56 protein-coding genes (2 of these 56 only partly in view) are annotated in these 55,963 nt (G+C 59.8%); 32 read left to right on the plus strand and 24 right to left on the minus strand.

All coding sequences use genetic code 11. The features are described 5' to 3' along the window. A protein-coding gene (locus tag CUN63_RS02195) for an alpha/beta hydrolase (RefSeq protein ID WP_129436976.1) crosses the window boundary here: on the plus strand, positions 1-591 show its 3' portion. The gene continues 423 nt to the left of window position 1, outside the view; the window shows 591 of its 1,014 coding nt (coding positions 424-1,014); its start codon lies beyond the left edge, outside the window; the stop codon is at positions 589-591. 167 nt (positions 592-758) lie between these two features. On the opposite strand, the gene CUN63_RS02200 is transcribed toward CUN63_RS02195, so the two are convergent. Next, positions 759-1,328 (minus strand): elongation factor P, encoded by a 570-nt coding sequence (locus tag CUN63_RS02200; protein WP_028619992.1) that lies wholly within the window; start codon positions 1,326-1,328, stop codon positions 759-761. 48 nt (positions 1,329-1,376) lie between these two features. Continuing rightward, positions 1,377-2,519, minus strand: coding sequence for an elongation factor P maturation arginine rhamnosyltransferase EarP (earP, locus tag CUN63_RS02205; RefSeq protein ID WP_129436977.1), 1,143 nt, complete (start codon positions 2,517-2,519; stop codon positions 1,377-1,379). Between the two features lie 124 nt (positions 2,520-2,643). Between earP and CUN63_RS02210 the strand changes: the two genes are divergently transcribed. Further along, a complete protein-coding gene (locus CUN63_RS02210; RefSeq protein WP_129436978.1) occupies positions 2,644-3,051 on the plus strand; it encodes a hypothetical protein in 408 nt (135 codons plus the stop codon). A 14-nt stretch (positions 3,052-3,065) separates the two neighbouring features. Then, positions 3,066-3,548, plus strand: coding sequence for a GreA/GreB family elongation factor (locus tag CUN63_RS02215; RefSeq protein WP_129436979.1), 483 nt, complete (start codon positions 3,066-3,068; stop codon positions 3,546-3,548). Between the two features lie 9 nt (positions 3,549-3,557). Here CUN63_RS02215 and cysB read toward each other — a convergent pair whose 3' ends face one another. From cysB to CUN63_RS02240, 5 genes are all read right to left on the minus strand, one after another. Further along, positions 3,558-4,532, minus strand: a complete 975-nt coding sequence (gene cysB / locus CUN63_RS02220) for an HTH-type transcriptional regulator CysB (protein WP_008148549.1) — start codon at positions 4,530-4,532, stop codon at positions 3,558-3,560. Between the two features lie 113 nt (positions 4,533-4,645). After that, on the minus strand, positions 4,646-5,149 hold the full coding sequence (locus tag CUN63_RS02225) for a universal stress protein (protein ID WP_129436980.1): 504 nt from the start codon (positions 5,147-5,149) through the stop codon (positions 4,646-4,648). A 94-nt stretch (positions 5,150-5,243) separates the two neighbouring features. After that, positions 5,244-6,149, minus strand: coding sequence for a 5'-nucleotidase (locus CUN63_RS02230; RefSeq protein WP_129436981.1), 906 nt, complete (start codon positions 6,147-6,149; stop codon positions 5,244-5,246). A 24-nt stretch (positions 6,150-6,173) separates the two neighbouring features. After that, on the minus strand, positions 6,174-7,130 hold the full coding sequence (locus tag CUN63_RS02235; RefSeq protein WP_129436982.1) for a putative 2-dehydropantoate 2-reductase: 957 nt from the start codon (positions 7,128-7,130) through the stop codon (positions 6,174-6,176). After that, positions 7,127-7,513, minus strand: a complete 387-nt coding sequence (locus tag CUN63_RS02240; protein ID WP_129436983.1) for a thioredoxin family protein — start codon at positions 7,511-7,513, stop codon at positions 7,127-7,129. The genes CUN63_RS02235 and CUN63_RS02240 overlap by 4 nt, the downstream gene beginning before the upstream one ends. On the opposite strand from CUN63_RS02240, the gene CUN63_RS02245 reads away from it, so the two are divergent. Together CUN63_RS02245 and CUN63_RS02250 are read left to right on the plus strand one after the other, a co-directional pair. After that, positions 7,512-7,955 carry a PilZ domain-containing protein gene (locus tag CUN63_RS02245; RefSeq protein ID WP_129436984.1) on the plus strand — a complete coding sequence of 148 codons (444 nt, stop codon included), beginning with the start codon at positions 7,512-7,514 and terminating at the stop codon, positions 7,953-7,955. The two genes, CUN63_RS02240 and CUN63_RS02245, sit on opposite strands and share 2 nt — an antisense overlap. A gap of 182 nt (positions 7,956-8,137) precedes the next feature. Beyond that, complete coding sequence (locus tag CUN63_RS02250; protein ID WP_056740324.1) at positions 8,138-9,214, plus strand: 3-deoxy-7-phosphoheptulonate synthase; 1,077 nt, start codon at positions 8,138-8,140, stop codon at positions 9,212-9,214. A 71-nt stretch (positions 9,215-9,285) separates the two neighbouring features. Here CUN63_RS02250 and CUN63_RS02255 read toward each other — a convergent pair whose 3' ends face one another. Beyond that, complete coding sequence (locus CUN63_RS02255; RefSeq protein ID WP_008057026.1) at positions 9,286-9,573, minus strand: GNAT family N-acetyltransferase; 288 nt, start codon at positions 9,571-9,573, stop codon at positions 9,286-9,288. Positions 9,574-10,212: 639 nt separating this feature from the next. Here CUN63_RS02255 and oprI point away from each other — a divergent pair. After that, positions 10,213-10,464 (plus strand): outer membrane lipoprotei OprI, encoded by a 252-nt coding sequence (gene oprI / locus CUN63_RS02260; RefSeq protein ID WP_002553018.1) that lies wholly within the window; start codon positions 10,213-10,215, stop codon positions 10,462-10,464. Between the two features lie 124 nt (positions 10,465-10,588). Here the strand turns inward: oprI and CUN63_RS02265 are convergent, their stop codons facing one another. The 3 genes from CUN63_RS02265 to CUN63_RS02275 all read right to left on the minus strand — a co-directional run bounded on the left by CUN63_RS02265 (position 10,589) and on the right by CUN63_RS02275 (position 12,618). Next, positions 10,589-11,560, minus strand: coding sequence for a L,D-transpeptidase family protein (locus tag CUN63_RS02265; RefSeq protein ID WP_129436985.1), 972 nt, complete (start codon positions 11,558-11,560; stop codon positions 10,589-10,591). Positions 11,561-11,662: 102 nt separating this feature from the next. Beyond that, positions 11,663-11,956: a hypothetical protein gene (locus tag CUN63_RS02270; RefSeq protein WP_003226812.1), complete on the minus strand. Its 294-nt coding sequence runs from the start codon at positions 11,954-11,956 to the stop codon at positions 11,663-11,665. A gap of 56 nt (positions 11,957-12,012) precedes the next feature. Then, entirely contained in the window at positions 12,013-12,618 is a 606-nt protein-coding gene (locus CUN63_RS02275; protein ID WP_129436986.1) for an arylesterase, read from the minus strand. A 10-nt stretch (positions 12,619-12,628) separates the two neighbouring features. Between CUN63_RS02275 and CUN63_RS02280 the strand changes: the two genes are divergently transcribed. Genes CUN63_RS02280 through greB form a run of 3 tightly spaced genes read left to right on the plus strand, consistent with a single transcriptional unit; the run spans position 12,629 to position 16,348 of the window. After that, positions 12,629-13,312, plus strand: coding sequence for an ABC transporter ATP-binding protein (locus tag CUN63_RS02280; RefSeq protein ID WP_033057202.1), 684 nt, complete (start codon positions 12,629-12,631; stop codon positions 13,310-13,312). Then, positions 13,312-15,816 (plus strand): ABC transporter permease, encoded by a 2,505-nt coding sequence (locus CUN63_RS02285; protein WP_129436987.1) that lies wholly within the window; start codon positions 13,312-13,314, stop codon positions 15,814-15,816. The genes CUN63_RS02280 and CUN63_RS02285 overlap by 1 nt, the downstream gene beginning before the upstream one ends. Before the next feature lie 34 nt (positions 15,817-15,850). Then, on the plus strand, positions 15,851-16,348 hold the full coding sequence (gene greB, locus CUN63_RS02290; RefSeq protein ID WP_129436988.1) for a transcription elongation factor GreB: 498 nt from the start codon (positions 15,851-15,853) through the stop codon (positions 16,346-16,348). Positions 16,349-16,366: 18 nt separating this feature from the next. On the opposite strand, the gene CUN63_RS02295 is transcribed toward greB, so the two are convergent. The 3 genes from CUN63_RS02295 to CUN63_RS02305 all read right to left on the minus strand — a co-directional run bounded on the left by CUN63_RS02295 (position 16,367) and on the right by CUN63_RS02305 (position 18,882). Continuing rightward, positions 16,367-16,675, minus strand: coding sequence for a hypothetical protein (locus CUN63_RS02295; RefSeq protein WP_046056997.1), 309 nt, complete (start codon positions 16,673-16,675; stop codon positions 16,367-16,369). A gap of 247 nt (positions 16,676-16,922) precedes the next feature. Then, positions 16,923-17,357: a DoxX family protein gene (locus CUN63_RS02300; RefSeq protein WP_129436989.1), complete on the minus strand. Its 435-nt coding sequence runs from the start codon at positions 17,355-17,357 to the stop codon at positions 16,923-16,925. Between the two features lie 103 nt (positions 17,358-17,460). Beyond that, on the minus strand, positions 17,461-18,882 hold the full coding sequence (locus CUN63_RS02305) for a transglycosylase SLT domain-containing protein (RefSeq protein WP_129436990.1): 1,422 nt from the start codon (positions 18,880-18,882) through the stop codon (positions 17,461-17,463). 235 nt (positions 18,883-19,117) lie between these two features. Between CUN63_RS02305 and CUN63_RS02310 the strand changes: the two genes are divergently transcribed. Further along, the gene (locus CUN63_RS02310; protein ID WP_129436991.1) at positions 19,118-19,924 is read left to right on the plus strand and encodes a TatD family hydrolase; all 807 of its coding nucleotides are present in this window, start codon (positions 19,118-19,120) and stop codon (positions 19,922-19,924) included. A 134-nt stretch (positions 19,925-20,058) separates the two neighbouring features. Here the strand turns inward: CUN63_RS02310 and CUN63_RS02315 are convergent, their stop codons facing one another. Then, positions 20,059-21,288, minus strand: a complete 1,230-nt coding sequence (locus CUN63_RS02315) for an acyl-CoA dehydrogenase (RefSeq protein ID WP_129436992.1) — start codon at positions 21,286-21,288, stop codon at positions 20,059-20,061. A 165-nt stretch (positions 21,289-21,453) separates the two neighbouring features. Between CUN63_RS02315 and CUN63_RS02320 the strand changes: the two genes are divergently transcribed. The 3 genes from CUN63_RS02320 (at position 21,454) to CUN63_RS02330 (ending at position 24,037) form a co-directional block, all read left to right on the plus strand. Further along, positions 21,454-22,383 (plus strand): LysR family transcriptional regulator, encoded by a 930-nt coding sequence (locus CUN63_RS02320; RefSeq protein WP_129436993.1) that lies wholly within the window; start codon positions 21,454-21,456, stop codon positions 22,381-22,383. A gap of 209 nt (positions 22,384-22,592) precedes the next feature. Next, positions 22,593-22,994 carry a MerR family DNA-binding transcriptional regulator gene (locus CUN63_RS02325; RefSeq protein WP_129436994.1) on the plus strand — a complete coding sequence of 134 codons (402 nt, stop codon included), beginning with the start codon at positions 22,593-22,595 and terminating at the stop codon, positions 22,992-22,994. A gap of 143 nt (positions 22,995-23,137) precedes the next feature. Further along, positions 23,138-24,037, plus strand: a complete 900-nt coding sequence (locus tag CUN63_RS02330; protein ID WP_129436995.1) for a hydroxymethylglutaryl-CoA lyase — start codon at positions 23,138-23,140, stop codon at positions 24,035-24,037. A gap of 682 nt (positions 24,038-24,719) precedes the next feature. Here CUN63_RS02330 and CUN63_RS02335 read toward each other — a convergent pair. Next, a complete protein-coding gene (locus tag CUN63_RS02335; protein WP_129436996.1) occupies positions 24,720-26,417 on the minus strand; it encodes an AMP-binding protein in 1,698 nt (565 codons plus the stop codon). A 293-nt stretch (positions 26,418-26,710) separates the two neighbouring features. Here CUN63_RS02335 and CUN63_RS02345 point away from each other — a divergent pair, with 293 nt between their 5' ends. The 4 genes from CUN63_RS02345 (at position 26,711) to CUN63_RS02360 (ending at position 32,380) form a co-directional block, all read left to right on the plus strand. Continuing rightward, positions 26,711-27,874: an isovaleryl-CoA dehydrogenase gene (locus CUN63_RS02345; protein ID WP_129436997.1), complete on the plus strand. Its 1,164-nt coding sequence runs from the start codon at positions 26,711-26,713 to the stop codon at positions 27,872-27,874. 12 nt (positions 27,875-27,886) lie between these two features. Then, positions 27,887-29,494 (plus strand): carboxyl transferase domain-containing protein, encoded by a 1,608-nt coding sequence (locus tag CUN63_RS02350; RefSeq protein ID WP_129436998.1) that lies wholly within the window; start codon positions 27,887-27,889, stop codon positions 29,492-29,494. Between the two features lie 115 nt (positions 29,495-29,609). Continuing rightward, complete coding sequence (locus tag CUN63_RS02355; RefSeq protein WP_129436999.1) at positions 29,610-30,425, plus strand: gamma-carboxygeranoyl-CoA hydratase; 816 nt, start codon at positions 29,610-29,612, stop codon at positions 30,423-30,425. Further along, positions 30,425-32,380: an acetyl/propionyl/methylcrotonyl-CoA carboxylase subunit alpha gene (locus CUN63_RS02360; protein ID WP_129437000.1), complete on the plus strand. Its 1,956-nt coding sequence runs from the start codon at positions 30,425-30,427 to the stop codon at positions 32,378-32,380. Before CUN63_RS02355 ends, CUN63_RS02360 begins: the two co-directional genes overlap by 1 nt. A 39-nt stretch (positions 32,381-32,419) precedes the next feature. On the opposite strand, the gene CUN63_RS02365 is transcribed toward CUN63_RS02360, so the two are convergent. Further along, positions 32,420-33,070: a LexA family transcriptional regulator gene (locus CUN63_RS02365; RefSeq protein WP_129437001.1), complete on the minus strand. Its 651-nt coding sequence runs from the start codon at positions 33,068-33,070 to the stop codon at positions 32,420-32,422. Between the two features lie 129 nt (positions 33,071-33,199). Here CUN63_RS02365 and CUN63_RS02370 point away from each other — a divergent pair, with 129 nt between their 5' ends. Both CUN63_RS02370 and CUN63_RS02375 read left to right on the plus strand, forming a co-directional pair. Continuing rightward, positions 33,200-33,541, plus strand: coding sequence for a DUF6124 family protein (locus CUN63_RS02370; RefSeq protein ID WP_123366193.1), 342 nt, complete (start codon positions 33,200-33,202; stop codon positions 33,539-33,541). 483 nt (positions 33,542-34,024) lie between these two features. Continuing rightward, positions 34,025-35,176, plus strand: coding sequence for a M14-type cytosolic carboxypeptidase (locus tag CUN63_RS02375; protein WP_129437002.1), 1,152 nt, complete (start codon positions 34,025-34,027; stop codon positions 35,174-35,176). A gap of 96 nt (positions 35,177-35,272) precedes the next feature. On the opposite strand, the gene CUN63_RS02380 is transcribed toward CUN63_RS02375, so the two are convergent. Next, entirely contained in the window at positions 35,273-35,818 is a 546-nt protein-coding gene (locus tag CUN63_RS02380) for a cytochrome b (protein ID WP_129437003.1), read from the minus strand. Then, a complete protein-coding gene (locus CUN63_RS02385) occupies positions 35,815-36,903 on the minus strand; it encodes a catalase family peroxidase (RefSeq protein WP_129437004.1) in 1,089 nt (362 codons plus the stop codon). The genes CUN63_RS02380 and CUN63_RS02385 overlap by 4 nt, the downstream gene beginning before the upstream one ends. Positions 36,904-37,219: 316 nt before the next feature. Here CUN63_RS02385 and CUN63_RS02390 point away from each other — a divergent pair, with 316 nt between their 5' ends. Further along, positions 37,220-37,726, plus strand: a complete 507-nt coding sequence (locus CUN63_RS02390; protein WP_129445050.1) for a sigma-70 family RNA polymerase sigma factor — start codon at positions 37,220-37,222, stop codon at positions 37,724-37,726. Further along, positions 37,723-38,475: an anti-sigma factor gene (locus CUN63_RS02395; RefSeq protein WP_129437005.1), complete on the plus strand. Its 753-nt coding sequence runs from the start codon at positions 37,723-37,725 to the stop codon at positions 38,473-38,475. The genes CUN63_RS02390 and CUN63_RS02395 overlap by 4 nt, the downstream gene beginning before the upstream one ends. A gap of 82 nt (positions 38,476-38,557) precedes the next feature. Here CUN63_RS02395 and CUN63_RS02400 read toward each other — a convergent pair whose 3' ends face one another. Beyond that, entirely contained in the window at positions 38,558-39,394 is an 837-nt protein-coding gene (locus CUN63_RS02400) for an IclR family transcriptional regulator (RefSeq protein ID WP_008148459.1), read from the minus strand. 244 nt (positions 39,395-39,638) lie between these two features. Between CUN63_RS02400 and CUN63_RS02405 the strand changes: the two genes are divergently transcribed. The 9 genes from CUN63_RS02405 to CUN63_RS02445 all read left to right on the plus strand — a co-directional run bounded on the left by CUN63_RS02405 (position 39,639) and on the right by CUN63_RS02445 (position 49,194). Beyond that, positions 39,639-40,658 carry an ABC transporter ATP-binding protein gene (locus CUN63_RS02405; RefSeq protein ID WP_129437006.1) on the plus strand — a complete coding sequence of 340 codons (1,020 nt, stop codon included), beginning with the start codon at positions 39,639-39,641 and terminating at the stop codon, positions 40,656-40,658. Continuing rightward, positions 40,655-41,524, plus strand: coding sequence for an ABC transporter permease (locus CUN63_RS02410; RefSeq protein WP_129437007.1), 870 nt, complete (start codon positions 40,655-40,657; stop codon positions 41,522-41,524). The genes CUN63_RS02405 and CUN63_RS02410 overlap by 4 nt, the downstream gene beginning before the upstream one ends. 6 nt (positions 41,525-41,530) lie before the next feature. Then, complete coding sequence (locus tag CUN63_RS02415; RefSeq protein ID WP_129437008.1) at positions 41,531-42,328, plus strand: ABC transporter permease; 798 nt, start codon at positions 41,531-41,533, stop codon at positions 42,326-42,328. Positions 42,329-42,335: 7 nt separating this feature from the next. Further along, positions 42,336-42,626 carry a (2Fe-2S)-binding protein gene (locus CUN63_RS02420; RefSeq protein WP_129437009.1) on the plus strand — a complete coding sequence of 97 codons (291 nt, stop codon included), beginning with the start codon at positions 42,336-42,338 and terminating at the stop codon, positions 42,624-42,626. A gap of 118 nt (positions 42,627-42,744) precedes the next feature. Next, on the plus strand, positions 42,745-44,100 hold the full coding sequence (locus CUN63_RS02425) for an NAD(P)/FAD-dependent oxidoreductase (RefSeq protein ID WP_129437010.1): 1,356 nt from the start codon (positions 42,745-42,747) through the stop codon (positions 44,098-44,100). Further along, on the plus strand, positions 44,097-45,212 hold the full coding sequence (locus CUN63_RS02430) for an FAD-binding oxidoreductase (protein ID WP_129437011.1): 1,116 nt from the start codon (positions 44,097-44,099) through the stop codon (positions 45,210-45,212). Before CUN63_RS02425 ends, CUN63_RS02430 begins: the two co-directional genes overlap by 4 nt. An 18-nt stretch (positions 45,213-45,230) precedes the next feature. Further along, positions 45,231-46,277 (plus strand): ABC transporter substrate-binding protein, encoded by a 1,047-nt coding sequence (locus tag CUN63_RS02435; RefSeq protein ID WP_129437012.1) that lies wholly within the window; start codon positions 45,231-45,233, stop codon positions 46,275-46,277. Positions 46,278-46,556: 279 nt separating this feature from the next. Continuing rightward, a complete protein-coding gene (zapE, locus tag CUN63_RS02440; RefSeq protein WP_129437013.1) occupies positions 46,557-47,684 on the plus strand; it encodes a cell division protein ZapE in 1,128 nt (375 codons plus the stop codon). A gap of 196 nt (positions 47,685-47,880) precedes the next feature. Beyond that, positions 47,881-49,194 (plus strand): leucine-rich repeat-containing protein kinase family protein, encoded by a 1,314-nt coding sequence (locus CUN63_RS02445; RefSeq protein ID WP_129437014.1) that lies wholly within the window; start codon positions 47,881-47,883, stop codon positions 49,192-49,194. A gap of 144 nt (positions 49,195-49,338) precedes the next feature. Here CUN63_RS02445 and CUN63_RS02450 read toward each other — a convergent pair whose 3' ends face one another. Next, positions 49,339-50,046, minus strand: coding sequence for a YebC/PmpR family DNA-binding transcriptional regulator (locus tag CUN63_RS02450; protein ID WP_129437015.1), 708 nt, complete (start codon positions 50,044-50,046; stop codon positions 49,339-49,341). A 232-nt stretch (positions 50,047-50,278) separates the two neighbouring features. Between CUN63_RS02450 and CUN63_RS02455 the strand changes: the two genes are divergently transcribed. After that, complete coding sequence (locus CUN63_RS02455) at positions 50,279-51,703, plus strand: type VI secretion system Vgr family protein (protein WP_129437016.1); 1,425 nt, start codon at positions 50,279-50,281, stop codon at positions 51,701-51,703. Positions 51,704-51,706: 3 nt separating this feature from the next. On the opposite strand, the gene CUN63_RS02460 is transcribed toward CUN63_RS02455, so the two are convergent. Together CUN63_RS02460 and CUN63_RS02465 are read right to left on the minus strand one after the other, a co-directional pair. Continuing rightward, positions 51,707-53,098, minus strand: a complete 1,392-nt coding sequence (locus CUN63_RS02460; protein WP_129437017.1) for an FAD-dependent oxidoreductase — start codon at positions 53,096-53,098, stop codon at positions 51,707-51,709. A gap of 10 nt (positions 53,099-53,108) precedes the next feature. Further along, a complete protein-coding gene (locus tag CUN63_RS02465; protein WP_129437018.1) occupies positions 53,109-54,434 on the minus strand; it encodes an MFS transporter in 1,326 nt (441 codons plus the stop codon). A gap of 268 nt (positions 54,435-54,702) precedes the next feature. Between CUN63_RS02465 and CUN63_RS02470 the strand changes: the two genes are divergently transcribed. Next, positions 54,703-55,575 (plus strand): LysR family transcriptional regulator, encoded by an 873-nt coding sequence (locus CUN63_RS02470; RefSeq protein ID WP_056740259.1) that lies wholly within the window; start codon positions 54,703-54,705, stop codon positions 55,573-55,575. A gap of 121 nt (positions 55,576-55,696) precedes the next feature. Here CUN63_RS02470 and CUN63_RS02475 read toward each other — a convergent pair whose 3' ends face one another. Next, positions 55,697-55,963 carry the final stretch of a LysR substrate-binding domain-containing protein gene (locus CUN63_RS02475; RefSeq protein ID WP_129437019.1) on the minus strand. It continues 597 nt past the right edge of the window, so the window shows 267 of its 864 coding nt (coding positions 598-864); its start codon lies beyond the right edge, outside the window — the gene reads right to left on this strand; it ends in the stop codon at positions 55,697-55,699.

Genomic DNA, 55,963 nt, shown 5'->3' on the forward strand with positions numbered 1-55,963 from the left:
CCGGAAGCGCATTACCCGGTGGCGATCAATCAGGCTTACGCCGCAACCAAATGGGTGGCCGAGCACGGTAAAGAGATCAACGTCGACGGCAAACGCCTGGCCGTGGCCGGCAACAGCGTCGGTGGCAACATGGCGGCAGTGGTTGCGCTGATGGCCAAAGACAAGGGCACGCCGGCGATCAAGTTCCAGGTGCTGCTGTGGCCGGTGACCGACGCCAGCTTCGAGACGGCGTCCTACAACCAGTTTGCCGAGGGGCACTTCCTCACCAAAAACATGATGAAGTGGTTCTGGGACAACTACACCACCGATGCCAAACAGCGTAACGAGATCTACACCTCGCCGCTGCGGGCGACCACCGCGCAACTCAAGGGCCTGCCACCTGCCCTGGTGCAGACAGCCGGCGCCGACGTGTTGCGCGATGAAGGTGAAGCCTATGCCCGAAAACTGGATGAGGCTGGCGTGCCGGTCACGTCGGTTCGCTACAACGGCTTGATCCACGACTACGGGTTGCTCAACGTGGTGAGCCAGGTGCCAGCGGTGCGTTCGGCGCTCTTGCAAGCCTCTGAAGAACTGAAGCAACATTTGAAATAGATAAAGCGAAAGATCGCAGCCTCGTTTCACTCGACAGCTCCTACATTGGGATCGCGTATCTCCTGTAGGAGCTGTCGAGTGAAACGAGGCTGCGATCTTTTGATCTTCATATCGGCCACAAAAAAGCCCGACTCAATGGTCGGGCTTTTTTGTACCTGAAGCAGTGCTTATTTAGCACGGCCTTTGTAGGAACCGCCTTCGCGGGTATCGATCTCGATCTTGTCACCGATTTCGATGAAGTCAGCAACTTGCAGCTCAGTACCGTTGCTCAGCTTGGCAGGCTTCATCACCTTGCCGGAAGTGTCGCCGCGAGCCGAACCTTCGGTGTAGTCAACTACGCGCACGATGGTGGTCGGCAGTTCTACGGAAACCAGACGCTCTTCGAAGAAGATCGCTTCGCAAACATCGGTCATGCCTTCTTCAACGAAAGGCAGAACGGCTTCGATGTCTTCAGCGTTCAGCTCGTACATGGTGTAGTCGGTGGTGTCCATGAACGTGTAGGTGTCGCCGCTGATGAAGGACAGGGTCGCTTCTTTGCGGTCGAGGATTACGTCGTCCAGCTTGTCGTCGGCGCTGTAAACGATCTCGGTCTTGTAACCGGTCAGCAGGTTTTTCAGCTTGGTCTTCATGATCGCGCTGTTACGACCAGACTTGGTGAATTCAGCTTTCTGAACCAGCCAAGGATCGTTTTCGAGACGGATCACGGTACCGGGTTTCAGTTCTTTACCAGTTTTCATTGCGAATATCCGAATTTGGATGGGATTTACAAAAATCTAGGCCGCGTATCATATCCAATTTACATAAAACTGTACCAGCGCTGCGGCAAGATCTGCCTGCAAAGCCTGTTCCAGACACCACGCTTCGGCGTGTTTTTGCAGTTCTGGCCAGTGTTTTCGGGTCGATTGCCAGTGCCCGGTCATATTGTCACCCGCATTCCACGCCCGCCAAAGACCGCTGATCGCCTCGCGGGCAGGCTCGGACAGGCCATTGGTGTACAGAGCGAGGAAGGCGTCGAGCTTGTCCAGGTGGATGTCTTCGTCCTGCTGATAGATGTGCCAGAGCAGCGGCCGGCCCGCCCATTGGGCGCGGACAAAGGAATCTTCACCGCGCACGGCATTGAAATCGCAGCACCAGAGCAGGTGATCGTATTGATCCTGTCGGACGAACGGCAGCACTTGCACGGTCAATTCACCGCGCACATGCACTGCGCCGGCCACCAGACCGTCCACACCGAGCCAACGTTCGACATCCCCAAGAATCCGACCTTCGGGCACCAGCAGATGAGTCGGCGTCGAGTCGGCAGCCATTGCGTCGAGCCAACTGGCCAGCCCGTTATTTTCGTAGGCAAACAGCGAGATCAACTGCGCACCTTGCGCGCGATCAATCCCCAAACCTTGCAGGAATTCTCGCTGGGCCTCGGGGTTTTGCTGAAACTGCTGACGACGCTTGAGCAATCCGCTTTCACGCAGCAAGCCACCCGTGCCCTTCTGAAACCCTGGGAAGAAAAAGATTTTTTGTACGTTCTTGTACTTCACCGACGGCAAACCGTGGCAGCCGACGATCCAGTCCTCGGCACTCAGATAGTCGAGATTCATCCACAGCGGCGGTTTTTCCCGCTCGGCCATGGCCTCCATGTAAGCACTCGGCAATTGGCAGGCGAACGCGGCAATCACCACATCAGCGGCTTCAGTGGGCTGCCAGTCGGCCGTCCACTGACGCACTTCGACGCCCTGCTGCCATTGCTGTGAGGCGTTGATGTCAATGTCCGGGCACAAGCGCTCGAAGGCCCGCAGATCATCGACCCACAAACGCACCGCCACCGAATGTTCGGCCACCAGTTGTCGGGCCAGACGCCAGGTCACGCCGATGTCCCCAAAGTTGTCGACCACCGCGCAGAAAATATCCCAGCGGGCTTTCATTTCAGGCATTCCAGGCTCCCGTTGGCAAAAGCGCCGATTGTCCTCATAAATTACCCCGTGCAGAAGAGCCGACGGCGATTAATCTTCATGCGACAATCGCCACTCGCCCGCGACCACCCGCCAGGAGGCAGCCATGCCCTACCGTCCCAACCCGCGCCGCCCGTTGTCGATCCAGCTCAACGCCTTGCAACTGACCGGCAGCATTGCCCTGGGTGTGTGGCTGGGGTTTATCGCGATCGCGCTGACGTGCTGGCTTGCCTCCCGACTGTTGTTCAGCGAGCATCTAGCTCCCGTGGCAGAGGCCGTGCAGCAACTGGCCAAACCACCGGTGGTGCAACCGGTGCCGGACATTCCGGCTCAGAGCCCGTTGTTCGAACAGTACGAAGAGAACCTGCGCAAGAACGAGCAGCAGCAAAGGCTTGATCAGGCCCGCAGCAACAACCGCAATTTATCGAACCCCAAATGCCAGTTCTGGTTGCAACAGGACCAGACTGCACCGAGCGAAAAAAGCCGCGCCAACGTCCAGCAATTCTGCGATTGATCAAGAAGCTCTCTATGCACAAGCCGACCGTCCACCAACTGATTCTCGACAAGCTGCGGATCGACCTCGACATCGCCGAGCGTGCCGCACAAACCGCTTACGAAACCGCCACCCACGAAGAAAACATCGCCGAGAACAAGTACGACACGCTAGGGCTGGAGGCGTCTTATCTGGCAGCCGGGCAAGCCAAACGGGTGGAGGAAATCAGGCAGTCACTGACGCTTTGCCAGAACCTGACGCTGCGACCTTACGACGATCAGCGCGGCATCGAAGTCGGTGCCCTGCTCGGTCTGGAAGATGAAAAGGGTCGTGAGCAATGGCTGTTTCTGGCCCCCGACGCGGCGGGTTTGAAGGTCGACGTGGTGGGGCAATGGATTACCGTCATCACCCCTCGCTCACCGCTGGGCAAGAGTCTGCTGGGCAAGTTCGAAGGGGACGAGGTGGAGATTCTCGTGGCGGGAGCTCGGCAACAGTTTTCTGTCACCGAGGTGGTATAGAAAGGGAGATTAATGGACCGGCAGTTCGACGCCGTCGAACAGCTCTTCCAGTTCCTGCTTGTTGTGGCACTGAATGGCCTTGGCCATGACTTCGCGGGTCAGGTGCGGGGCGAACTTCTCGATGAAGTCGCACATGAAGCCACGCAGGAACGTGCCGCGACGGAAACCGATTTTAGTAATGCTGGATTCGAACAAGTCGCTGGCATCAAGCATGACCAGGTCGCTATCGAGTTTGGCATCGACCGCCATTTTCGCCACGATGCCCACGCCCAGACCCAGGCGAACGTAAGTTTTGATCACGTCGGCGTCGGCAGCGGTGAACACCACTTTCGGTGTCAGGCCGCGATGGCTGAACGCTTCGTCGAGTTTCGAACGGCCGGTGAAACCGAACACGTACGTCACGATCGGGTATTCGGCCAGGGCTTCGAGGGTCAACTTCGACAGCTTGGTCAGCGGGTGGCCCTGTGGCACGACCACGCAGCGGTTCCAGCGATAGCACGGCATCATCACCAGATCACCGAACAGCTCCAGGGCTTCGGTGGCGATGGCGAAATCCACGGTACCGTCAGCAGCCATTTCAGCGATCTGCATCGGCGAACCCTGGTGCATGTGCAGGGCAACGTCCGGGTATTGCTTGATGAAATTGCTGATCACCGGTGGCAACGCATAACGCGCCTGGGTGTGCGTGGTGGCGATCGACAGGGTGCCTTTCTTCTCGTTGGAGAACTCCTGGGCAATCTGCTTGATGCTTTCAACCTTGCGCAGGATCTCGCCGGCGGTGGTGATAATTCGCTCGCCGGCCGGGGTGACGCGGGTCAGGTGCTTGCCGCTGCGAGCGAAAACCTCAACCCCCAATTCGTCTTCCAGCAGACGGATCTGCTTACTGATGCCCGGTTGTGACGTGTAAAGGCTTTGGGCTGTAGCGGAAACGTTGAGGTCGTGGTGCGCCACTTCCCAGATGTAGCGCAATTGTTGAAGCTTCATATGAATCCCTCAAAGCAGGTAGACGCCACGGGCATCAGCGACGGTATATAACTATATTAATGGTTTGACGAATAAATCTAGAACTTTTTTATCAAACTGCCACTATTGGTGCTCTAGCGATCCCCTTGGCGACGACGCTCCACCAGCGGCACCAGATAGACCGGCACCCGAGACAGTTGCAACACCCGCGCTGCAGTGCGGCCCAAAGGCGTTTCCGCGCCAGCACCATGGCTATGACTACCTACGATCAACAAATCCACGGAGAGTTTCTGCGCCTGGTCGAGAATCACCTGCGACGGATCGCCCTGAAGCACCCTCACTGCTTTGATCCGCTCCAGGTCCTGCGACCCTTCATCCCCCAATTCTTCACGAAAGCTGTCGAGTACCCGCTGCTCGATGTTGGCAATCACCGTGTTCAAGCCTTGGCTGTGAAACTCATTCAACGCCTGCTCATCGAGATAACTCTGAAGCACCGACTCGGCAAACAGCCCCATCGGTTCAACGGCGTGCACCACGTAGAGATCGGCATTGAATGTTCGCGCCAGCGCCAAGGCATGCTGCATCACCAAAGGTGCGTACAGGCCGAGGTCAGTGGCGTACAGCATCGAATGAATCATATGACCTCCTTGAGTGCCAACATGGCGGAGATTGATTCAGCTTAGCAGTGCCTTGGCGAGTACGACGTTTCGCGTAACGCGTTGAACCGTGGGCTTAAACCTTTTGCTCGTTGCTTATGCCGTGCGGCACGTGGCCGGTGGCGACCACCTCGCGGGCCAACTCGCAATGACCGGCCTGATCGTCGAAAAACACGTCGGCGGCAAAGGCTTCGAGAAACGCCGACTTGGTCAGGCCGCCGAGAAACAGCGACTCGTCCAGACGAATGTCCCATTCGCGCAAGGTACGGATCACTCGCTCATGGGCCGGCGCCGATCGCGCGGTCACCAGCGCGGTGCGGATCGGACAAGCGTCTTCCGGGAACTCGCGCTGCAACAGATTGAGGGCGGCGAGGAAGCCTTTGAACGGCCCGCCGCGCAAAGGCTCGCGGGCGGCTTCACGCTCGCTGGCCTGAAACGCTTCCAGACCACCGGACTGATAGACACGCTCCGATTCATCGGAAAACAGCACCGCGTCACCATCGAAGGCAATGCGCAATTCATCACTGGCCGCACGGCTGGCGCCACCCGACAGAATGGTCGCAGCGGCGAACCCGGCATCCAGCGCACTGCGCACGTCTTCGGCATGCGTCGAAAGAAACAGGTCGCAGCCAAACGCCTTCAGGTACGGATAAGGACTGCGTCCGCCGACAAACGCCGCGCGGGAAATCGCCAGGCCATAGTGGTGGATCGAATTGAAAACCCGCAGGCCAGTGTCGGCACTGTTGCGCGACACTAGGATCACCTCGACCCGGGCGCGGCCAAGGCTGGTGTTCAAGTGGAGGAGTTTTTGTACCAACGGGAATGCATCACCGGGCTCGAGGATTTCGTCTTCGTGTTCGATCTGATATTGCCGATAGGCTTCGACGCCGCTCGACAGATAGACCTTGTGGCTTTCGCTCAGGTCGAACAGCGCACGCGACGAAATCGCCAGCACCAATTTGTCGTCGATCGTTTTTGCCATGCCCTTCTCCCAAGGTTGATCGACTCAAGTGTTACGTCGATCGATAAAACTCAAACTGCGATACAAAGCTTCGATTCGCGGCAACTCGCATCCTGCGGCCTTGGCTGCCGCCAGTGGCCGGGCGTAAATCGCATCCAGCTCAAGCGGTCGTTTGTGCAGAAAATCGTGGTACATGCTCGGCCAATAGTCCGGCATTTTCTCGGTCACCATGAACAGATGATCGGCATAACCGGCCGGTACGTCGTGACCGCAGGCGATTGCTCCCAGAACCACTTCCGCCATCAGAGCCTTGATCAGTTCCCGACTGTCGGCATCGGCCATCAACGGCGTGGTGCTTGCCCCGAGCAGAACCGACAGACCGTTGTAAGGGATATTCCAGACCAGTTTCTGCCAGCGCGCCTGATGCAGGTTCGCCATGGCCTGGGAATCGATACCGGCGGTGCGGAACAGCCCGGCGCCCTCCTCGACAATCGCCATGCGCGCCTGCTCATCGGCTGCGGGACCACTGTGGTAGCCAACATTCACCGCACCGAGCGCCTGATGGGTGATGACGCCTGGTCCGTCGCGATGGACGCAGATATAGCAGAGCCCACCGAGCACATGCAGCGAATCCGGAAGTAACGCTCGCAGACTGTCTTCAACGTCCAGGCCATTTTGCAGCAACAACACTTTGGCATTCGGTGCCGCGGCTTGAATGATCGTCGGCGCCAACTGCGCGTTACTGGTGGTTTTCGCGCCCACCAGCAACCAGTCACAGGGCGGCATGTCTTCGGCCGTCGAATACGCCTGAACCGGATTCAACGTCAGCGCGCCGTGCACCGCACTGTCGAGCTTCAACCCCCGCTCGGCCACCGCTGAGAATTCACTGCGCAACAGAAAATGCACATCGAAACCGGCACGCGCCAGCATCAACCCGTAGAACCCGCCGATCGCACCGGTTCCGATAATACCGATTGTCGGTTTGGTCACTGCCCCCATCATGGCAACTCCTCTGCAATTCGACTCAACGCCTGACCCACGGCTGCATTGAGCTCGGTGCAGGTCAGGCGCGATTTTAGTGCCCCGAAAAATTCACCGCCGCGCACCACAAACAGCGCCGGCAAATAAAAAACCTGATAACGCTCGACCACCCCGCCATTGTTCCCGGCATCAATCCAGCACAGCCGATCGACGTCCAGATCGAGTCGTGGCAATTGCTCACGGGCAAATCGGCAACTGGCGCAGCCGACGCTGGTGAAAATGACCAGCGACACACCGCTCATCGCCAGCAGCCGTTGGTCGGCGTCGAAATCAGTCAGTTCCAATTCGACCACTATACTGGGTGGAACAATGTCAGATGGCCGACACATGGAGTCCGTGTTCATGGGACGTTTTATTCCTCACCCTGACGATGTGCCCGTCGAATTAACGTTGCTCAAACCTGAGTGTATTTCACGGCAACAGCTGCACACTATCAGCCTCGGGGGCATGGCTTGCAATTATCACCGGGCGTGGCGCCACGGTACGGCGCTGGAAATTCGCATGCCGACCTTGAACCCCGACATGCGTTTTCTGGGATATGTAGCCTGGTGCCTGCGACGAAAGCGCGGCTATCTGGTAGGCATTGCCTTCGTTGACGAACAGATGATGTTCAGTGCCCGGATGGGCGAGCAAGTGTGCCAGATCGAACGTTACTGCCGCCTGCATGACGCGCATGACGATCTGCAGGAAACTCAGGCCCTGGCCCTTGAATGGGTCCAGGAGCATGCCGACGAGTTCTCCCACGAGACGGTTCGCAGGGCATTTGCGCAGGTTGTGCTGGATTAGGAGGGGCATCCTCAATTGGTTTCCCCGCGGAAACTAATTGAGAATGCCCCTTAAACCGGTGTCTGCCCATTGTCGAGCCACGGTGTAACGCGCTAAGGTTCTGCTCCCCGACGCGCTTAATTTGCTGTGCTCCGCCGCGCGGGTTCGCTGGCGGCCGGCACCCGTGACCTGACGAGTAAACGATGGCTGATTTACCGATCAACGACCTAAACGTCGCTTCCAACGAGACGCTGATCACTCCCGATCAGCTCAAGCGTGATATCCCTCTTAGCGACGCTGCCCTGCGCACCGTCACCAAGGGCCGCGAAGTCATTCGCAACATTCTTGATGGCACCGACCACCGCCTGTTTGTTGTCATCGGGCCTTGCTCGATCCACGACATCAAGGCTGCCCACGAATACGCCGAGCGCCTGAAGGCGCTTGCGGCCGAAGTGTCCGATACCCTGTATCTGGTCATGCGCGTGTATTTCGAGAAGCCACGCACCACCGTCGGCTGGAAAGGCTTGATCAACGATCCGTACCTGGACGACTCCTTCAAGATTCAGGACGGTCTGCACATCGGTCGTCAATTGTTGCTGGACCTGGCCGAGATGGGCCTGCCGACCGCAACTGAAGCCCTCGACCCGATCTCCCCGCAGTACTTGCAGGACCTGATCAGCTGGTCGGCCATCGGTGCGCGCACCACCGAATCCCAGACTCACCGTGAAATGGCCTCCGGCCTGTCCTCGGCAGTAGGCTTCAAGAACGGCACCGACGGCGGCCTGACGGTCGCTATCAACGCCCTGCAATCGGTGTCCAGCCCTCACCGCTTCCTGGGTATCAACCAGGAAGGTGGCGTGTCGATCGTCACCACCAAGGGCAATGCCTACGGTCACGTGGTACTGCGCGGTGGCAACGGCAAGCCGAACTACGATTCGGTCAGCGTCGCGCTCTGCGAGCAAGCGCTGAACAAAGCGAAGATCAAGCCGAACATCATGGTCGATTGCAGCCACGCCAACTCCAACAAGGACCCGGCCCTGCAACCGCTGGTGATGGAGAACGTCGCCAACCAGATCCTCGAAGGCAACCAGTCGATCATCGGCCTGATGGTCGAAAGTCACTTGAACTGGGGCTGCCAGGCGATCCCGAAAGACCTCGCCGACCTGCAATACGGCGTGTCGATCACCGATGCCTGCATCGACTGGTCCGCCACCGAAAACACCTTGCGCAGCATGCATGCCAAGCTCAAGGACGTGCTGCCGAAACGCGATCGCAGCTGATCACTTTTCGCCGCACAAAAAAACGCCGGGCTTAACCCGGCGTTTTTTTATGCGTTCGATTCTGTGAAAGGTTACTGGCTCAGTTTGGCTGCATGCCGCTGGTGGCGCTCCATGTAGCGTTCCACGTAGGAACACGATGGAATGACGGTGTAACCCATTTCTTCAGCGTACTCCAACGCCTTCTCGGTCAAGGCTGCCGCAATGCCGCGACCACGCAGTGCGTTGGGCACAAAGGTGCGATAGATATCCAGGGTCTGTTTCCCCAGATCCATATAGGTCAGGTAGGCACGATGACCGTCCACATTGGTCTCGAACTGATGACCAGCCTGGTCATGGTGGATGGACAACGCCTCGCTCATCACTACTCCTCGCGGGTCTGGAATTCTGACCCCTACCTTACCGATGTTTTTCCGGCGAAGGAACATCTACGCCACCCCGTGCCTGAATGGACACCGAGAAGAGCTGTACCAATCTCGCACAACCGAGCACGTATCAAATAGTAGGCACTATTGGCAGAAATGCTCAAGGTACGCTCGTCATCACGCCGATTGGCGGGTGCTGCTCCGGGTGACGCAGAGACGGCTCGACCGAAGATCTGTGTAGGTCAATAGCCTGAACATTGCCGGATGTTGAGACTTAAGACGAGCGCCCTTTGTTAAAGTCACCTGAACATGGAGAAAGATATGAGAGGCGCCACGCAAAATCCGAAAAAAAGTGTAGACGAATCCATCTAGACAGACTTTAGCCAAGACTCGGAAAAGAGCTGTGAGCGCGCGAAACTTTTCTTCGGCGGCTCGCTCAGCTCGGGCCTCCCAGCTGTATATTTTTTAAACAATGCAGTTAAAAGTTGCTCGAAAAAGAATCAACGCCTACAATTTTTTTGGCTTCTTGCTTTACGTCAGTTTACTTACGACAAGTAATGGGTAGTATGTACGCCGGCTATTTCCTCACTCTGAGGAGACAGCTAACTTAATAGAAAGTCCTTGAAGGGGAACACGATGAACAACGTTCTGAAATTCTCTGCTCTGGCTCTGGCCGCAGTTCTGGCTACCGGTTGCAGCAGCGTATCGAAAGAAACCGAAGCACGTCTGACCGCTACTGAAGACGCAGCAGCTCGCTCCCAGGCTCGTGCAGACGAAGCTTACCGTAAAGCTGATGAAGCTCTGGCTGCTGCTCAAAAAGCACAACAGACTGCTGACGAAGCTAACGAGCGTGCTCTGCGCATGCTGGACAAAGCTAGCCGCAAGTAATAATCCTTCGGGATTGTTATCAAGCCGACCCATTTTTTGGGTCGGCTTTTTTATTGCCCGCAATTTCGTACCGGCAATAAAAAACCCGCCGACGCGGTCAGCATCGGCGGGTTCCTTTCAAACATTACTGCAACGGGTCGATCGGCGCACTCGTCACCATCGGCGCCGAGGAATTCGGCACTCCGATTTCCACCGGCAGACCATCTTCGGCGGCAACCACGTCGCGGACCACATCCCAGTTCATGCGCAGGTTGTTGGTGATGTCCTCACGCTTGAGCATCGCGTTGATCACCGAGGTGTGTTTGTCGACCACAGAAGGGTTGCCCTTGTCGTCCAGCGGCGTGTGCGCTTCCAGATACACCTTGCCGCCACTGACACCGAACTTGTACGGGTCGCTGATAATGCGCACCGACGTGCCTACCGGCACCATGCTCGCCATTTCCAGCACGTTGTTGTTGAACATGCGGAAGCAACCGTGGCTGGTGCGCATGCCGATGCCGAACTTCTTGTTCGAACCGTGGATCAGGTAGCCCGGCGTGCCCAACGTGAACTTGAACGGCCCCAACGGGTTGTCCGGGCCGGCCGGCACCACGTTCGGCAGTGGATCGCCATCGGCGGCGTGCTCGGCCTTGATCGACGCTGGAGGGGTCCAGGTCGGGTTCGGCGTCTTGGCGGTGATGCTGGTATGGGCAATCGGCGAGCCCCAGCCTTCACGGCCGATACCCAGCGGGAAGGTGTACACCACGTTCCGGCCTTTCGGGAAGTAATAGAGGCGGTACTCGGCCAGGTTGATGACGATGCCTTCACGCGGGCCCGGTGGCAGGATGAAGCGCGTCGGCAGCACCACTTCGGTGCCAGCACCCGGCAGCCATGGATCGACGCCAGGGTTGGCCGCGACCATTTCCGAATAGCCCAGATCGTAGGTGGTGCCAAGGTCAGCGAAGGTATCTTCGTACTTGGCCTTGATCACCTGGACCTGACCGACGATGTCTTCACCGGGCGGTGGCAGGGGCAGCTCCAATGCTGCTACGGGACCCGCCACACAGAGGGCGGCGAGAGACAGGTAGCGGGTGACGGCAGGAAAGCGCGGCAACATCCGGAAAATCCTTCGCATGATCGACAAGGGTATAAAAACGGGATTGTACACCGGCATCTGGAAAATCGGGGAGTTGACCGATAGCAAGCAATCTATCGGGCTCTAAAGCTCGAAACGCAGTTCCGGCCAGATCGGCGATGTGCCGCGTTTTTGCGATTCCAGAATGGCCCGGCACAGCGAACACAGGCGCTGATCCTGAAACACACGGCGATCGACGCTCGACCAGCGCGGTTGTGCTGGCAACAGGCTGCCGCACAAGGTCCGGTCCGCCGAGCCGCCCAACTCCAGTTGACGGGTCACCAGATGTACCCGCACTTCCTGGCAGGCGAACAGATCCAGCTGTTCGTCAGGCTCGATCAGTTGGTAGGCAAAAAGTGACCAGGCAGGACGCGGCATCGGGGGCTCCAAATCGGGGGCGCCACCTTAGCCGAAACACCGCCACTAGAAAAGCGTCAAAGCAGCGGTTTCAGTGTCGGCCAGACATTTTCCAGCAACTTGTCCTGAGCCCCGACAGCCGGGTGCAGTCCGTCGGACTGCATCAAGTCTGGATGACCGCCCACGCCGTCGAGAAAAAACGGCACCAACGGGATCTTTTTCTCTTCGGCCAGCGTGCTGTAGACCTTCGCGAAGGCCTCGGTATAGCGAACGCCGTAGTTGGGTGGCAATTGCATGCCGAGCAGCAGCACCTTGGCGCCACTGGCGCGGGAGCTGTCGATCATTGCTGCAAGGTTTTGTTGCAATTGCGTCGGCAGCAATCCACGCAGGCCATCGTTGCCGCCCAACTCGAGGATTACCAACTCAGGCTTATGCTCTGCAAGCAGCGCGGACAGGCGCGCCTGGCCTCCGGCGCTGGTGTCGCCGCTGATGGACGCATTGACCACCTTATCGTCAAAACCTTCGCGCTTGAGCCGTTGCTCGAGCAGGGAGACCCACCCCAAGCGGGTATCCAGCCCGAAACCCGCGCTGATACTATCGCCAACGATCAGGACTGTACCCGCCGCTGCGTTCTGGGCCATGCACATCAAGGCCAGGCCAGCACTCAAAAACCACACACGCATCGGATTCTCCATGGGCGCAAGCATTCTCACCGCGAAGAACCTCAGCAAAGTGGTTCCCAGCGCGGAAGGTGAACTGACTATCCTGCACGAACTCAGCCTGGAACTGAACAAGGGCGACAGCCTGGCCATTGTCGGCGCCTCCGGTTCCGGCAAATCCACCCTCCTCGGCTTGCTCGCCGGTCTCGACCTGCCGAGCAGCGGCGACGTCACCCTCGCAGGGCAAGCCCTGAGCAATCTCGATGAAGACCAACGCGCACGTATCCGGGCCGAGCATGTCGGGTTTGTGTTTCAGTCCTTTCAACTGCTCGACAGTCTCAATGCCCTGGAAAACGTCATGCTGCCGCTGGAACTCGATGGCCGCAAAGACGCCCGTGAACGCGCCACCGAGTTACTGCAACGGGTCGGCCTGGGCCAGCGACTGACCCATTCGCCACGCCAGCTTTCGGGCGGCGAACAGCAACGCGTGGCGATTGCCCGTGCGTTTGCCGCCGAACCCGATGTGCTGTTCGCCGACGAACCAACCGGCAACCTCGACAGCCACACCGGTGAACGCATCAGCGATCTGCTGTTCGAACTCAACCAGGAACGCGGTACGACCCTGGTGCTGGTGACCCACGACGAACGCCTGGCACATCGCTGCCGACGCCTGATCCGCCTTGAAGCCGGCCTGCTGGTCGCCCCTCTGGAGCCTTGATGGCACGCCTGCCGCTGTTGCGCCTGTTCAGTCTTGCCATCCGCCAACTGCTGCGCGACGCCCGCGCCGGTGAGTTGCGCGTGTTGTTTTTCGCCTTGCTGGTGGCCGTGGCGGCGAGTACCGCCATCGGTTACTTCGGCGCCCGCCTGAACGGTGCCATGATGCTGCGCGCCACTGAGTTTCTCGGTGCCGACCTGTTGCTTGAAGGCAGTTCACCGGCGCGGCCCGAACAGATTAAAAGCGGCCTAGAGCTGGGCCTCGAACACGCTCAGGTGGTGGAATTCTCCAGCGTCATCGCCACTGACAATGGCATTCAGCTGTCCAGCATCAAAGCTGCCGACGACGTCTACCCACTGCGCGGCGAACTGAAAAGTGCCCCGGCGCCCTTCGCCCCGGAAGAACCCGGTGGCGGACCGAAACCCGGTGAAGCCTGGGTCGAAGCGCGACTGTTGACTGCGCTGGACCTGAAGATCGGCGACAGCATCGACGTCGGCATGAGAACCCTCAAACTGGCGCGAGTGCTGACCTACGAACCGGACCGCGCCGGCAATTTCTACAGCCTGACGCCGCGGGTGCTGATCAACCTCAGCGACCTCGCCGCGACCGGCGTGGTGCAACCCGGCAGCCGGGTCAGTTACCGCGAACTTTGGCGCGGTAAAGCCGAGGCGCTGGAAACCTATCATCAATTGATCAAACCCGGCTTGGCCGCCAACCAGCGTTTGCAGGATGCCCGTGATGGCAATCGACAGATCGGCGGTGCCTTGGGCAAGGCCGAGCGGTACTTGAACATGGCCAGTCTGGTGGCAGTTCTGCTGTCGGGTGTGGCGGTGGCACTGTCGGCCACTCGCTTCGCCACCCGCCGATTCGATGCCAGTGCATTGCTGCGTTGTCTGGGGTTGTCGCGGCGGGAAACCATGGTGTTATTCAGTTTGCAGCTGACGGTGCTCGGGCTGCTCGCCAGTATCAGTGGCGCCCTCATCGGCTGGTTTGCGCAGCTGGGGCTGTTCGCGCTGCTGCATGATTTATTACCGACCGACGTTCCACCGGGCGGTCTGTTTCCTGCCATTGCCGGGATTGGCACCGGATTGGTGGCGTTGGCCGGTTTTGCCTTGCCGCCACTGGCGGCACTGGGCCGGGTTCCGCCATTGCGGGTATTGCGTCGGGACATGCTGCCAATTCCCTCTAGCACCTGGATGGTTTACGGCGCGGCATTGGGCGCCCTCGGGCTGATCATGTGGCGTCTGAGCCTGGACCTGGTGTTGACCTTCGCCCTGCTCGGTGGCGGCGTGATCGCAGCATTGGTGCTTGGCGGCTTGCTGTTGCTGCTTCTGAAGAGTCTGCGCCGAATGCTGGCGCGCGCCTCTTTGCCGTGGCGCCTCGGGCTAGGCCAATTGCTGCGTCATCCACTGGCGGCCGCGGGGCAATCCCTGGCCTTCGGCTTGATTCTGCTGTCCATGGCGCTGATCGCATTGCTGCGCGGCGAGTTGCTGGACACCTGGCAGAACCAGCTACCGAAAAACGCGCCTAACTATTTCGCGCTTAACATTCTGCCAGCGGACAAACAGGCGTTCATTGATCGCCTGAACAAACTGTCGGCGCAATCGGCGCCGCTATACCCGGTGATACCTGGACGGCTGATCAGCGTCAACGGCGAGCCGGTACAGGAAATCGTCAGCAAGGATTCGGCCGGTGACCGAGCGATCCAGCGCGACCTGAGTCTGACTTGGGCGGCGGATTTGCCGGCGGGCAACAAACTCACTGCGGGCAACTGGTGGGCCGAACAGACGCCGGACGAAATACCCGGCGTATCGGTAGAAGGCAAAGTCGCCGAAAGCCTGAAGCTCAAGCTCGGCGATCACATGGTCTTTACTGTGGGCGGCGTCAATCGCGAAGCGAAAGTCACCAGCCTGCGGGAGATCAACTGGGACAACTTCCAGCCTAACTTCTTTATGATCTTCCAGCCCGGCACACTGAAGGATCTGCCTGCAACCTACCTGACCAGTTTTTATCTGGCGGCCGGTCATGATCAGCAGATCGTGGATCTGTCCCGGGCGTTTCCGGCGGTGACCATCTTGCAAGTCGAAGCCTTGCTCGAGCAGCTGCGCAGCATCCTCGCCCAAGTCACCCTGGCGGTGGAATACGTGCTGTTGTTCGTGTTGGCGGCGGGGATGGCGGTGTTGTTTTCAGGCTTGCAAGCGACGCTCGATGAACGCATTCGCCAAGGCGCCTTGTTGCGAGCGCTAGGGGCCGAGCGGCAACTGTTGGTCAAGGCCCGGCGGATCGAGTTCGGTTTGCTTGGAGCGGTCAGCGGATTGTTGGCAGCGCTGGGTTCGGAACTGGTGAGTCTGGTGCTCTACCGCTACGCCTTCGACCTGCCGTGGCACCCGCATCCGTGGTTGTTGGTGCTGCCACTGATCGGTGCGGTGCTGATCGAGGGAGCCGGTGTGTTTGGTACGCGCCGTGCGCTGAACGCCAGCCCCCTGACAGTCTTGCGCGAGGGTTGATAGACTCAAGCTCTCTCTACCACAAGAAGTTGCCATGAGCCGTTATCGCCCTCCCCGCACCGCTGGCACCGCGCTGATCACCCCCGAAGGTGAAGCGCGGATGCGGGCCGAGTTTCATGAGCTCTGGCATGTTCGACGGCCGCAGGTGACACAGTCAGTCAGCGAGGCCGCGGCACAGGGCGATCGCTCGGAAAACGCCGAATACACCTACGGCAAAAAGATGCTGCGCGAGATCGACAGTCGCGTGCGCTTTCTCACCAAGCGACTGGAAGCGCTCAAAGTCGTCAGCGAAAAACCGAGCGATCCGAACAAGGTCTATTTTGGCGCCTGGGTCACGATTGAAGACGAGGACGGCAAAGAGTCACGCTACCGTATCGTCGGGCCAGATGAGCTGGATTTGAAACTGGGCTTGATCAGCATCGATTCGCCGCTGGCCCGCGCACTGATCGGCAAGGCGCTGGACGCCGAAGTTCGGGTCCAGACACCGACTGGTGAGCAATGCGTGTATATCGTGGCGATCGACTATCTCTGAGCCATAGCGCTCTGAGCCTCAACGGCGGGTAATCAGCCCCTGTCGGGCAACGCGAGTCAATTGCTTGATCACTTCGGGGGCGTCCTCGAGGCTGGGCGATTGAATCACCGCCAGATCGAAACTGTCGCTGGCAAATCGAGCCAGCGATTCACCCTCTTCGACAAACTGGATCAGGAAGGCCGCAGGCCCACCGGTGCGACGTGGCCAGCCATCGAGATAACGCAAGAGTGTCGGCTGATGTTTGCCGCCAAGCAGGATTTTTGGATTGCGCTGGGTGAGGTGTGCCGTGATCGGCGCGGGGCGTATAACGGGGCTTAATGCATTCATTCTGTCGTGTCTCGGCCTCAAAAGTCTGCATGGCAGGTGAGAGGCAACACCGAACCAGCGCTTTAGCGGTATTTCGAAGCCTGTTTCAAGCTTCTATCGGCAACTGAATGAGTCACCTGGCGCCCCGCAAGTAGCTGTTTAAATCGGCGCATGGGCAGCATCCTAGAGAAGCTGACCGGACAGTGTCAAGAATGACGAGCAACAAAAAGGCCCGCGCAATGCGAGCCTTTTCATTAAGCCAGAGCGGTCAGCCAGCGATAGCGCGGTCAGCCGAGAGCTTGCCGGCGCCTTCGATCAGCACCGCGATGCTGCCGCCGAGCAGGGCCAGGGCGAATTCATAACCGTTGTTGACCATGAACAGACCGTGAGGGAGATGCACCGAGAAGATCGCCACCAGTGAGAGGATGGTCAGGCCGAGGGCTGCCGGGCGAACCAGCAAGCCGATGATCAAGGCCAGACCGGCGAAAAACTCGGTACCGCCCGCCAGCGTCGCCATCAGGTAACCCGGCGCCAGGCCGATGCTTTCCATGTACTGCGCGGTGCCCGCCAGACCGTAACCACCGAACGCCCCAAAGAGTTTCTGCGAGCCGTGGGCAGCGAAGATGATGCCGACGAAGATCCGCAAAACGGTCAGGCCGTAGCCAGCGCGGGTAAACAGTACCTTGTTGATCAGTGTGCTCATGCTGTGTCATCCGTTGTCAGTGTGTGTTGGTTGGCCGCTATATTAATCAGTAAATCTCATGTTAAAAGCGCAATAAATTCGCCATAACAATCAGTTTATTCGATTATTTACGTGACGCAACTTTCTGCCCCTGGGGCTCCAACGACTCCCGCTCCCGATCGAACGCCAGGTAATACTTGTTCACGCTATTAACATAGCTGACGGCGCCCATTCCCACCTGCTCCATGGCGATGCGCTCCACCTGGAAGAACCACTGATTGGGATTCAAACCGCGCCGACGAGCCTCGGCACGCATGCCCTGAACGCGCTCCGGCCCCATGTTGTAGGCCGCCAGCACGAACGCCATGCGCTCGCGCTCGTTGAGTTTGGGGCTGGCAAAGAATTTGCGGCGGATCATCGCCAGGTACTTGGCCCCGGCCTGCACATTGGCGTCGAGATTCTGAATGTTGTTGACCCCCACCCGCTGGGCGGCGGACGGGGTGATCTGCATCAGGCCGGTAGGGCCGCTGCCACCGCGGGCGTTGGGTTGCAGGGCTGATTCCTTGAACGCCAGGGCAGCCAGATTCAACCAGTCCATGCCTTGGGCTTCAGCGTGCTTCTGCAACACCGGGCGAAGTTTCTCGAGGCGCTGCCGATCAGCCTTGGCCAATGGATAGTGCACTTGATACAGACGTCGATAGATCCGCAGGAACGCGGCATCCTGATCCGATGGTTTCTTGTAACCGGTCAGGAAGCGATCAATGCTCGCCCGCAACATTGAGGCGTCGCGGCGCACGAACCAGAATTCTTCGCCCGGTTCACTGATGAGCACCTGGCGATCGAAACGCAACTTGGGCAGGATCTTGCCCCAGCGCTCGGCGATGGGTTGCTCGACGATCGTCAGGTGAAAGATTCCGCCCTGGACCATTTCCAGCACATCCTCGACCGCCAGACTGGGATCGACCCACTCGATTGTCACCGGTGGCAGTTTAAGCAGCGCGAGCTTTTGATTGATCTGGCTGACCGCGTCCCCGGCGGCACTGCCGGTGGGCAACGCCAGGGTTTTGCCGGAGAGTTGTTCGAGATGGGTGTAACGTCGCTCGCCTTTGATCCCGACCAATACCAACGGGATGTTGCTGGCAATCGGTTCACTGGTGCTGACCGCGTGGCCCGGTTGCAGGTCGAGCAGCTCCCCCGGTGCGACCAGATCACCCTCGCCGCGCTGCAAAGCGCCGATCAGTTGATCCTTGGCCTTGGGTATGATCTTGAGGGTGATTTCCTGACCGTCACGGGCGTGACCGTTGAGGTACTGCTCGAAGGCACGCAAGCGGTGGTATTCAACACCGATGGCCTGGCCCTGAACTTCGCCGGAGCTGTTGCGGCTCTGGTTGACCAACACCCGCAGCACACGACTGCTGCGGATTTCCGCCAAGTCGCGCACTTTGGTCGAAGGCACGGCTTGCAGCGGCCCGGCCAGACGCGCAACCGCCGGCATCGGCAGCAGCAACGAACAACACAGCAGTAGCAAAACCGAGGGACGTATCATCCACTCTCCAGAAAGAATACTGGGCCGATCTCAAGAGTTTTCATGAAATCGAACGACAGAAACAGAGCGCCTTGAGCGCTGGCAAAGTGCGAAAGACTGGCACAGTGATGGCATGCTAGCCACCCTGACCTGTCTCTCGGCATCAAGAGACAGCTTTAACTCGTTGTAGTTCTTGGCTTTTCTTATAAATCTACAGCTCTGATATGCTTTCCGGCCTTTGGTCCGAGGTAGCACCATGCAACTCATCGATATCGGCGTCAACCTGACCAACCCCAGTTTTGCCGACAAACACCAGGCTGTACTCGACCGCGCCTACGCGGCCGGGGTCTGCCAATTGGTGCTCACCGGCACCAGTGTCGAGGGCAGCGAACAGGCGCTGGAACTGTGCCGGCAACTGGACGAAACGGCTCAACGGCTGTTCGCCACCGCCGGCCTTCACCCCCACGGCGCCAGCGACTGGAACGCCGACAGCGCCCAGCGTCTGCGCAGTTTACTCAAGGAGCCGAACGTCGTGGCAGTGGGTGAATGCGGGCTGGATTTCAATCGTGATTTCTCGCCGCGCCCGCAGCAGGAAAAAGTCCTGGAAAAGCACTTGGAGTTGGCGGTCGAGTTGCAATTGCCGGTGTTCCTCCACGAGCGCGATGCCAGTCAGCGCTTGCTGGAAATCCTTCGCGATTACCGTGATCAATTGCCGGCCGCCGTGGTGCATTGCTTCACGGGCGAAAAGAAGGCGTTGTTCAGCTATCTCGATCTGGATTTGCACATCGGCATCACTGGCTGGATTTGTGACGAGCGCCGGGGCACGCACCTGCATCCGTTGGTGAAAGAGATCAAACGGGGACGGTTAATGCTGGAGAGCGATGCGCCGTATCTGTTGCCGCGCAGTCTGCGACCCAAGCCGAAGAATGGTCGCAACGAACCGGCGTATCTGACCGAAGTATTGCGGGAAGTGGCGTTGCATCGCGGGGAAAGCGAGGAAGATCTGGCGGCTCACAGCACTGCGTGTGCGCGAGCGTTCTACGGGTTGCCAATGGTCGACTGACGAACCGAACCTGTGGGAGCGGCGGTGCGACGATTCGACTTGCTCGCGAAGGCGGTACATCAGTCAACATTTTTGTCGACTGACACACCGCTTTCGCGAGCAAGTCGAATCGTCGCACCGCCGCTCCCACATTATCAGTGACTGTTGCGCATCATCTCTTTAGGCACGTACTTGCCGATTTCGAACTTGCCGATCGCCGCGCGGTGCACTTCGTCCGGGCCGTCGGCCAGGCGCAGGGTGCGCTGCATCGCATACATGTAGGCCAGCGGGAAATCGTTGGACACCCCTGCCCCGCCATGGATCTGGATCGCCCGGTCGATCACCCGCAAGGCCACGTTCGGCGCAACAACCTTGATCTGAGCGATTTCGCTCTTCGCAATCTTGTTGCCAACGGTGTCCATCATGTACGCCGCTTTCAACGTCAGCAGGCGTGCCATGTCGATTTCCATTCGCGAATCGGCAATCTTGTCGATGTTGCCGCCCAGGCGTGCCAAAGGTTTACCGAACGCAGTACGGGTTACCGCCCGTTTGCACATCAGTTCCAATGCACGTTCGGCCATGCCGATTGAACGCATGCAGTGGTGAATCCGACCCGGGCCAAGGCGACCCTGAGCGATTTCGAAGCCGCGTCCTTCGCCCAACAGGACGTTTTCGTACGGCACGCGGACGTTTTCGAACAGCACTTCGGCGTGGCCGTGAGGTGCGTCGTCGTAACCGAACACTGGCAGCGGACGAACGATCTTCACGCCTGGGGCATCCACCGGCACCAGAATCATCGAGTGCTGCGCATGACGCGGCGCGTCAGGATCGCTCAGGCCCATGAAGACCAGGATCTTGCAGCGTGGATCGCAGGCGCCTGAGGTCCACCATTTTTTGCCGTTGATCACCCATTCGTCGCCATCACGCACGGCACGGGCGGCCATGTTGGTGGCGTCGGACGAGGCCACGTCCGGTTCGGTCATGGCGAACGCCGAGCGGATCTCGCCGCGCAGCAGCGGTTCGAGCCAGCGCTGTTTCTGTTCTTCATTGGCGTAGCGCACCAGCACTTCCATGTTGCCGGTGTCTGGCGCGGAGCAGTTGAACGGCTCGGGGCCCAGCAGCGAGCGGCCCATGATTTCGGCCAACGGCGCGTATTCGAGGTTGGTCAGACCGGCGCCGAGTTCGGACTCAGGCAGAAACAAATTCCACAAACCTTCAGCCTTGGCCTTGAGTTTGAGCTCCTCCATGATTGCGGTCGGCTGCCAGCGATCGCCCTCGGCGACCTGGCGCTCGAACACCGCTTCGGCGGGATATACGTAGGTGTCCATGAACGCGGTCACGCGCTCACGCAGTTCTTGCACCTTGGGCGAATAAGCGAAATCCATGGGCAGCTCTACCTTTTAACGGAGGGTTTTGATGAGTTGTTCAGGTCATGCAATCGATGCTAGAACAGCTACGAAAATTTACCTAGCCTATTCTCGGCGTGTATTAACATTCATCACCGATATATGATCGGCTGATCGAGAGCCCAACAATAAGAGTGCAGCGCAATGAATCTGAGCAAGGTCGACCTCAACCTTTTCATCGTCTTCGACGCGATCTACACCGAAGGCAACCTGACCCGTGCAGGGCAGATTGTCGGCATTACTCAACCGGCGGTCTCGAACGCTCTGGCCCGTCTGCGGGAGACCTTCAATGATCCGCTGTTCGTGCGTACCGCTCAGGGCATGGTCCCGACGCCCATGGCGCAGAACATTATCGGGCCGGTGCGTAACGCCCTCTCCTTGCTGCGGGTGTCGGTGCAGGAAAGCCGTATTTTCAACCCGTTGCAGGCGGTCAAGACCTACCGCATCAGCATGACCGACCTCACCGAAGCGGTGATCCTGCCGGCACTGTTCCAGCGCCTGCGGCGCCTGGCGCCGACGGTGATCATCGAAAGCTTTCTGTCCAAGCGCCGCGAAACCACCAAGGAACTGGCGGCCGGGCGCCTCGATTTCGCCGTCGATGCGCCGCTCAACACCGACCCGCAAGTGCGCCACGTCAAGTTGATGGAAGACCGTTACGTGTGCGCCATGCGCAAGGGCCATCCGCTGGCGGGCAAAGAGAAATTCACCCTCGACGATTACCTGTCGCTGACCCATATCCATATTTCCAGCCGCCGCAGTGGTCTGGGCCATGTCGACCTGGCCTTGGGCAAAATGGGCATTCAGCGCAAGATCGCCCTGCGATCCCAGCATTACTTGATGGCATCCCAGGTATTGCAGCAGACCGACATGGTGATGACCGTGCCGGAACGCTTTGCCCGTCGCCATGATTTGTACTCGGTGAACCTGCCGGTCAACGATGTGCCGCCGGTAGAAACCCACCTCTACTGGCACGAAAGCACCGACCAGGACCCGGCCAACCGCTGGATGCGCGAGCAGATGATCGAGTTGTGCCAGCAGGTGACGGCACATGAGAAGAAGCTCGACAAAGTGTAGGACTTGGCACCGCGTCTTCGTTCTTCGTCGGAACGCCGCCCGGAGCAAGCCCGCACACATTCGATCGCATTCTTTCTGAAAGAACTGGGTTAAATGTGGGAGCGGGCTTGCTCGCGAATGGACCCGCAAGAACACTGAAGATTCATGCTGCTTGACGTAAACGTCAACCTGACATTAGCTTAGCGCCATGACCTTTTTCGAGCGCTTCCATGAGCAGCCAGACCTATAGCATTTCCGACCTCGCCCGCGAGCTCGACATCACCACCCGGGCCATTCGCTTTTATGAAGAGCAAGGCCTGCTCAGCCCCGAGCGACGCGGTCAGGAACGCATCTACTCGCCCCGTGACAAGGTCAGCCTGAAGCTGATCCTGCGGGGCAAGCGCATTGGTTTCTCCCTGGCCGAATGCCGCGAGCTGATCGAACTCTACGATCCCTCCGGCGGCAATCAGAAACAGCTGCAAACCATGCTGACCAAAATCGCCGAACGTCGTGAACAGCTCGAGCAGCAGATGCTCGACATCGAACAGATGAAGCTGGAACTGGACACCGCGCAGGAGCGTTGCACCCAGGCGCTGGAACAGACCATCAAGAGCCAGCAGGTCATTCAGTAGGTCTACACAAATCTAATGTGTGTGCGGGCTTGCTCGCGAAAGCGATCAGTCAGCCAGCATCAATGTTGAATGTAAGTCCGCTTTCGCGAGCAAGCCCGCTCCCACATTTGAACAGTGTTCGTCCATAACAATAGGTCAATCCCATGTCCCTACCCACTCACGTACGCCTGGTCGAAGTCGGCCCACGCGACGGTCTGCAAAACGAAGCCCAACCCATCAGCGTTGCGGACAAGGTGCAACTGGTCGACGCGCTGACCGCCGCCGGTCTCGGCTATATAGAAGTCGGCAGTTTTGTTTCGCCCAAATGGGTACCGCAAATGGCCGGTTCCGCCGACGTCTTCGCGCAGATCCAGCGTAAGCCTGGCGTGACTTATGGTGCACTCGCCCCCAACCTGCGCGGGTTTGAAGACGCCATTGCAGCCGGGGTCAAGGAAGTCGCGGTGTTCGCCGCCGCGTCGGAATCGTTTTCCCAGCGCAATATCAATTGCTCGATCAGCGAAAGCCTGGAGCGTTTCGTGCCGATCATGGACGCCGCCAGGCAACACGGGGTCAGCGTGCGCGGTTACGTGTCCTGTGTGCTGGGCTGCCCTTACGAAGGAAACGTCGCGCCGGAACAAGTCGCTCGAGTCGCTCGCGAGCTCTATGCGATGGGCTGCTATGAAGTTTCCCTGGGCGACACCATCGGCACCGGCACCGCTGGCGTGACCCGCAAGATGTTCGAGGTGGTGTCGGCCGACGTACCCCGTGAAAAACTGGCCGGGCACTTCCACGACACTTATGGCCAGGCCATGGCCAACATCTACGCCAGCCTGCTGGAAGGCATCTCGGTGTTCGACAGCTCCATCGCCGGCCTCGGTGGCTGCCCATACGCCAAGGGCGCCAGCGGTAACGTCGCCACCGAAGACGTGGTTTACCTGCTCAATGGCCTGGGTATCGAGACCGGTATCGACCTGGACGCCTTGATTCTGGCCGGTCAGCAGATTTGCACGGTGCTGGGGCGACCGACCGGTTCGCGCGTGGCCAAGGCTCGTAGCGCACAGTGAGTGCGCGGATGTGTCCGGGTGTTACCGCTGCGTCTGAAACGTGGGGCGCAAGCGAGTAACACGGAAACAAATTGTCGGGTTTTGACTGAACGAAAAATCCGACAAAAACTTAAGGCATTGATTTTAAAGGCTTTTTAAAAGTTGGCACGGCTTCTGCTATCTCTACTGCATAACAAGAACAAAAAAAGCGGCAAACCTAATAAAAATAAGACGTAACGACTCTGACATAACAAAAACAACACGGCAGAGACGCAGCTAACAGATTTTTTTGGAGAGGATGTGCTTTTCAGGGTGCTTTTCGGAGTAACCCGCAACCGGGCAGAGAACAATAAAACTACCTTCAGGTAGCTACCGAATTGGTTGGATCGCTTAGCGAAAAAGTAGATCAGCGCTCAAAAAAATACGTTTGCTCTTGATCCCGGATGGGGATCGACAAAAACAGCGGTAAAGGGCCACGGTTTCCAAAAACAACAAAAGACCGCCCCTCAATAATAAAAAAAGAGCACGCGCAACGACAAAATTAAAGGGGAGCTTCGGCTCCCCTTTGTGCTTTCTGGCGTTTGACTTTCCCCCTCTCCAAATGTGGGAGCGGGCTTGCTCGCGAAAGCGGTGTGTCAGTCAACATTTTCGTCGGCTGATACACCGCTTTCGCGAGCAAGCCCGCTCCCACAGGGGATTGTGGTCAGCCTTTGATATCGCGCAATTCCTCGATGCTGATCTCGCGCATCCGAAACTTCTGAATCTTCCCCGTCACCGTCATCGGAAACTCTTCGACGAACTTGAAGTAACGCGGTGTCTTGAAGTGCGCGATGCGCTCCTTGCACCAGGCTTGCAGCTCCTGCTCGGTGGCGCTGTGGCCCGGATGGAACTTGATCCACGCGACAATCTCTTCGCCATACCGCGAGCACGGAATCCCGATCACTTGCACATCCGCGACTGCCGGATGGGTGAAGAAGAACTCTTCCAACTCCCGCGGGTAAATATTCTCACCGCCGCGGATGATCATGTCCTTGTTACGTCCGGCAATGCATACGTAGCCTTCGTCGTTCATGCTCGCCAGATCACCGGTGTGCATCCAGCCAGCCTGGTCGATGGCTTCCGCGGTGCCTTGCGGGTTGTTCCAGTAACCGAGCATCACGCTGTAGCCGCGGGTGCACAGCTCACCGATAGTGCCGCGCGGCACCAGGTTGCCCGCCTCGTCGATGATCTTGCTTTCCAGTTGTGGCTGGGTGCGACCGACGGTGGTGACGCGCAATTCCAGTTCGTCTGACGGACCGGTCTGCAATGACACCGGACTTGTTTCCGTCATGCCGTAGGCAATCTGCACTTCGCTCATGTGCATCTCACTGATGACCCGACGCATCACTTCGATCGGACAGGTCGCCCCGGCCATGATCCCGGTGCGCAGGCTCGACAGATTAAATTCAGCGCGCTTGGGCTGATCGAGCATGGCGATGAACATGGTCGGTACGCCGTAAAGCGCGGTGGCCTTTTCTTCGGCGACGGTGGTCAATGTCAGCAGTGGATCGAACGCATCGTTGGGGTAAATCATGGTGCTGCCGTGGGTCATGCAACCGAGGTTGCCCATGACCATGCCGAAGCAGTGGTACAGCGGCACCGGGATGACCAGACGATCACTCGCGGTCAGGCCGAGGCTTTCGCCGACCATGTAACCGTTATTGAGAATGTTGTAGTGACTGAGGGTCGCGCCCTTCGGGAAACCAGTGGTGCCGGAGGTGTACTGGATGTTCACCGCCTGGTCGAAATGCAGGCTGTGCTGACGTTCGCTCAATTGCTCTGCCGACACGCTCCCCGCGAGATCGGTCAATTGCGACCACGGCAGGAAACCCGATGGCGGCTGAGCATCAAGGCTGATGACACCGCGCAGTTCCGGCAGTCGTTCACTCTGCAATTTTCCGATGGAGTGCTCAGCCAACTCGGGAACGAGGCCTTGCAGCATCCCGTGATAGTCGGAGGTCTTGAAGGCGCCTGCGCAGACCAGCCATTGGCAACCGGATTGCTTCAACACATATTCGAGTTCGGAGCTGCGGTAGGCCGGATTGATGTTGACCAGAATCACGCCAATTTTCGCGCTGGCGAACTGACTGATACACCATTGGGCGCAGTTCGGTGCCCAGATACCCAGGCGATCACCGGTCTGCAAACCCAGCGCCAACAGCGCTCTGGCATGCAGGTCCACGGCTTCGGCCAATTGCTGCCAAGTGTAGCGCAACTGTTGATGGCGCACGACCAGCGCCTCCCCGCTCGGATACTGCGCGACGGTGTTATCGAACGCCTGGCCGATGGTCATCGCCAGCAAGGCTTTGTCCTGGGAACCACGGGTGTAACTGCGCTGCGGGCTTGCACTGGGTTGATCCATGACGACCCCTATTGTCTTTATTTATGGGTTGCCGACGGTCACCTGTGGGAGCGGGCTTGCTCGCGAAGGCGTCGTGTCAGTTGACATTAACTTTGACTGACACACCGCTTTCGCGAGCAAGCCCGCTCCCACAGGGTTGGTCCGCGTTCTATCTTGAACTGGCTCTACTCTCGCTCAAGTTGACGTTAACGTAAAGGGTGATTGACAGCCATTCGTCACAGGCTTACGTTAACGTAAAGGTGAGAGCCACATCACTGCCCTCCCTACCCTACAAAAAAGCCAAAAGGTGACCCATGAGCTACCCATCCCTGAACTTTGCCCTCGGTGAAACCATCGACATGCTGCGCGATCAGGTTCAGTCCTTCGTCGCCAAAGAGATCGCACCACGCGCCGCTCAAATCGACATCGACAACCTGTTCCCCGCCGACCTGTGGCGCAAATTCGGCGACATGGGCCTGCTGGGCGTGACCGTCCCGGAAGAATACGGCGGCGCTGGCTTGGGTTACCTGGCCCACGTGGTGATCATGGAAGAAATCAGCCGTGGTTCGGCGTCCGTCGCCCTGTCCTACGGCGCGCACTCCAACCTTTGCGTCAACCAGATCAACCGCAACGGCAATCACGAACAGAAAACCAAATATCTGCCGAAGCTGATCAGCGGCGAACACATCGGCGCCCTGGCCATGAGCGAACCGAATGCCGGTTCTGACGTGGTGTCGATGAAACTGCGCGCCGACAAGCGCGGCGATCACTACGTCCTGAACGGCAGCAAGACTTGGATCACCAACGGTCCGGACGCCAACACCTACGTGATCTACGCCAAGACCGACCTGGAAAAAGGCCCTCACGGCATCACCGCGTTCATCGTAGAGCGTGATTCCAAAGGCTTCAGCCGCAGCAACAAATTCGACAAGCTCGGCATGCGCGGTTCCAACACCTGCGAGCTGTTCTTCGACGACGTCGAAGTACCGGAAGAAAACATCCTCGGCGTGCTCAACGGTGGCGTGAAAGTGCTGATGAGCGGCCTCGATTACGAACGCGTTGTCCTGTCCGGCGGCCCGACCGGGATCATGCAGGCCTGCATGGACTTGATCGTGCCGTACATCCACGACCGCAAGCAGTTCGGCCAAAGCATCGGCGAATTCCAGCTGATCCAGGGCAAAGTCGCCGACATGTACACCCAACTCAACGCCAGCCGCGCCTACCTGTATGCAGTAGCCCAGGCCTGCGAACGCGGAGAAACCACCCGCAAGGATGCCGCAGGCGTGATCCTCTACAGCGCCGAACGCGCCACGCAAATGGCCCTCGACGCGATCCAGATTCTCGGTGGCAATGGCTACATCAACGAATTCCCGGCCGGTCGTCTGCTGCGTGACGCCAAGCTGTACGAAATCGGTGCCGGCACCAGTGAGATCCGTCGCATGCTGATCGGTCGCGAACTGTTCAACGAAACCCGCTAAACGGAGCTGTCCATGGCTATCCTGCATACCCAGCTCAACCCCCGTTCGGCGGAGTTCGCGGCCAACAGCGCGGCGATGCTCAAACAGGTCGACGACCTGCACACCCTGCTCGCTAAAGTGCAGCAAGGTGGCGGCCCGAAGGCGCAAGAGCGCCACACCTCGCGGGGCAAACTGCTGCCTCGTGAACGGATCAATCGCCTGCTCGATCCGGGTTCGCCGTTTCTCGAAATCGGCCAATTGGCGGCCTACGAGGTTTATGGCGAAGACGTTCCGGCCGCTGGCGTGATTGCCGGGATCGGCCGTGTGGAAGGCGTCGAATGCATGATCGTCGCCAACGACGCCACCGTAAAAGGTGGCTCGTATTACCCGCTGACCGTGAAAAAACACCTGCGCGCCCAAACCATCGCCCAGCAGAACCGTTTGCCGTGCATCTATCTGGTGGACTCCGGCGGCGCCAACTTGCCGCGTCAGGATGAAGTGTTCCCGGACCGCGAGCATTTCGGGCGGATCTTCTTCAACCAGGCCAGCATGAGCGCTATGGGCATCCCGCAGATTGCGGTGGTCATGGGCTCCTGCACCGCCGGTGGCGCGTACGTGCCGGCCATGGCCGACGAAGCAATCATGGTGCGCGAGCAAGCGACGATTTTCCTCGCCGGCCCGCCGCTGGTAAAAGCCGCGACCGGTGAAGTGGTCAGCGCCGAAGACCTTGGCGGGGCCGATGTGCACTGCAAGATTTCCGGGGTGGCCGACCACTACGCCGAGAGCGATGAACACGCCTTGGCCATTGCGCGACGCAGCATCGCCAACCTCAACTGGCGCAAGCTCGGCGAAGTGCAACAGCGCACGCCCATCGCCCCGCTGTACAACAGCGACGAGCTCTACGGCGTGGTGTCGGCGGATGCCAAGCAGCCGTTCGACGTGCGCGAAGTGATCGCGCGGTTGGTGGACGGTTCGGTGTTCGACGAATTCAAAGCACTGTTCGGGACGACCCTGGTGTGCGGCTTTGCCCACTTGCACGGTTACCCGATCGCGATCCTCGCCAACAACGGCATTCTGTTCGCCGAAGCCGCGCAGAAAGGCGCGCACTTCATCGAACTGGCCTGCCAGCGCGGCATTCCACTGCTGTTCCTGCAAAACATCACCGGTTTCATGGTCGGCCAGAAATACGAGGCCGGCGGCATCGCCAAGCACGGCGCCAAACTGGTGACCGCCGTGGCGTGCGCCAAGGTGCCGAAATTCACTGTAATCATCGGCGGCAGTTTCGGTGCCGGTAACTACGGCATGTGTGGGCGAGCTTACGATCCACGCTTCCTGTGGATGTGGCCGAACGCACGCATCGGCGTGATGGGCGCCGAGCAGGCCGCGGGTGTTTTGGTGCAGGTGAAACGCGAGCAGGCCGAACGCAGTGGCCACGGTTTCAGTGCCGAGCAGGAAGCCGAGATCAAGCAACCGATCCTCGACCAGTATGAAGAACAGGGTCATCCCTACTACTCCAGCGCCCGTTTGTGGGACGACGGCGTCATCGACCCGGCGCAAACCCGCGATGTATTGGCCCTGGCGTTGTCGGCTTCGCTGAACGCGCAAATAGAACCGAGCCGCTTCGGCGTGTTCCGGATGTGATTTTATGTGGGAGCGGGCTTGCTCGCGAAGGATTCACCGCGGTCTATCTGATGCACCGCGTTATCGTTCTTCGCGAGCAAGCCCGCTCCCACATGAGTTGTGGAGACGGACAAATATGAGCGACTTCAACACCCTCGAACTGCTGACCGACCCGCGTGGTTTCGCGACCCTGTGGCTCAGCCGTGAAGAAAAGAACAACGCGTTCAACGCCGAAATGATCCGCGAACTGATCCTCGCGCTGGACAAAGTGTCGAGCGACACCAGCCTGCGGTTTCTGCTGGTGCGCGGACGCGGCAAGCATTTCAGCGCCGGCGCGGATCTGGCCTGGATGCAGCAATCGGCCGAACTCGATTACCACACCAACCTCGACGACGCCCGGGAACTGGCGGAGTTGATGTACAACCTCGCCAAGCTGAAAGTCCCGACGCTGGCGGTGGTGCAAGGCGCTGCATTCGGTGGTGCGCTGGGCCTGATCAGTTGCTGCGACATGGCCATCGGCGCCGATGACGCGCAGTTCTGCCTGTCGGAAGTGCGCATCGGCCTGGCCCCGGCGGTGATCAGTCCGTTCGTAGTGCAAGCCATCGGCGAACGCGCGGCACGTCGCTATGCGCTGACTGCCGAGCGTTTCGGCGGACAACGAGCGCGGGAAATCGGCTTGTTGTCGGAGAGTTATCCAATCGCTGAGCTGGAGCAAAAAGTCGAACAGTGGATCGACAACCTGCTGCTCAACAGCCCGGCCGCCATGCGCGCCAGCAAGGAATTGCTGCGCGAAGTCGGCCACGGCGCACTGACCCCGGCACTACGCCGCTACACCGAAAACGCCATCGCCCGCATCCGCGTCAGCCTCGAAGGTCAGGAAGGCCTGCGGGCCTTTCTGCAAAAACGTCCGCCGAGCTGGCAAGCCGAAACCACCACCAAGGAGCCGCGTTGATGAGCGCACCTGTTCTCACCACCCTGCTGGTGGCCAACCGCGGCGAAATCGCTTGCCGGGTGATGCGCACCGCCAAAGCCCTGGGCCTGACCACCGTGGCCGTTCATAGCGCCACTGACCGTGAAGCCCGACACAGCCGCGAAGCGGATATCCGCGTCGACCTCGGTGGCAGCAAAGCCGCCGACAGTTATCTGCAAATCGACAAACTGATCGCCGCCGCCAAAGCCAGTGGCGCTCAGGCGATTCATCCGGGTTATGGCTTTCTTTCCGAGAACGCCGGGTTCGCCCGCGCGATCGAAGAAGCCGGCCTGATTTTCCTCGGCCCGCCCGCCTCGGCCATCGACGCTATGGGCAGCAAATCCGCCGCCAAAGCCTTGATGGAAACCGCCGGCGTGCCGCTGGTGCCCGGCTATCACGGTGAGGCTCAGGACCTCGACACCTTCCGCGACGCCTGCGAACGCATCGGTTATCCGGTGCTGCTCAAGGCCACCGCGGGGGGCGGCGGCAAAGGCATGAAAGTGGTCGAGGATGTCAGCCAGTTGGCCGAAGCCCTGGCCTCGGCCCAGCGTGAAGCGAAATCCTCGTTCGGCGATTCGCGGATGCTGGTGGAGAAGTACCTGCTCAAACCGCGCCACGTGGAAATCCAGGTCTTCGCCGACCAGCATGGCAACTGCCTGTACCTCAACGAACGTGATTGCTCGATCCAGCGTCGGCACCAAAAAGTCGTTGAAGAAGCACCCGCTCCAGGCTTGAGCCCGGAACTGCGTCGCGCCATGGGTGAGGCCGCCGTGCGATCGGCACAGGCCATCGGTTATGTCGGCGCCGGTACCGTGGAGTTTCTGCTGGATTCGCGGGGTGAGTTCTTCTTTATGGAGATGAACACGCGCCTGCAGGTCGAGCACCCGGTCACCGAAGCCATCACCGGCCTCGATCTGGTGGCCTGGCAGATTCGTGTGGCCCGTGGCGAAGCGCTGCCGATGACCCAAGCCGAGGTTCCGCTGATCGGCCATGCCATCGAAGTGCGGTTGTATGCCGAAGACCCGGGCAATGATTTCCTGCCGGCGACCGGTCGACTGGAGCTGTATCGTGAATCCGCGCAAGGTCCGGGACGGCGGGTGGACAGTGGTGTCGAAGAAGGCGACGAGATTTCGCCATTCTACGACCCGATGCTCGGCAAACTGATTGCCTGGGGCGAGGATCGTGAACAGGCGCGACTGCGGCTGCTGAGCATGCTCGATGAGTTCGCCATTGGCGGGCTCAAGACCAACATCAACTTCCTGCGCCGGATCGTCGGCCATCCGGCGTTTGCTGCGGCCGAACTGGATACCGGGTTCATTCCGCGTTATCAGGAAGAACTGCTGCCAGTCGCCTCGGACCTCAGTGACGAATTCTGGCAAGCCGCCGCCCAGGCGTTTGCCCAAAGCCAGCCGAGTTCTCCACGAGCCGATGACCCGGTTTCGCCTTGGGCCAACAGCAATGGTTTCCGTGCCGGACTGCCGATAGAAATCACACTGCACTTGAGTTGTGAAGGCCAGGATCGCGCGCTGACGTTGGGCGCCGCTGATGCCCACACCGCTCAACTCAAGGGCGAGCAACTGCTGACCGAGCACAACGGCCTGCGCCGCCAGCATCGGGCAATCCGCCGAGGCGACGTTCTGTATCTGCAATGGGAAGGTGAATTGCGCCGCATCGAGTCCTACGACCCGATCAGCGCCGTCGAGGCCAGTCACAGCCATCACGGCGGGCTGACCGCCCCCATGAATGGCAGCATCGTGCGGGTATTGGTGGAAGCCGGGCAAACGGTCGAAGCCGGGGCGCAGTTGGTGGTGCTGGAGGCGATGAAGATGGAGCACAGCATTCGTGCACCACACGCCGGGGTGATCAAGGCGCTGTATTGCCAGGAAGGCGAGATGGTCAGCGAAGGCAGTGCGTTGGTCGAGTTTGAAGAAGCATGAAATGAAGATCGGTCCTACGTCTTGCGAGGACCGATCTGATTAGAACCTGGCTGTCGCCTGAACCACCACGCCGATAATTCGGCACTCTTCGGTGTAAAGGGCTTTCGGATACGTCGGATTGAGCGGGACCAAGTAACGCTGCCCGCCCTCTTCTATCAGTTTGCGAAAGGTCGCCTCGGCGCTGTCCGGCCATTGGGCGATCACCAGCTTTCCGGGTTCCGGCACGATGGCCGGGTCCACCAGGATCATCATGCCCTCGGCAATGCTGATACCCGTGGGCGCGGTCATCGCATCGCCCACCACACTCAGCCAGAAGGCCGGGCCCTGGGCGTGGTAGTCGGTCAGCTCGAAGCGTTCCTCTTTGCGATACACCGTCAGCTCACCATCGCGCAGCTGCGCCGGCTCCTTCCAGTCACTGACCGGGTAGCGGAAGTACGGGTTGTACTTCAGCGCCAGAGGCATCTCCTCCTCTTCCAAGATGAGTGGTTCGCGGATCACCAGCGCCACTTCGAGAAAATCCATGCCCAGCGCCTTCAACACACGGTTCATGTTGACGACGCCGGGGTCGCGGCGTTTGTTTAGCCAGTGGCCGACGCCGCCCTGGGACATCCCGAGGCGATCTGCGAGTTCTTCTTGAGTGACTTTGAGTTCACTCATCTTGGCCTTGACCAATTCAATCCATTTATCCATGTGCGGCACCATACGTGGGCGCCTCCGGCCATCAAAACACAAATTGTAGTATTTAATCTCTCGTCATAAATACAGTACGTACTAGGATTGGTTCACGGATCTGAATCTATCACGGAGCTTGCCATCGCCATGTCCATCCCCTGCAACGACCTGCCTGACATGCAAATCGACACTTCCCTCACCTCGCCAAAAGGCTCTGCCGCCGCGCAACGAGCGCTGGACTATTACTTGAAACCAGCTGTTTCAGAGGAAGTGGTCGAAGAACGTTTCTTTGACGTAAACCGCAACATCAGCTGCGAAGAGGCGCTGGTCCATGCCACGGATTTGCTACGTTGTGCCGCCGCCATCGCGTACGAGTCAGCCAGCAATTTGCAGGGCGCAAGTCGGGACCTGGCGTTTTCGGCGGTGCACATGATCGACATGGCCAAGGCGATGGTGGATCGATCCCTGGAGGGCGATCAGAACGGGTGAGACACGGGTGCTGACGAGGAGGACGGGAAAGAATTTTCCAATCGTGCAGGTAAAAACATTTGACTTGCAAACGAGAATGATTATTATTGCATGCAGCTGGTCGCGAGATCAGTCGATTGTCCAAGTGACCTTAGGTCGGTCTCCTGGACTATCTCCTCATCAGGCTAATCACGGTTTTTGACCCGGCTTTTTGCCGGGTCTTTTTTTGCCAGTTATTCTGGCTTTACCTTCAGGCTAATGAAGTCTTTAGGTGCTGCAAATTCGAATGGCGCGGAGGATATCAAAAGAATATCCGTTGGCAAGAGAAGCCCAGCATCATTGGCCAAAACTGATCAAAAAATAGCGCTTGAGAATCAATCGTACAGTCTCTAAGCTGCGTCGGCGTCAAGGAGGACGCCCCCCGCTTCAGCGCAGAATTTCCCCCGGTTTTTCCCTTCCCAGCGTGTAAAGTAGCAGCCATAAAATCATATTCAGGAATCGACTATGACCGTGGCTAAATCCTCTTTCGACATCAGTGCCAACTTCGACAGTGGCAACATTGAAGTGCTGGACATCAGCAATCCGTTGCAAGCTCTGCTGGCCATCAAGCCAGACACCCGCAGCCAGCACTTTCAATGGTTCCACTTCAAGGCCAGCGGTCTGCATGTCGGTCAGGAACACTGGTTTCGTCTGAACAATGCCAGCAAGTCCTCCTACAACAAAGCCTGGGATGGTTATCAGGCGGTGGCGTCCTATGACCACGTCAACTGGTTCCGGGTGCCGACCATTTTCGAAGGTGACTGCCTGCGCTTCAGCCTTGAAGCCACCGCCACCCACGCCTGGTTTGCTTACTTCGAACCCTACAGCCGCGGTCGCCATGACTGGTTGATCGAGCAAGCGCTGACCAAGGCCGGCACCGAACTGCTGGCCACCGGCAAGAGTGTCGAAGGTCGGGATATCCAGCTGCTGCGTAAAGGCACGGGTGCCGAAGGTCAACGCAAGGTCTGGATCATCGCCCAGCAACATCCCGGTGAACACATGGCCGAATGGTTCATGGAAGGCGTGATCGAACGTCTCGAAAAACACGACGATCCGCTATTGAACAAACTGCTGACCAGCGCCGATCTGTATTTGGTGCCGAACATGAACCCGGACGGCGCTTTCCATGGTCACCTGCGCACCAACGCCATGGGCCAGGACCTGAACCGCGCCTGGCAGAGCGCCAGCCAGGAAATCAGCCCGGAAGTGCTGTTCGTTCAGCAGCAGATGGAAAAGTACGGCGTGGACCTGTTCCTCGACATCCATGGCGATGAAGAAATCCCCTACGTGTTCACCGCCGGCTGCGAAGGCAACCCGGGTTACACGCCACGGATCGAAAAACTCGAAGAGCACTTCCGCAGTCATCTGAAGCACCTGACCAAGGACTTCCAGACCAAGCATGGCTACACCCGCGACGAACCGGGCAAAGCCAACATGACCCTGGCGTGCAACAGCGTCGGCGAGAAATTCGACTGCCTGTCGCTGACCCTCGAAATGCCCTTCAAGGACAACAACGATGCGCCGAATGCGCTGACCGGCTGGTCTGGCAAACGCTCGAAACAATTGGGCAAGGATGTGCTGACCACCGTTGCTGACATGGTCGATACCTTGCGCTGAATGATCAGAATCAAAAGATCGCAGGCTTCGCCAGCTCCTACGCCGATCGTGTGAACCGCACGAATCTTTGTAGGAGCTGCCGCAGGCTGCGATCTTTTAGCCGCGATCCTTGCCCCGCAACATGCTGTCCAGCACGTCATCGCGGCGCACCCAACCGTGAAACAACGCCGCCGCCAAATGCAGCAGCACCGTCAGGAACAACAAATACGCCAGATACCCGTGAGCCTTGCGCAGGATCGCAAACACCTGCGCATTCGCCGGTACGATCGATGGCAACTGCAACGAGCTGCTGAGCATCACCGGGTCGCCGGCCGCCGAAATCATCGCCCAGCCCAGCAGCGGCAGGATCAGCATCAACGCGTACAACAAGACATGCGAAGCCTTGGCCGCCAGCGCTTGCCAACCCGGCAGATCCGCCGGCAGCGGTGGCTGTTGAGTGGAAAAGCGCACGGCCAGGCGCACGATCACCAACAGCAGAATCGCGACGCCCAAAGGTTTGTGCAGATGAATAAGCCACTGATGACGCTCGGACACCGAAGCGGCCATGCCCGCGCCGATAAACAGCATGGCAATGATCATCAGCGCCATCAGCCAGTGCAGCAATCGCGCTAAAGGCGCGAAGTGGTTCGCTTGAGCGCTCATTGACGAGACTCCTGTTTATTCGCAGAGGGCAACTGGCTGACTTCGCTGGTACGACGCAAGTAGGAAGTGGCGTACCCCGCTGAACGAGCGGCGAGCAATGGGTCGTCGGAACCTTCTATGCCGGCGGGCAGTACCAGCGGGTCATAGTTGATGTCACGGCATTCGCCATTGAGTTGCGGCTGGGTGCTTTCGAGCACCAGGGTGCCGGCGTTCAACACTTTGCGACCCTCGGGCCAGGCCTTGCTGGCGTCATTGACCGGATCACCGGGGTTGGCCAGGGTGATATTCAGCTGCCAACGCAGCGGCCCTGCGGAAATGCGCTGTACCAAGTCCTTTTCCAGGAAATCACCACCCTCAGGCGCCGTAGCACCCGCGGCATCCTGAGCGACTGGCACCATGCTCCAGCGCACCGCCTGCCGTTGTCCTGCAGCGTTCACCAGGTAAAACGCATTGACGCTGTTGTAGGTTTCCGTCACGTAACTGGCCGACGGCTTGGCGGTTTTGATCCAGGCCAGGAACGGTGCAGCTTCCGGATGCGAGCCGAAGAACGCCGGCACCGCAGTGGGGTTCGGCTTGCCGGTGGCCGGGTCCGGTGACTGAGCTTGTTGCAATTGGTAGAACGCTTCGGGCGTGCCCACCGGGAACACCGGCATGCTGTTCATCCCGGTGCGCCATTGCTGGCCGTTGGCCTGGGTGAATCGCAAGGCCAGACTGCGGATCGGCACGCTGTTGTCTGGCCCATAAGGATTACCGGCCGGCAATGCGAAACGCCCGACCACCGGGGTCCGCGCTACATTGAACACCTGAGCGCTGGAATAGCTGCGCGCCTCACCGCTGCTCTCGAAGTGCCCGATCACGCATACACCTTTGGAGTGGTTACGCCGGAAGCCCGGGTGCACGCCGTTGTTGGTCTCCAGCACATTGATCAGTTTTTTCGGCGTCAGACGCTGTGGGTCAAAGGTGCCGTTGACGTAGGCAAAAGCCCCGGCCACTGCGGCAACCACCACAGCGATACCCGCCAGACGTAATGTCACGCTCGCGGCACTCAAGGGTGGCCGGGTTGGCGGTGATGAGCGATCTACCATGAAAGACTCCAGGGCCATCGGCCACAAGTGAGAAGGATCAAGCAGACGAACCCCACGGCGGTTTATTCCATCGCGCGGTGTTTATTTTTTCAGGCGTGGAATAACCTCGAATGCCGGGCGTCTTCCTGGTGTCCGGTCTCACAAATACGTTCCTTTTTGGCGAGTGGCTGTTGTTGCCAGACAAGGCGCCGCGACGAGTCATAGCCCGCTATGGCGAGGAGCGGCAACGCAGTATGGCGACAACAGACGCCGCCAAAAAGGAAACGTATTTGTGAGACCGGACACTCACCACAGCGTAGTGACTAGCCAGAACTTCATGAACGATATCGACGAACAACTGCGAGAAATCATTCCCAGATTGCGCCGGTTTGCCGTGTCGTTGACGCGCAATCCCAGCAGCGCCGACGACCTGGTGCAGTCTTGCCTTGAGCGCGCGCTGTCGAGTTGGGGCGACAAACGCCCCGACGGCGACTTGCGCGCCTGGTTGTTTTCGATTCTGTATCGACAGTTTCTCGATGCTCACCGGCGCTCCCGGCGTTATGCGCGGATGCTCGAATTCTTTACCGGGCGTGACGATACACAGCCGTCGGTGGAACGCACCGTGATCGCCCAATCGACCCTGAAAGCCTTCGATCAACTCACCACCGAACAACGTGCCCTGCTGCTCTGGGTCTCGGTCGAAGGCTTGAGTTATAAAGAGGTCGCCGAGATTCTCGACGCCCCCACCGGCACCGTGATGTCCCGCCTGTCCCGTGCCCGCCAGGCCTTGCGCCAGTTGAGCGACGGCGAAATCACCCGCCCTTCTCTGCGGATACTCAAATGATCAGCATGCCCCCAAGCGAGCGTGACCTGCACGCCTACGTCGACCATCAACTCAGCGATGCCGACCGACGTCTGGTGGAGACTTTTCTGGCCAGCAACACTGAAGTGGCTGCACACGTGCGTGCCTGGCAGCAGGACGCCCAGCAACTGCGCGCGGCATTGAGCGGCGCCCTGCAGCAACCGGCCAATCCGGACCTCGACCCGGCGCTGATTCGCCAACGCCTCAAACGACAATCGCGCCGTCACCTGGCCAGCGCCGCCCTGTTGCTGATCGCAGTCAGCGTCGGTGGGCTCAGCGGTTGGCAAGCCCGGGAGATGACACTTGTCAGTGCCCCGCCGCCGATGACCGATGCGATGCAGGCGTATCGACTGTTTGCCCAGCAAGGCATCCTGCCGGCCGATTACAAAGTCAGCGACGACGGTGATATGCAGGGTTGGCTTGACCGCTATTTCACTCAAGCCAATCGCTTGCCTGACCTCTCGGGCGCCGGTTTCAAACCGGTCAGCGGACGCTTGCTGAGCACCGAGCAAGGGCCGGCGGCGATGGTGGTTTACGAAGATCAGGGCGGGCATAAAGTCAGTTTCTACGTCCGCCCACCGGGTCCGAAAAACTACCTGTTACCGAGGGGCAGTCGCTGCGATGGCGAGTTGCAGGCCGAGTACTGGTCGGGGGGCGGGTACAACTACGCGATGGTCAGCCCGAGCGATACGCCGGCGGCGCAGATGCTCAAGCAGACGGTACGGTTTTAAAAGATCAAAAGATCGCAGCCTTCGGCAGCTCCTACAGGGGAACTCAAAATCTGTGTAGGAGCTGCCGCAGGCTGCGATCTTTTCAACCCTGCCCGAACACTTGCGAAGGCCTACGCAGCAACGGGTCGAACGGATTGATCCGCGGCCCGATCAGTGCCGCTTCGCGCTTGAGCATTTCCACCACCGTCGGCAAGCGATCCGGCCCCAGCCGATCACTCACAGTCGCCACACTCAGTGCCGCGACCGCCCGCCCTTCACGATCCAGAATCGGCACCGCCACCCCGGCCATGCCCTGCAATACGCCGGTGTTGCGCCCGGCATAACCCAGCTTGCGCACGTTCTCGACTTCCGAGCGCAGGAACACCTCGTCGTACAGGTGGAAATCCTTGAGCCGCGGCAAGTTGTAGTGAATCACCGTGTCGCGCTCTTCTTCTGGCAGGAACGCCAGAATCGCCAGACTGCCCTGCCCCACGCCCAACGCCACCCGCCCGCCGATGTCACCGGTAAACGTGCGGATCGGAAACGGTCCTTCACTGCGATCCAGGCAGATCGCATCAAAACCACTGCGCGCCAGCAAGAACAACGAATCCCCCAACGACGCCGACAGCCGCAGCAGCGCCGGACGCACCAGTTCGCGCAGATTTCCAGTGTTCCCGGCACGAGCCGCCAGGGCGAAAAACTCCAGACTCAAGCGATAGCGTTTGCTGCGCGCATCCTGCTCGACCATGCCCTCATCCATCAGGCTGCGCAGCAATCGATGCGTGGTCGGTTGTGACAAACCGATGCGCTGGGCCAGTTGCGTCACCCGCTCCCCGCCCTCGACGGTGTCACCCAGACTGCGCAGCACGGCAAACAGTCTGGAGACTGCGCCAACACCGACATCACTTTTGCTTTCATTCCGCTCAATGGAATCTGTCATGGGTTTTCTCGAGTATTAATTTACTCACCGAATGAAACTGAAAATAGTCATCGCCTCAGTGAAATAGGCCATTGAGCCCATCCTATTCTTCGTCCTACTCTGCGTCCAGACAGGGGCGATTCGAACAACAGCGGCAGCCGACTGAAGTCGAGCGCCAACGCACCCAGCAAGACCTTTTCGTATCTGCCCATACAAAAAAGCGCGCCTTCGGGCGACGCATAACAATCTCAGGTGGAGCGCAGTTATGGCTTTTGTGCAACTTGAAGGACTCGGCAAACGTTACGGTGAGATCGACGCCGTCGTTGCCACCAACCTCTCGGTCGAGAAAGGCGAGTTCGTCTCGCTGCTCGGCCCCTCCGGATGCGGCAAAACCACCACCCTGCAAATGATCGCCGGCTTCGTCGAAGTTTCGAGCGGTCGTATCCTGCTGGATGATCGCGACATCACCCACGCCAAACCCGCCAGCCGTGGCCTGGGCGTGGTGTTCCAGAGTTACGCGCTGTTCCCGCACATGACCGTGAAAGACAACGTCGCCTTCGGCCTGCGCATGCGCAAAGTGGCCAACGGCGAGTTGCAGCAGCGAGTGGACCGGGTGCTGAAACTGGTGCGCCTCAACCAGCACGCCGAGCGTTACCCGCGAGAACTCTCCGGCGGCCAGCGTCAGCGTGTTGCATTGGCTCGGGCTCTGGTGATCGAGCCGCCGGTGCTGTTGCTTGATGAGCCGCTGTCCAACCTCGACGCCAATCTGCGCGAAGAGATGCAATTCGAGATCCGCCGCATCCAGCGCGAAGTCGGGATCACCACGCTGATGGTCACCCATGACCAGTCCGAAGCGCTGTCCATCAGCGACCGGGTGGTGGTGATGCAGGCCGGGCGCATCACTCAGATCGACGCTCCCTACACCCTGTACGAACACCCGCGCACCGAGTTCATTTCCGGGTTCGTCGGCAAGGCCAATCTGCTGCCCGGCGAACGGGACAATACCGGCGTCGTCCAAGTGAGCAGTGGCGGCGATCTGACCCTCAGCCTGCGCCCGGAAAAAATCGATCTGCGGGAAAAAGGTCAGGGCCGTCTGCAAGGCAACATCGTCAGTCGCTTCTTTCTCGGCAGCCAATGGCTGTACGGCGTATCGACGACCCTGGGCGAACTCAGCGTGGTGCGCCGCAACGACGGTTCGGCACCGCTGACCGAAGGCACGGCGGTCGGCCTCGATTGGGACGCAACGTTGCTGCGGGTGTTGAGTGTCGACGAGGTGCCGGCATGAGTACGCTTGTCGCCATTCGCCAGGGACGCCAGGGTTACTGGCTGTCGGCACCCGCCCTGGCCTTGTACCTCAGCCTGCTGGTTATCCCGCTGCTGCTGACCTTGGTGCTGTCTTTCAACGTCTTCGACTACAGTTCGGGGATCAACGGCGATGCCTACACCCTCGACCACTACAGCAGCCTGCTGGGCGACCCGTACTTCTACGAGATCTTTCTGCGCACGATTTGGATCAGTGTCCTGACCACCCTGCTCTGCGTGGCGATCGGCGTGCCCGAGGCCTACATCCTCAGTCGCATGGGCACGCCGTGGCGCTCGATTTTCCTGATTCTGATCCTCACCCCGCTGCTGATTTCAGTGGTGGTGCGCGCCTTCGGCTGGAGCCTGTTGCTCGGCGCCGACGGTCTGGTCAACCAGACCCTGCAAGCCTTCGGCGGCTCGCCAATGAAACTGCTCTACACGCCGTTCGCGGTGGTGATTGCGCTGGTCCACGTGATGCTGCCGTTCATGATCATTCCGGTCTGGACCTCGTTGCAAAAACTCGACCCGGCCGCCGAACAAGCCGCGATGTCCCTCGGTGCCAGCCACTTCACCGTGATGCGCCAAGTGGTGCTGCCGCAAATCATGCCCGGTGTGCTCTCCGGCACCTTGATCGTGTTCGGTCTCGCCGCCAGCTCTTTTGCGATTCCCGGTCTGCTCGGCGGACGCCGGATAAAAATGGTCGCCACGCTGATCTACGACCAATACCTGTCGGAGCTCAACTGGCCGATGGGTGCGGCCATCGCCGTGGCCCTGCTGTTGCTCAACCTGCTGATCATGCTGTCGTGGAACCGGATGATCGAAGGCCGCTACAAGAAGTCATTGGGATAACTCGTCATGTCCAAGAACGGTCCTTTCGCCCTGCTGTTCCATACCCTCGTGGTGCTGTTCATGCTGGCGCCGCTGGTGGTGGTGGTTTGCCTTGTGGCCTTCACCCCGGAAAACACCCTGAGCCTGCCAACCACGGAGTTTTCCCTGCGCTGGTTCCGCGCGGTGTTCGAGCGTGCTGACTTTGTCGATGCGTTCTACAACAGCCTGATCCTGGCCTTTTGCGCGGCCAGTCTGGCGACACTGATTGCGGTGCCGGCGGCGTTGGCGATCACTCGTTTCGAATTCCCCGGACGCGACTTTTTAAACGGCCTGTTCCTGTCGCCGATCATCATTCCGCACCTGGTGCTCGGCGTCGCGTTGCTGCGATTGTTTGCGCTGATGGGCGTCAACGGCAGCTTCGCCTGGCTGATCTTCGCCCACGTGCTGGTGATCACACCGTACGTGCTGCGGCTAGTGCTGGCGTCGGCCATCGGCCTGGATCGCAGCGCTGAACACGCCGCGCAATCGCTCGGTGCCGGGCGCTTCACGCTGTTCCGGGAAATTACTTTGCCGATGATTCTGCCGGGGGTCGCCGGTGGCTGGCTGCTGGCGTTCATCAACAGTTTCGATGAGGTCACGCTGTCGATCTTCGTCACCTCTCCGGCCACGCAAACCCTGCCGGTGCGGATGTACGTGTACGCCACCGAATCCATCGATCCGATGATGGCGGCGGTGTCGGCACTGGTGATTGGGTTGACCGCGTTGACGATGATTTTGCTCGACCGGGTCTACGGCCTCGATCGGGTTCTGGTGGGCAAACAATGAGGGCGCCATGGCTCTGCTGAAACGACTGGCCGAAGGCGACCGCCCGGCCCTGGACTTTACCCTCGACGGCACACCTGCCACCGGCCTGCTCGGCGACACCTTGCTGACGGCGGTGCTGACCTGCAGCGAACACTTGCGCGGTAGCGACTTCAGCGCCGAACCCCGCGCCGGGTTTTGCATGATGGGTGCGTGCCAGGACTGCTGGGTACGACTGGGCGATGGCCGGCGCGTGCGCGCCTGCTCGACGTTGCTCGAAGCCGGGCAGCAGGTCAGCCGCGAACCGGGGCGCAGCATATGACGGTCATTTATCCGGTGCGCCCAAAAGATCGCAGCCTTCGGCAGCTCCTACGCCGAACGCGGTCTCCTGTAGCTGGCGAAGCCTGCGATCTTTTGATCTTGAATTTCATGGGGTCTATATGAATTCCGTGATCATCATCGGTGCAGGCCCGGCCGGCATTCGTGCCGCACAAACCCTGGTCGCCCACGGCGTTCGCCCGGTGCTGCTGGACGAAGCAGCACGCGGTGGCGGGCAGATTTATCGCCGCCAACCGGCAAACTTCAAGCGTTCACCGGTCAAGCTGTATGGTTTCGAAGCTGGCAAGGCCAGCGCGTTGCACCAGACGATCGACACGCTGTGCGAGCAACTCGACTACCGCCCAGAGACCCTGGTATGGAACGCCGAGGACGGTGCGCTCGACACCTTGCATGAGGGCCGCGCCACGCGGCTGGCGTTCTCCCGTGTGATCGTCGCCACGGGCGCCACCGACCGGATTCTGCCGGTACCGGGCTGGACCCTTCCGGGGGTCTACAGCCTCGGTGCAGCGCAGATCGCCCTCAAGTTTCAAGGCTGCGCCATCGGTGAACGCGTGGTGTTCGCCGGCAGCGGGCCGTTGCTGTACCTGGTGGCGTATCAATACGCCAAGGCCGGTGCGAATGTCGTCGCGGTGCTCGACAGCTCGCCTTTCAGCGCTCAGGCCCGCGCCCTGCCCGGCCTGCTCTCGCAGCCCGCCACCCTGGCCAAAGGCATCTATTACCGCAGTTGGCTGACCGCCCACGGCATCCCGGTGCATCAGGGCGCCAGCCTGAAACGCATCAATGGCGAGCAACGTGTGCAATCGCTGAACTGGTCCAACTCAAAGGGTGAACAGCAACTCGATTGCGACGCCGCCGCCTTCGCCCACGGCCTGCGCAGTGAAACCCAACTCGCCGACCTGCTCGGCTGTGAATTCGCCTGGAACCCGCTCAACCGCGCCTGGCTGCCGCAACGTGACAGCGCCGGTCGCAGCAGTGTCGCCGAGGTCTACCTGGCCGGTGACGGTGCCGGCATCATGGGCGCCGACGCGGCCGAAATGGCCGGCGAACGCGCGGCTCTGGCGTTGCTCGAAGACATCGGTTACCTGATCCCGCCGCAACGTGGGACGCAATTGGAGCAGGCGCTGGGACGGATCGATACCTTCCGCCAAGGTCTGGAACGGGCCTTCATCTTTCCCGAGAATTGGGCCGCCGATGCCCCGAATGACGTAATGATCTGCCGCTGCGAAGAAGTGCGGGCCGGCGACATCCGCCAAGTCGTGCGCGAGGGCCATTGGGAAATCAACCGGGTCAAAGCGCATTGCCGGGTCGGCATGGGGCGCTGTCAGGGTCGGATGTGTGGCGCCGCCGCCGCGGAAATCATTGCCTGCGAAAGCCAGCGCGGCGTGTCCGACATCGGCAGGCTTCGGGCTCAGGCCCCCATCAAACCCCTACCGTTTGGTCTGGAGGTCGAGTCATGATCGAAGTCGATGGCGTCATCATTGGCGGCGGAATTGTCGGTGCCTCCGCCGCGCTTTTTCTGAGCAAGGCCGGGCGTCGCGTGGCGCTGCTGGAGCGGGACTTCTGTGGCTCGCATTCCAGCGGCGTGAACTACGGCGGCGTACGGCGTCAGGGGCGACCGTTGTCGCAACTGCCGCTGTCGCAACGGGCCCACGACATCTGGGGGCAACTGCCGCAGCTGATTGGCATCGACGGTGAATATCAGCGTAGCGGTCATCTGAAACTGGCCCGCAGCCTCAACGACCTGCACGCCTTGCAAGACTATGCCGCCAGCAGTCGGGGTTTTGGCCTCGATTTGCAGGTACTCGATCGCAGTGAATTACGCGCACGTTTTCCGTGGGTCGGCGAGGTGGCGGTCGGTGCCTCGTTTTGCCCCGATGACGGTCACGCCAACCCGCGACTGGTCTCCCCGGCGTTCGCCCGGGCGGCGCGGCGACATGGAGCACAAGTCCATGAACAATGCCCAGTGACGGCGGTGGAACACGACGGGCAACGCTTTCGCATCAGCACGCAAAGCGGTCTGGAGTTGCAGGCGCCCTGGCTGCTGAATTGCGCCGGCGCCTGGGCCGGCACCCTGGCAGAGCAATTCGGTGAGGGCGTGCCGATGCACGCCGGGCACCCGGCGATGCTGGTCACCGAGTCGTTGCCGCTGGTGATGAACGCCAGCACCGGGGTCGAGGGCGGTGGCATTTATGCGCGCCAGGTCGCGCGCGGCAATTGCGTGTTGGGTGGCGGTCAGGGTTTTGCCCTCGACGGCGCCCGCGCCCGGCCCGGTCAACACGCCGTGATCGAGATCCTGCGTCAGGCCGTCGAGCTTTATCCGTTTCTTGAAGGCGCCCAGGCGATTCGCACCTGGAGCGGCACCGAAGGTTACCTGCCCGATCGCCAACCGGTGATCGGCCACAGTGGCACTCAACCCGGTCTGCTGCACGCGTTCGGCTTTGCCGGTGCGGGCTTTCAGATCGGCCCCGCGGTGGGCCAGGCGCTCACCGAAATCATCTGCAGCGGCGCCTCAAAAGCGTCGCTGGATGCGTTTTCCATCACCCGGTTTCACTCCATCTCCGTTGCTTGATAGAGGAAGGTCGCGCCAATGAATAACGTCAAACGCAATGCTCTGCTCGGTATCTCCTGCTTGAGCGCCCTGCTCACGGTCACCCAGGCCCAGGCCGAACCGACGCTTTACCTGGGCATGAACGGCGGGACTATGGAGCGGCTCTACGCCGACAAGGTGCTGCCGGTTTTCGAGAAGGCCAACAACGTCAAAGTGGTGATCGTGCCCGGCACCTCCGCCGATATCCTGGCCAAGGTCCAGGCCAGCAAAGGCAACCCGCAGATGCATGTGATGTTCCTCGACGACGGCATCATGTACCGCGCCATCGCCATGGGGCTGTGCGACAAACTCGAAGACAGCGCGCCGCTGGCGCAGATTCCGGCCAAGGGCCGCATCAAGGATCAAGCGGTGGCGGTCAGCCTAGGCGTGACCGGGCTGGCGTACAACACGCGTCTGTTCAAGGAGAAAGGCTGGACCGCACCGACTTCGTGGATGGACATGGCCGACCCGCGCTTCAAGGACAAACTGGTGTTCCAGTCGATGGCGTCTTCGACCTTTGGCCTGCACGGCTTCCTGATGTTCAACCGGATTCAGGGCGGCAGCGAAACCGACGTCGAGCCAGGTTTCAAGGCTTGGCCGAACACCGTCGGGCGCAACGTGCTGGAGTACATTCCGAGTTCGGCGAAGATTTCCGAAATGCTTCAGACCGACGAAGCCGCGCTGTTCCCGCTGACGCCGACCCAGGTCACCGCCCTGAAACTCAAGGGCATGCCGGTGGAGTATGCGCAGCCGAAGGAAGGCGCCGTGGTGCTCAACGTGGCCGAATGTGCCATCGCCAACAACACTCAGCCGGAACTGGCGCAGAAACTCGCCGCCTTCTTGCTGACGCCGGACGCTCAGGCTGCCGCGCTTGAAGACGGAGACCAGATCCCGTCCAACCCCAATACCCCGACCACCGACAAGACTCGTGGCCAGGTCGAGGCGATGAAGCAATACCTGACCACTGCCATTGCGATCGATTGGGATCAGGTCAACGAACAGCGCCCGGCATGGAATGCGCGGTGGAATCGTAGTATCGAGCGCTAACTGACAAACACCCCATAACTGTCAGCAGGAACGCAATCGATGTAGCAGCTGCCGAGCCTGCGAGGTTGCGTTCGGCTGCGAAGCAGTCGTAAAACCAAACACCGTGGTCATTCAGGAAAACCGCAGGGAATGGATTGGCGACTGCTGCGCAGCCGAACGCAGCCTCGCAGGCTCGGCAGTTGCTACAGGTCGACACAACTGGAATGGAAATTCCCCCTTTGGTTACACTACGGCGCGGCAGCTCGGGGAGCTGCCTGACGATTACGGGGTGAAATCACAGTGGCCGTTCGACCGCCAAACCGTTCGCGACTCACACCACGCTGGCCCACGCTACGCCGCTTGTTCGGCAAGTCATCGGAGGCATCCGCCGGTCACACCGCGACCAGTCGAGTCATCCACGACTACTTCCACCGCAAGGCCCACACCCAGGGTTACACCCTCAGCCATAGCCAACTGCGCGTCATCGACTGCATGGCGCAACACGCCGCAGCGCTGCCGGGCACCTCGGCAAAAACGCTTCCCGGCCTTTACCTGCACGGCGCCGTGGGTCGCGGCAAGAGCTGGCTGCTCGACGGGTTTTTCCAGGCCATTCCCATCGCGGAAAAACAGCGCCTGCATTTTCATGAGTTTTTTGCGCAACTACACCAAGGAATGTTCACTCATCGCGATCACCCCGATGCGCTGGAAACCACCCTTGATGAACAGCTGCGCGATTGCCGGGTGCTGTGTTTCGACGAGTTTCACGTCCATGATATCGGCGACGCGATGCTCATCACCCGGCTGTTCAAGGCACTGTTCCGCCGAGGCATCCTGCTGCTGGTCACTTCTAACTACACACCGGAAGGACTGCTGCCCAACCCGCTGTACCACGCGCGCTTCAAACCGGTGATCGACCTGATCAACGAACGCATGCAGGTCATGGAGGTCGGCGGCCCCCACGACTACCGCAGTCAGGTCAGAACCCATGCCCAGCAGCTGTTTACCCAGGGACAGTACGTCTGGCCCGCTACCGCAACGCAGCGTCAATCGCTGAACCTGCCCGAACGCGACGCGCCGGCCATTCAACTGCCCGTCGGGACACGCAACCTTCAGGCCCGACACTGCGAAGGGCGAACCATCGGTTTCACTTTCGGCGATCTGTGCGACCAACCCACCGCGGTCATGGATTACCTGGAGCTGTGCCGCCGTTTCGATCACTGGTTCATCGATGAACTGCCCAACCTCGCCGATTGTTCCATCGCCGCCCAGCAGCGCTTCATCAATCTGGTCGACGTCCTGTACGACCAGGACAAGCACCTGATTTTGCTCGGGCAGCAGTCTTTGCGCGAAAGCCTGGGCGGCGATGCCATCGATCTGGCGCGCACGCGCAGCCGGTTGGGGCAGTTGGTGGAAGTCAGGGAGCCGTAGGTTTTGTGGCGTCTGTCAGACCGCTATCGCGAGCAAGCTCGCTCCCACATTAGATCGCGTCCGTCCAGACAACTCGGTCAACTGTGGGAGCGAGCTTGCTCGCGATAGCGGTCTGACAGACACCACACCTTTGCCAGTATCATGTCGCCCATTTCCAGGCCCCGTGCCTTCCCTTTGATCAATAGTGAATCTGTTCATGGATACCCTTGCCCAACTGCGCACCGGCCAACTGTCGGGCGTTACCCGCCTGGACCTCACCGGCGGCCTGACGGAGTTTCCGCGAGAAATCTTCGACCTGGCGGACTCGCTGGAAGTCCTCAACCTCAGCGGCAATGCCTTGAGCAGCCTGCCGGACGACTTGCACCGCCTGACCCGTTTGCGCGTGTTGTTCTGCTCGGACAATCTATTCACCGAACTGCCCGACTGCCTGGGCCAATGTGCCGCACTGACGATGGTCGGCTTCAAGGCCAACCGCATGGAGCGCGTGCCAGGCGCGGCCCTGCCACCGTTGCTTCGCTGGCTGATCCTGACCGATAACTGCATCACTGAACTGCCGGCCGAGCTGGGTGAACGCCCGCACCTGCAAAAACTCATGCTTGCTGGCAACCGCTTGCAACGTTTGCCGGAGAGCTTGCGTCATTGCCATCGACTCGAACTGATCCGTATCGCCGCCAACCAGTTGAGCGAATTACCCGAGTGGCTGCTGTCCCTGCCGAGCCTGACCTGGCTGGCGTACGCCGGTAACCCGCTGGAGACCGAAGCCGATGCGGCCGCCCTCGAAGCCACGCCTCGCATTCCCTGGTCTGAACTGCGTCTGGAGCAGCAACTGGGCGAAGGCGCCTCAGGAGTGATTCATCGGGCTATCTGGGATCGACCGGGCCAACCGGCCACTCAGGTCGCGGTCAAACTCTACAAAGGCGAAATGACCAGCGATGGCTCGCCGTTGCACGAGATGAACGCCTGCATCACCGCAGGTTGTCACTCCAACCTGATCCGGGTTGAAGGGCGAGTCGTCGGGCATCCAGAAGCCCAGGCCGGGCTGGTGATGCAACTGATCGATCCGAGCTATCGCAATCTGGCCGGGCTGCCGAGCCTCGCATCATGTACCCGCGACGTTTACGCCAATGACACCCGGTTCAGCGCGGGTGTGGCATTGCGCATCGCTTGTGGCATCGCCTCGGCAGCCGAGCATTTGCACCAACATGGCATCACCCACGGCGACCTCTACGGCCACAACATTCTGTGGAACGAGTACGGTGATTGCCTGCTGGGGGATTTCGGCGCGGCGTCGTTCCATGCCACCTCGGACAGCCTTGAAAGCCGTGCGCTGCAACGGATCGAAGTGCGGGCGTTTGGTATTTTGCTGGGGGAATTGTTGGAGCGGATCGACTCGGGGTTGAGCGATGAGGGTCGGGGGCTGCTGGAGGCATTACAGCAGCGCTGCTGTCAGCCGCAGGTGCTGGCGCGACCGGGGTTCGGCGAGATAACTCAGGAGTTGAATGGCTGGTGACCGCTTCGCGGTCAATCGTCGGATCGCCGCCCGGAGCCAGCTCGCTCCCACAGGGGTTCTGTATTGGTGACAAATCATGTGTACGACACAAAACCAATGTGGGAGCGAGCTTGCTCGCGATGACGGTGTCACTGGCGAAAAATATTAACCCGCCAACCCTACAAACATGTCCTGCACGTCATCGTGGTTATCGAGGCCTTCGAGGAAGGCTTCGACTTCAGCCATCTGCTCATCGCTCAGACCGCTGACCGGATTTTTCGGCTGATAACCCAGCTTGGCCGACAACACGGTGAAACCTTGCTCGGGCAGGGCTTTCTGCACGGCGTCCAGGTCCGCAGGCTCGGTCAGAAACAGGGTCGTGCCCTCTTCTTCACCCGGCTCGAAATCCTGGGCGCCGGCTTCGATGGCGGCCATTTCCGGATCGGCGTCAGGGCTGTCCGGGGACGCCTCGATCATGCCCACATGGTTGAAGTCCCACGCGACCGAACCGGAAGCGCCCAATTGGCCCTTGCGGAACGCGACGCGGATTTCCGCCACGGTGCGGTTGATGTTGTCGGTCACGCATTCGACGATCAACGGAACCTGGTGCGGAGCGAAACCCTCGTAAGTCACGCGATGGTACTGAACGGTCTCACCCAGCAGGCCCGCGCCTTTCTTGATGGCGCGATCCAGAGTTTCCTTGGGCATCGAGGCTTTCTTTGCCTGTTCAACCACCAGACGCAGGTGTGCGTTGGTAGCGACATCGGTACCGTTGCGGGCAGCGATGGTGATTTCTTTTACCAGTTTGCCGAAGATCTTGCCCTTGGCGTTAGATGCCGCTTCTTTGTGTTTAACCTTCCACTGTGCGCCCATTACTCACTCTCTTGATCTGTGGCGCCGAGACATCTATTGGCCGACGCATGGCGCAAGTTTATACGCCCTAAAGTTGGCAATCGACCAAAAAATCCACCCTGTTCACCCGCATGACGAATCGACATCTCCACCGGCAGTTGTAGGGGGATTCTGAAACTTCGATTTGCGGTGACCATAAAGGGCTGTGGTTTCGTACCCTCTGCGCCCGAATTCCATGGCAGAAGCGCGTTCGATGCACAACGACAAGGAAAGTCCCTTCACCCTGACACTTCTCGACGGCGATTTGAGTTTGCAGGTGTTGCAGTTCAGTGGCCGAGAAGCCCTCAACCAGCCCTATCGATTCGACATCGAAGTCATCGGCCTCGCACCGGCCATGAACCTCGACCGATTGCTGCAACAACCGGTGTTCCTCAGCCTGATGGAGGGCCAGGGTATTCATGGCGTTCTTCACAGTGCCAGTCGCGAGCATCGCGGCCCCCACCGGATCGGCTACAAACTGGTGCTGGTGCCCTACCTTCAATGGCTCGACCGACAGCGTTCACGCCGCGTCTTTCATCACCTCAGCGTACCGATGATCCTGCGCCAACTGCTGAAGGAACATGATGTGCCCGAGGGGAGCTATCGCTTCGAATTATCCAACGGACACTATCCCGTCCGGCCTTTTTGCATTCAGTACGAGGAGAGCGATCTGGCATTGCTGCAACGGCTGTGCGAAGAAGAAGGCATTCACTATCACTTCGAACATCAGCGCGACGGGCATGTGCTGGTCCTGGCGGATGACAGCCTGAGTTTCCCCCAAGAACCAGTCCTTACACCTTTCCAGGGCAACGCGCCCGAAGACAGTGACGCGCCCGTGATCAGTGAGTTGTTCCAGCGCCATGACTCGCCGCCCTTTCCCTCACGACTGGAGGCCAGGAACCGTGGCTCGCAAAAACCCAACGAGGGCGCGGCCAACCACGCTTTCAGCAAACCATTGCCGGTGATGGTCCGGCCCGCGGCCGAGCACATCCATCACGATCAGCTGAGCCGACGACAACTGGAACGTCTGCGTTGCCAGCATCTGCAGATCCACGGTCAAAGCAACCAGAGCGCACTGCGCAGCGCACGGATAGTGCAAGTGTCAGAACATCCACTGCCCAATTTCAACGATCAATGGCTGCTCACCGAAATCCGACATCAGGGGCAACAACCTTCGATTCTGGCCGCCGACAAACCCGATACGGTTCGCCATTATCGCAATCAGTTCACCGCCATTCCCTGGTCAACGGTATTCAGGCCCGCGCTCAAACAGACCAGGCCGAGCATCCCGGGCTATCAGCCCGCCCAGGTGCAGGGCCCTGCCGGGCATCCGGCGGCGCTGGATGATCGAGGTCGAATACAGGTCAGGCTGTGGCCAACAGCGCAAGCGAATCCGCTTGAATCTGCCGGTCTCTGGCTACCGGTCGCCCTTGCTGCGCCGGACGGTCGGATTGCCCCGTCCAGCCTGCCAACGGCCGGCAGCGACGTCCTCATCAGTTTTCTCGACAGTGACCCGGACCGGCCGGTGCTGTGCGTCGGCATGGGCCATCACCCGCGCACTCGGCCTGTTCCCGAGCCACGCCGCGATAGCCACTTGCTGCTCGATTGGCTGGTCAATCGCTCGGACCTCACACCCTGACTCTCAACCCTTGTCGGCCTTGCCGGCCGCCGCCGCGAACTTCGCCAGACGCACATCCAGATGCCGTGGCCGGTGCCCGTGATCCTCGGCGCGCTCCTTGCGACGGATGGCGTTGCGCACCATCAGGGAGCCGAGGTAACGAATCGGTTCCGGCGGAAACAAGCCCAGCGGGCCGTTGACCAGAGGCGAACGGGTCCAGGCGTTGTCCAGCCCCTGGACCATCGAGGCGAGAATCTGCCCGCCCATGTGACACGGGCCAACCCCACTGCCGGAGTATCCGAAACCATAAAACACGTTGCCACTGGCGCTCATCTGACCGAAGAACGGCAAACCGGTGACCGAGCGATCAGACGGACCGTTCCATGTCGCCTCGACCTTGACCTCGGCAAACGCCGGAAAGAACTCGCTCAGGCTGTGCTGCAACAAACCGGCATAGGGCGATGGCTGATCGAACACCGGCAACATTCGCCCACCGTAAGCAAAGGTGTTGCCGCCCTTGCCGAGCATGATTCGGCCGTCCGGGGTGTTGTGGTAGTAGTGCACGAAAATCCGCGAATCGAGCACGGTGACGCCGCTGGTCAAACCGATCTCATTAAGCAGATCGGGTCGCGGTTCAGTGATCAGCATGTCGCTGGAAACGATCGCTATACTGCGCTCGAACTGTGGAAACGCCCGGGCCATCCAGGCGTTCATCGCCAGCACCACGCGATCCGCGCGAACGGTGCCATTCGGGGTTTGTATCCCCGCAGGCTTGCCCTCCTGCAACCCGGTCATGGCGGTGTGCTCGTGAATCCTCACCCCGAGTTGCAAGGCGACCCGGCGCAAGCCGCGCACCAGTTTGCCCGGTTGCACACTTGCCGCCGCCGGGGAAAACCAGCCTTCCAGATGTTTGCTGGAACCGGCCATGCGTTGCACATCGGCCACCGGCCGTTGGGTGAAAGAGTTGATGCCATTGCGCTCCAACGCCGCGATCACGGCGTCGGTCGAGCCGCATTGGGCGCGGTTGGTGGCGGTGTACAGCGTACCGTCGAGGCGGTAATCGGCGTCCACCGCGTACTGCTCGCAAAAGGCGCCGATGGCATGGATGCTGCGCTCCGATTCCTTGACCAGTCGCACGGCTTCTTCGACGCCGAAGAGCCGCTCAAGGGTGAAGTACTTGGCCGACCACGACAGTGCACAACCACCGTTGCGACCACTGGCGCCGGCGCCGCAGATATCGGCCTCGATCAGCAGCACATCCAGTTCGGGGTTCTGTTCCTTGAGCATGATCGCGGTCCACAACCCGGTGTAGCCGCCGCCGACGATGCAGACGTCGGCGCGGGTGTCGCCCGCCAAGGATTCGCATGGCGCGCAGGACTCGGCCGCCAGCGCCTGTTCCAGCCAAAAAGGTCTCATGGGTCAATCCTTAAGTACGCAGAGGTTTTACGGTGATCGGTTGGTTAGGCACGAAAGCGCTTTCGGCACGCAGGCCAGCCGGGCGGCTGTTCCAGTGCGGGATCAGCACCAGGGCCGAGAACATCGCGCAGCCAGCGAAGACGATGAACACGGTGACCGAGTCGAAGTAGCCCGGCAGCAAGCCGCCGAGAATCGCCCCGACCGAGCCGCAACCGTTGACGAAACCGGCCGCTGTGGCGCCCGCCTTGGCGGTGCCGAAATCGATCGCGGCCGCGCCGCTGATCATCGAGTCCGGTCCATACAGGGTCAGGCCCATGACGAACAGCAGCGCCACCACCAGCATCACGCTGCCGGTATGCAGAGCACCCATGAACAACGCCAGGCTCACGGTCAACGCCAACAGGCTGAGCACACACGCCGGCATGCGTCGGGCGCCGAACAGTTTGTCCGAAGCGAGCCCCAGCAGAATCGGCCCGAGTAACCCGGCCAGTTCAAACGCGGTCGGAATGATTGCCGCGCCGACCTTGCCCACCGAGGGCATCTGCTCGAAGACGATCACTGGTCCCCAGAGCAGAATCGCGTAGCGAGCCGGCTTCAGCAGAAAGTAGGCGAGGCCCAGAACCAGCACGGTGCGGTTGCGCAGAATTTCTTTTAACGGTTCCAGAATGCTGATCTTGCTTTGCAAGTCGGCCTCTTGCGCCGTCAGTTCCGGCTCTGGTTCCACCGCCGGCAAGCCAACGTCTTCGGGTTTGTTGCGCTGAAAAATAAAAAACAGCACGGCGACCAGCCCAACCACCGCCGCACTGGAAAAGAACGCCGCATGCCAGGTGCCGATCAGCGTATACGCCCACCAGCCAGCGAACGGCGACGCCACCAGCCCACCAAAGGCGTAGCAGGAACTCCACAACCCCAGCACCCGCCCGCGCTGTTCGGCGGGAAAGAAACTGCCGAGGTTCTTGCACAGCCCGGACCAGCCGGTGGACTGGGCAAACCCTTGAATCAACATGCAGGTAGCGAAGATTGGCAACGTCGCAAAACTGCCCATCACCAAGGCTGCCGCCGCTGAAATCAACAACCCGCCAAACACTACGACCCTTGGGCCAAAGCGGTCGGCCAGGACGCCCCAGGTGAATTGCCCGATGGCGTAAGCCGTCAGGTAGATGGCGTCGAGGTTGGCCATGGCCATTTTGTCGAGCATGAAGGTGGGGTCTTCGGCGATCCCCAGTTTTGCCACGGAAAAAGCTTTGCGGGTGAAGTAGAAAGCGGCGTAAGCGAGCCAGGTGATCGCGAAGATCTGCACGCGCCAACGCTTGATAGTGCCGATGTGCTTGTTCATGGTGGTTCTGACCTCAGGGTGTGAGTGTGCCGGCAGAAATTGAGAAATCACGCCTGTTTTTTTATTGTTGAGCACTTCGATATCGCAGCGTCCCTGAGGCGATATCGGTCAGATGAGTCCTGCTGTTGCACGCACAGGCTCATGGCCGCCGACGCTGTTCGACTGACCAGTCACCGGGGCTGAGGTGGATAAAAACAATTACTGATTAATAAGTGAAATCGATTTATCGTATTTCCAATATAAGCTCAGCTTGTTACTGGAGGTTTCGATGTCGGTTTCCCACGCCCAGCTCAAAGCCTTCCACGCCGTGGCCGTGCACGGAAGCTTTACCAAAGCCGCCGAGCGGCTATTCCTCACCCAACCGGCGATTTCCGACCAAGTGCGCAAGCTCGAAGAGCGTTTCGGTGTGCTGCTGTTCCATCGCAATAAACGCTCGGTCCGGCTGACGGATCTGGGCGAGCGTTTGCTGAGCATTACCCAGCGATTGTTCGTTATCGAGGCCGAGGCGCAGGAGCTCTTGCATGACTCCAGGGCCTTGCAGACCGGCAGCCTGATTCTCGCGGTGGATGCGCCAGTGCACGTGTTGCCGCAGATTGCTCGCTTCTGTGAGCGCTACCCCGGCATCAGCGTGAAGATCGAAACCGGCAACACCGACGAATCGCTGTTTCGGCTGTTCAACTATCAGGCCGACCTGGCGTTGCTGGGCCGGGAGGTGAGTGACGAACGTCTGATCTCGTTGCCGCTGCGCAACGACCCGATGGTGGCGTTCGTTTCGCGCAATCATCCATGGGCCGACCGGGAGTCGATTTGCCTCGCGGATCTGGATGACACGCCTTTGGTGCTGCGGGAAATCGGCTCGGTGACGCGCCAGACGCTGGAAGAAGAAATGGCTCAGGCAGGCTTTCGCATTCGGCCGGCGATTCAGGTTGAAGGCCGGGAAGCGGCGCGTGAGGCGGTGGTCGTGGGGATTGGCGTTGGTGTTGTATCAGCCGCCGAGTTCGGTGCAGATTCGAGGGTTTGCGCGTTGCCGATTACCGACTGCAAACGACGATTGACCGAGACTCTGGTGTGCTTGCGCGAGCAAAGTTCGCGGCGGGTGGTGGCGACGTTTCTGGAGATGGTTCGCGAGAGTTTGGTGTAAACAGGTCCTCCCCCTTCGCGAGCAAGCCCGCTCCCACACTGGTTTTGCGTTGATCACATAATCTGTGGCCAACATAGATCCCCTGTGGGAGCGGGCTTGCTCGCGAAGGCCGCGCCGCAGATCAACTGGATGGCGCCAAGTCGAAAAACGCCTGTATCAAGCGCAAATCTCGCCGCCGCTCCATGCAGCCAATCATGTGTCGGTTAACCAACCCTTCACCAAGAATCGGCACCGCCGCCACCCGCGGGTCATGACTGACTTCCACCGACGACACCACGCCAACCCCCAACTCTGCGGCGACGGCTTCGGTCACCGCCTCGCGACTGTCCAGCTCCAGCAACACCCGTGGACTGACCAACGCCGCCGCACAGGCCTCGTCGAAGGTGCG

Source organism: Pseudomonas sp. ACM7 (assembly GCF_004136015.1).
Lineage (GTDB): Bacteria > Pseudomonadota > Gammaproteobacteria > Pseudomonadales > Pseudomonadaceae > Aquipseudomonas > Aquipseudomonas frigoris.

Coding starts and splice junctions, on each gene's coding strand:
- CUN63_RS02200 (WP_028619992.1), bottom strand. CDS start 1,328: ATGAAAACTGGTAAAGAACTGAAACCCGGTACCGTGATCCGTCTCGAA.
- earP (WP_129436977.1), bottom strand. CDS start 2,519: ATGCCTGAAATGAAAGCCCGCTGGGATATTTTCTGCGCGGTGGTCGAC.
- CUN63_RS02210 (WP_129436978.1), top strand. CDS start 2,644: ATGCCCTACCGTCCCAACCCGCGCCGCCCGTTGTCGATCCAGCTCAAC.
- CUN63_RS02215 (WP_129436979.1), top strand. CDS start 3,066: ATGCACAAGCCGACCGTCCACCAACTGATTCTCGACAAGCTGCGGATC.
- cysB (WP_008148549.1), bottom strand. CDS start 4,532: ATGAAGCTTCAACAATTGCGCTACATCTGGGAAGTGGCGCACCACGAC.
- CUN63_RS02225 (WP_129436980.1), bottom strand. CDS start 5,149: ATGATTCATTCGATGCTGTACGCCACTGACCTCGGCCTGTACGCACCT.
- CUN63_RS02230 (WP_129436981.1), bottom strand. CDS start 6,149: ATGGCAAAAACGATCGACGACAAATTGGTGCTGGCGATTTCGTCGCGT.
- CUN63_RS02235 (WP_129436982.1), bottom strand. CDS start 7,130: ATGATGGGGGCAGTGACCAAACCGACAATCGGTATTATCGGAACCGGT.
- CUN63_RS02245 (WP_129436984.1), top strand. CDS start 7,512: ATGGGACGTTTTATTCCTCACCCTGACGATGTGCCCGTCGAATTAACG.
- CUN63_RS02240 (WP_129436983.1), bottom strand. CDS start 7,513: ATGAACACGGACTCCATGTGTCGGCCATCTGACATTGTTCCACCCAGT.
- CUN63_RS02250 (WP_056740324.1), top strand. CDS start 8,138: ATGGCTGATTTACCGATCAACGACCTAAACGTCGCTTCCAACGAGACG.
- CUN63_RS02255 (WP_008057026.1), bottom strand. CDS start 9,573: ATGAGCGAGGCGTTGTCCATCCACCATGACCAGGCTGGTCATCAGTTC.
- oprI (WP_002553018.1), top strand. CDS start 10,213: ATGAACAACGTTCTGAAATTCTCTGCTCTGGCTCTGGCCGCAGTTCTG.
- CUN63_RS02265 (WP_129436985.1), bottom strand. CDS start 11,560: ATGTTGCCGCGCTTTCCTGCCGTCACCCGCTACCTGTCTCTCGCCGCC.
- CUN63_RS02270 (WP_003226812.1), bottom strand. CDS start 11,956: ATGCCGCGTCCTGCCTGGTCACTTTTTGCCTACCAACTGATCGAGCCT.
- CUN63_RS02275 (WP_129436986.1), bottom strand. CDS start 12,618: ATGCGTGTGTGGTTTTTGAGTGCTGGCCTGGCCTTGATGTGCATGGCC.
- CUN63_RS02280 (WP_033057202.1), top strand. CDS start 12,629: ATGGGCGCAAGCATTCTCACCGCGAAGAACCTCAGCAAAGTGGTTCCC.
- CUN63_RS02285 (WP_129436987.1), top strand. CDS start 13,312: ATGGCACGCCTGCCGCTGTTGCGCCTGTTCAGTCTTGCCATCCGCCAA.
- greB (WP_129436988.1), top strand. CDS start 15,851: ATGAGCCGTTATCGCCCTCCCCGCACCGCTGGCACCGCGCTGATCACC.
- CUN63_RS02295 (WP_046056997.1), bottom strand. CDS start 16,675: ATGAATGCATTAAGCCCCGTTATACGCCCCGCGCCGATCACGGCACAC.
- CUN63_RS02300 (WP_129436989.1), bottom strand. CDS start 17,357: ATGAGCACACTGATCAACAAGGTACTGTTTACCCGCGCTGGCTACGGC.
- CUN63_RS02305 (WP_129436990.1), bottom strand. CDS start 18,882: ATGATACGTCCCTCGGTTTTGCTACTGCTGTGTTGTTCGTTGCTGCTG.
- CUN63_RS02310 (WP_129436991.1), top strand. CDS start 19,118: ATGCAACTCATCGATATCGGCGTCAACCTGACCAACCCCAGTTTTGCC.
- CUN63_RS02315 (WP_129436992.1), bottom strand. CDS start 21,288: ATGGATTTCGCTTATTCGCCCAAGGTGCAAGAACTGCGTGAGCGCGTG.
- CUN63_RS02320 (WP_129436993.1), top strand. CDS start 21,454: ATGAATCTGAGCAAGGTCGACCTCAACCTTTTCATCGTCTTCGACGCG.
- CUN63_RS02325 (WP_129436994.1), top strand. CDS start 22,593: ATGAGCAGCCAGACCTATAGCATTTCCGACCTCGCCCGCGAGCTCGAC.
- CUN63_RS02330 (WP_129436995.1), top strand. CDS start 23,138: ATGTCCCTACCCACTCACGTACGCCTGGTCGAAGTCGGCCCACGCGAC.
- CUN63_RS02335 (WP_129436996.1), bottom strand. CDS start 26,417: ATGGATCAACCCAGTGCAAGCCCGCAGCGCAGTTACACCCGTGGTTCC.
- CUN63_RS02345 (WP_129436997.1), top strand. CDS start 26,711: ATGAGCTACCCATCCCTGAACTTTGCCCTCGGTGAAACCATCGACATG.
- CUN63_RS02350 (WP_129436998.1), top strand. CDS start 27,887: ATGGCTATCCTGCATACCCAGCTCAACCCCCGTTCGGCGGAGTTCGCG.
- CUN63_RS02355 (WP_129436999.1), top strand. CDS start 29,610: ATGAGCGACTTCAACACCCTCGAACTGCTGACCGACCCGCGTGGTTTC.
- CUN63_RS02360 (WP_129437000.1), top strand. CDS start 30,425: ATGAGCGCACCTGTTCTCACCACCCTGCTGGTGGCCAACCGCGGCGAA.
- CUN63_RS02365 (WP_129437001.1), bottom strand. CDS start 33,070: ATGGATAAATGGATTGAATTGGTCAAGGCCAAGATGAGTGAACTCAAA.
- CUN63_RS02370 (WP_123366193.1), top strand. CDS start 33,200: ATGTCCATCCCCTGCAACGACCTGCCTGACATGCAAATCGACACTTCC.
- CUN63_RS02375 (WP_129437002.1), top strand. CDS start 34,025: ATGACCGTGGCTAAATCCTCTTTCGACATCAGTGCCAACTTCGACAGT.
- CUN63_RS02380 (WP_129437003.1), bottom strand. CDS start 35,818: ATGAGCGCTCAAGCGAACCACTTCGCGCCTTTAGCGCGATTGCTGCAC.
- CUN63_RS02385 (WP_129437004.1), bottom strand. CDS start 36,903: ATGGTAGATCGCTCATCACCGCCAACCCGGCCACCCTTGAGTGCCGCG.
- CUN63_RS02390 (WP_129445050.1), top strand. CDS start 37,220: ATGAACGATATCGACGAACAACTGCGAGAAATCATTCCCAGATTGCGC.
- CUN63_RS02395 (WP_129437005.1), top strand. CDS start 37,723: ATGATCAGCATGCCCCCAAGCGAGCGTGACCTGCACGCCTACGTCGAC.
- CUN63_RS02400 (WP_008148459.1), bottom strand. CDS start 39,394: ATGACAGATTCCATTGAGCGGAATGAAAGCAAAAGTGATGTCGGTGTT.
- CUN63_RS02405 (WP_129437006.1), top strand. CDS start 39,639: ATGGCTTTTGTGCAACTTGAAGGACTCGGCAAACGTTACGGTGAGATC.
- CUN63_RS02410 (WP_129437007.1), top strand. CDS start 40,655: ATGAGTACGCTTGTCGCCATTCGCCAGGGACGCCAGGGTTACTGGCTG.
- CUN63_RS02415 (WP_129437008.1), top strand. CDS start 41,531: ATGTCCAAGAACGGTCCTTTCGCCCTGCTGTTCCATACCCTCGTGGTG.
- CUN63_RS02420 (WP_129437009.1), top strand. CDS start 42,336: ATGGCTCTGCTGAAACGACTGGCCGAAGGCGACCGCCCGGCCCTGGAC.
- CUN63_RS02425 (WP_129437010.1), top strand. CDS start 42,745: ATGAATTCCGTGATCATCATCGGTGCAGGCCCGGCCGGCATTCGTGCC.
- CUN63_RS02430 (WP_129437011.1), top strand. CDS start 44,097: ATGATCGAAGTCGATGGCGTCATCATTGGCGGCGGAATTGTCGGTGCC.
- CUN63_RS02435 (WP_129437012.1), top strand. CDS start 45,231: ATGAATAACGTCAAACGCAATGCTCTGCTCGGTATCTCCTGCTTGAGC.
- CUN63_RS02445 (WP_129437014.1), top strand. CDS start 47,881: ATGGATACCCTTGCCCAACTGCGCACCGGCCAACTGTCGGGCGTTACC.
- CUN63_RS02450 (WP_129437015.1), bottom strand. CDS start 50,046: ATGGGCGCACAGTGGAAGGTTAAACACAAAGAAGCGGCATCTAACGCC.
- CUN63_RS02455 (WP_129437016.1), top strand. CDS start 50,279: ATGCACAACGACAAGGAAAGTCCCTTCACCCTGACACTTCTCGACGGC.
- CUN63_RS02460 (WP_129437017.1), bottom strand. CDS start 53,098: ATGAGACCTTTTTGGCTGGAACAGGCGCTGGCGGCCGAGTCCTGCGCG.
- CUN63_RS02465 (WP_129437018.1), bottom strand. CDS start 54,434: ATGAACAAGCACATCGGCACTATCAAGCGTTGGCGCGTGCAGATCTTC.
- CUN63_RS02470 (WP_056740259.1), top strand. CDS start 54,703: ATGTCGGTTTCCCACGCCCAGCTCAAAGCCTTCCACGCCGTGGCCGTG.